The sequence below is a fragment of the Pseudomonas protegens genome (assembly GCF_003363755.1).
Lineage (GTDB): Bacteria > Pseudomonadota > Gammaproteobacteria > Pseudomonadales > Pseudomonadaceae > Aquipseudomonas > Aquipseudomonas danubii.
In genome coordinates this window covers 6255612-6311469 of sequence record NZ_CP031396.1, presented here as the reverse complement: position 1 = coordinate 6311469, position 55858 = coordinate 6255612, and the positions used below count along the sequence as shown (strand labels likewise).

Sequence of the window (55858 nt, the reverse complement as noted above, 5' to 3'; positions counted from 1 at the left end):
CGTGTTCCGCTGCACCGAGGGCCTGCAGGCCAAGTACGGCACCTCGCGGGTGTTCGACGCACCGATCTCGGAAAGCGGCATCGTCGGCGCGGCCATCGGCATGGGCGCCTACGGCCTGCGTCCGGTGGCGGAAATCCAGTTCGCCGACTACGTCTACCCCGCCTCGGACCAGATCATTTCCGAAGCCGCGCGCCTGCGCTATCGCTCCGCCGGCCAGTTCACCGCGCCGATGACCCTGCGCATGCCCTGCGGCGGCGGCATCTATGGCGGCCAGACCCACAGCCAGAGCATCGAGGCGATGTTCACCCAGGTCTGCGGCCTGCGCACCGTGATGCCCTCCAACCCCTACGACGCCAAGGGCCTGCTGATCGCCTCCATCGAAAACGATGACCCGGTGATCTTTCTCGAACCCAAGCGCCTGTACAACGGCCCGTTCGATGGCCACCACGACCGCCCGGTAACCCCCTGGTCGAAACACCCGGCGGCCCAGGTGCCGGACGGCTACTACAAGGTGCCGCTGGATGTGGCGGCCATCGCCCGTCCGGGCAAGGACGTCACCGTCCTCACCTACGGCACCACCGTCTATGTGTCGCAAGTGGCGGCCGAGGAAACCGGCATCGACGCCGAGGTCATCGACCTGCGCAGCCTGTGGCCCCTGGACCTGGACACCATCGTCAAGTCGGTGAAAAAGACCGGCCGTTGCGTGGTGGTGCACGAAGCCACCCGTACCTGCGGCTTCGGCGCCGAGCTGGTGTCGCTGGTGCAGGAACACTGCTTCCACCACCTGGAAGCCCCGATCGAGCGCGTCACCGGTTGGGATACGCCGTATCCCCACGCGCAGGAGTGGGCATATTTCCCAGGGCCGTCCCGAGTGGGCGCGGCGCTGCAACGGGTCATGGAGGTCTGAATGGGCACGCACGTTATCAAGATGCCGGACATCGGCGAAGGCATCGCGGAAGTTGAACTGGCGCAGTGGCACGTAAAAGTCGGCGACCAGGTGGTCGAAGACCAGGTCCTGGCGGACGTGATGACCGACAAGGCCATGGTCGACATTCCCTCGCCAGTGCACGGCACGGTCATTTCCCTGGGCGGCGAACCCGGTGAAGTGATGGCGGTGGGCAGCATCCTCATCAGCATCGAAGTCGAAGGCGCGGGCAACCTCAAGGAATCCGCCCAGGCCGCCGCGCCGGCGCAACAAGCACCGGCCGCTATTAATAAGCCGGCTGCCGCGCCAGTGGTCGAAGCACCCAAGGTGGAACAAGCAGTCGTCAGCCAAGCCGCCTGCCGCCCTGCTCCCCAGGCGCCGGTGGCGCGCCAGGCCGACGAACGCCCCCTGGCTTCGCCCGCCGTGCGCAAGCACGCCCTGGACCTGGGCATCCAGCTGCGCCTGGTGCAAGGCAGCGGCCCGGCCGGGCGCATCCTGCACCAAGACCTGGAGGCCTACCTGGCCCAGGACAGCCAGCCGCTCAAGGGCTACTCGGCGCCCGGCACAGGCTATGCCGAACGCCACGACGAAGAGCAGATCCAGGTGATCGGCATGCGCCGCAAGATCGCCCAGCGCATGCAGGAATCCAAGCACCGCGCCGCGCACTTCAGCTATGTCGAGGAAGTGGACGTCACCGCCCTGGAAGAGCTGCGCATCCACCTCAATGAAAAACACGGCGCCAGCCGCGGCAAGCTGACCCTGCTGCCGTTCCTGGTGCGGGCCATGGTCGTCGCCCTGCGCGACTTCCCGCAGATCAACGCCCGCTACGACGACGAAGCCCAGGTCATCACCCGCCACGGCGCGGTGCATGTCGGGGTCGCCACCCAGAGCGACGTCGGCCTGATGGTGCCGGTGGTACGTCACGCCGAAGCCCGCAGCCTGTGGGGCAACGCCGAGGAAATCTCGCGCCTGGCCAAGGCGGCCCGCAGCGGCAAGGCGGCCCGGGATGAACTGTCCGGCTCCACCATCACCCTCACCAGCCTCGGCGCCCTGGGCGGGATTGTCAGCACCCCGGTGCTGAACCTGCCGGAAGTGGCGATTGTCGGGGTCAACCGCATCGTCGAGCGGCCGATGGTGATCAAGGGCCAGATCGTGATCCGCAAGATGATGAACCTCTCCAGCTCCTTCGATCACCGGGTGGTCGACGGCATGGACGCTGCGCAATTCATCCAGGCCATTCGCGGCCTGCTCGAACAACCCGCCACGCTGTTTGTGGACTGACTTTCAGAGGAGCAGGCATGCAACAGACTCTCAACACCCAACTGCTGATCATCGGCGGCGGGCCTGGCGGTTACGTGGCGGCGATCCGTGCCGGCCAGCTGGGCATTTCCACCATCCTGGTGGAAGGCCAGGCCCTGGGCGGCACCTGCCTGAACATCGGCTGCATCCCGTCCAAGGCGCTGATTCATGTGGCCGAGCAGTTTCACCAGACCCGTCACCACAGCCAGGGCTCGGCCCTGGGCATCGAAGTGGCGGCGCCAACCCTGAACATCGGCAAGAGCGTGGAATGGAAGGACGGCATCGTCGACCGCCTGACCACCGGGGTCGCCGCGCTGTTGAAGAAAAACAAGGTCCAGGTGATTCACGGCTGGGCCAAGGTCATCGACGGCAAGACCGTGGAGATCGAAGGCACTGATACCCGCATCCAGTGCGAACACCTGCTGCTGGCCACCGGCTCGAAAAGCGTCAACCTGCCGATGCTGCCCATCGGCGGGCCGATCATCTCCTCCACCGAGGCCCTGGCGCCCAAGACCCTGCCCAAGCGCCTGACCGTGGTCGGCGGCGGCTACATCGGCCTGGAACTGGGCATTGCCTACCGCAAGCTCGGGGCCGAGGTCAGCGTGGTCGAGGCCCAGGAGCGCATTCTCCCGGCCTATGACGCCGAACTGACCCAGCCGGTGCTGGAGTCGGTGAAGCAGTTGGGGATCAAGCTCTACCTCAAGCACAGCGTGCTGGGCTTCGATGCCGCCAGCAGCAGCCTGCAGGTGCGCGAGCCCAACGGCGACACCCTGAACCTGGCCACCGATCAGGTACTGGTGGCGGTGGGTCGCAAACCCAACACCCAGGGCTGGAACCTGGAAAGCCTGAACCTGGACATGAACGGCGCGGCGATCAAGATCGACCACCGCTGCCAGACCAGCATGCGCAACGTCTGGGCCATCGGTGACCTCAGCGGCGAACCCATGCTCGCCCACCGGGCCATGGCCCAGGGCGAGATGGTCGCCGAGCTGATCGCCGGCAAGCACCGCGAGTTCAACCCGGCGGCGATCCCGGCGGTGTGTTTCACCGACCCGGAACTGGTGGTGGTGGGCAAGACTCCGGACGAGGCCCGCGCTGCCGGGCTGGATTGCATCGTCAGCAGCTTCCCGTTCGCGGCCAATGGCCGGGCCATGACCCTGGAATCGAAAAGCGGTTTCGTGCGGGTGGTGGCCCGAAGTGACAATCACCTGATTGTCGGCTGGCAGGCGGTGGGGGTCGGTGTCTCCGAATTGTCCACGGCGTTTGGCCAATCCCTGGAAATGGGCGCGCGCCTGGAAGACATCGGCGGCACCATCCACGCCCACCCGACCCTGGGTGAAGCGGTCCAGGAAGCGGCGCTGCGGGCCTTGGGCCACGCCCTGCACCTGTAAACACAACCTGTAGCCGCTGCCGCAGGCTGCGACAAGGTCCGCAGGACCTTCCGAGGGCCTCAAGAGCACGTTCTCTTCGAGGCCGATCGCAGCCTGCGGCAGCAGTTACAGGGTTCAATACGGGGATGCGGTAAGCCCCCGGAATGCAGTATTGTTGTGCCCATCCAAAAAAACGTCAGAAGCCTTAAGCCGTTCCGGCGGTTGTTAAGTGATAGAGGGTGTCATGGGTAACGAAAGCATCAATTGGGACAAGCTGGGTTTTGACTACATCAAGACAGACAAGCGCTATCTGTCGCACTGGCGTAACGGCGAGTGGGACGCGGGCACCCTGACCGAAGACAACGTGCTGCACATCAGCGAGGGCTCCACCGCCCTGCACTACGGTCAGCAATGCTTCGAAGGCCTCAAGGCCTACCGCTGCAAGGACGGCTCGATCAACCTGTTCCGTCCGGACCAGAACGCCGCGCGCATGCAGCGCAGCTGCGCCCGCCTGCTGATGCCGCAGGTGTCCACCGAACAGTTCATCGAAGCCTGCAAGGCCGTGGTCAAGGCCAACGAGCGCTTCATTCCGCCGTACGGCACCGGCGGCGCGCTGTACCTGCGTCCGTTCGTGATCGGCGTGGGTGACAACATCGGCGTGCGCACCGCGCCGGAGTTCATCTTCTCGATCTTCGCCATCCCGGTCGGCGCCTACTTCAAGGGCGGCCTGACCCCGCACAACTTCCTGATCTCCAGCTACGACCGCGCCGCCCCACAAGGCACCGGCGCGGCCAAGGTCGGTGGCAACTACGCCGCCAGCCTGATGCCGGGCTCCCAGGCCAAGAAGGCCAGCTTCGCCGACTGCATCTACCTCGACCCGCTGACCCACAGCAAGATCGAGGAAGTGGGTTCGGCCAACTTCTTCGGCATCACCCACGACGACAAATTCGTCACCCCCAACTCGCCATCGGTACTACCGGGTATCACCCGCCTGTCGCTGATCGAGCTGGCCAAGACCCGCCTGGGCCTGGAAGTGGTCGAAGGCGACGTGTTCATCGACAAGCTCTCGGACTTCAAGGAAGCCGGTGCCTGCGGTACTGCCGCGGTGATCACGCCGATCGGCGGCATCCAGTACCAGGACAAGCTGCACGTGTTCTACAGCGAAAAAGACGTCGGCCCGATCACCCAGAAGCTCTACAAAGAGCTGACCGGCGTGCAGACCGGCGACGTGGAAGCGCCAGCGGGCTGGATCGTCAAGGTCTGATTCGCCCCCTGCTGCACCCCAGCCCGCCCCTGCTTGCCAGGGGCGGGCTTTTTCATGCCTGGAGCCTGCTGGATGCCTGCCGAAGGCGGGGCTCCCCCCTCAGAGGCTGATACCGAACGACATCAGCACCTGTTGCGTTCCATCCACCACCAGCAATGCAGCCCGGGACGCCACCAAGGTGTAGAGAAAACTCGTGATCAGCACACAGAGTTCGAACCAGACGAACATCGGCCAGTCGCTGGCTCGCAGCGGTCGGCCCTGCATGAGCCACTCCATTCGATTGCGTGGCAGGTGATAAACAAGTTCGAAAATCTTCAGCTCGCGAAACTGCTTGATCACCGCGTGTATCACCCCCATCGCAGTGACTATCGCGATACACCAGAACACAACGAACTCAACCCCTTTGTTCCCGTACCCGCCAAGACTGACTGTCTGTTGAAAAAAGGCGAGGCCGACCACCGATACCACAGGCCCAACTACCCAGGCGTAAATCACCAACCCCAGGCTGGCCATGGCCACACCACTGGCAAAGACACTGATGCGAACCACCCAGGCCAGGAACCCGGGGGAAAACTTCGAATAGGCCCTCTGGGTCTCGATCACCAGCAAGGGGATCAGCATGGTCAGCACTCCAACCGCGATGTCCACGACCTTGAACCCGGTCTTGGGCAGCAGCAGCGCCGCCAGGAAGGTCACGCCGCGGCTGCCCACCCGCCACATCATCTTGGCGTCGTCAGTCACTGCCTTCGACCAGAACTCCTCGGTAATGCCCTTGCCGTCATCCACACCGTCATCCATTGACTGCCTGCCTCATTGTTCAAAGCCGCGCATTGTCAGGGAAGGTCCTGGCGTCTGCCCAGCGCTATCGCTGCGCACCTGACCGATCCGCTTGCCTGGCCGCGCTGCCACCTGGCTGGCCTGGCCGTCGCGCTGCTTGCCGTGGCGCGCTTCGCTGATCAGCGCCGGAATCAGCGGTCCCTCCGGCAGGTGCTTCCAGAACCGGGTCGGCAAATGCCCCTGCATGACCTTGGGGTTGAGCCGCGCCGGGTTGAAGATGTGGCTGTAGTAGGCCAGCCACAGCTCGCCTCCGGGGTCGTCGCCGGCCTGGGCCAGTTGCTGCCAACCAGCGGGGCACTGGCGCTGGTGGTGCAGTTGCTCGCCGTCGAAGTACACCCCGTCCCGGGGCGTGGCAATCATCCAGCGGTGGCGCCCCATGCGTCCGATGAAGTGCCGGCTGGCCTGGGCCAGGATGTCGTGGGCCGGCTCGTGCCAGGCCACGTATTCGGGTTGCTCGGCCAGGCGCGAGCGGCCCTCGGGCAGCCGGACAAATCGCACGAAGGCATGCAGGTGATGGGCCTCGCGGTCCACCTGCTTGATCCGCCGCTGCAACTCGCTGCCCAGTTGATCGCCGCTGAGCATGGCCGTGCGGTCGCCATGGCTGACCCGCCACAGCACCTCGTAAAGCAGGCTCCAGCGCTGCTCGCCGCGGTAGCAGGCGGCTCGCTGCAACAGCTCCAGCAGGGCCTGGGGAATGCGCGCGCGAAACGGTCCGGGCTGTTCGGGGCAGCTCTCGTCGCTGGCAAAGAGGTCGGCCTCCCGGGTCCCGGCCCAACTGACCCGGCTCGGATCGATGGAATGACTGAGCAGCCAGCGCGCCTGCTGGCGCCAGGTGTCGAACAGGTCGTCGCAGTCCAGGCTGATCATCCCCAGAGCCCCATCTGCTGCGGTTGCGGCCGGTCCCGCAGTTGCTGGTAGAGCAGCGCACTGCTGGTTTCCGCCTGCTGCGGGTGATAGTCGCTGGTGATGAAGAACGGCTTGGCCTTGCTCAGCACACAGCGCATGCGCGCCAGGTCCTCGAAGCGGATGCGCCGCTCGCGACGCAGCTCCACCAGGCGCTGGGTGGTGCGCAGGCCGATCCCCGGAATGCGCGCGATCAAGGTTGGCTCGGCGCGGTTCAGGTCCAGGGGAAACAGGTTGCGGTTCTCCAGCGCCCAGGCCAGCTTGGGGTCGATGTCCAGGGCCAGGTGCCCCGGCCCCTTGAAGAGTTCGTTGGCACTGAAGCCATAGCCGCGCAGCAGGAAGTCGGCCTGATACAGGCGGTGCTCGCGCATCAGCGGCGGCGCGGCCAGGGGCACGCTTTTCGGGCTGTTGGGGATCGGGCTGAACGCCGAGTAATAGACCCGGCGCAGGCGGAAATTGCCGTACAGCGCCTCGGCGCTGTGGAGAATGGTGCTGTCATCGGTGTCGTCGGCACCGACGATCATCTGGGTGCTCTGCCCCGCTGGGGCGAAACGCGGCGCCCGGGGCTCGTTGCGCACGGTCTGCTCGCCGGTATAGATGGTGCGCATGGCCTGCTTGATCGAGCCCAGGTGTTTTTCCGGGGCCAGGGTCTTGAGGCCCTGGTCAGTGGGCAGCTCGACATTGACGCTGAGGCGGTCGGCATAGCGCCCGGCTTGCTCGATCAGCAGCGGGTCGGCGTCGGGAATGGTCTTGAGGTGGATGTAGCCGCGGAACTCGTGCTCTTCACGCAACAGCCTCGCCACCTGCACCAACTGCTCCATGGTGTAGTCCGCCGAGCGGATGATCCCGGAGCTGAGGAACAGCCCGCTGACGCAATTGCGCCGGTAGAAATCCAGGGTCAGGCGCACCACTTCCTCGGGGCTGAAACGGGCCCGGGGCACATCGCTGGAGCGGCGGTTGACGCAGTACTGGCAGTCGTAGAGGCAGAAATTGGTCAGCAGCACCTTGAGCAGCGAGACGCAGCGCCCGTCCGGCGTATAGCTGTGGCAGATGCCCATGCCATTGCTCGAGCCCAACCCGCTCTTGCCTTCGGAACTGCGCTTGGGTGCGCCGCTGCTGGCGCAGGAAGCGTCGTACTTGGCGGCGTCGGCGAGGATGCTCAGCTTGTCGATCAGTTGCATGGCGAGGCTCGAATACTGTTTTTATATACAGTACAGAGAGTGCCCCATGCCGTTCAAGCGGTGTTTATCGGCGCCGGCAAAAAAACGCTGATTGCCCTGCCTGCGCCAGCAATCCGGTGCAGGCAGCAAGGGACTGGCCCCTTAGAAGTACTTCAGCCAGGCCAGGTCGCGGCGCCGGGCCTTGAGTCGGGCGAAGCCCCGCACCGGCGGGTACAGGACCAAGGCCAGAAGCAACGTGATCAGCCACAGCCAGCCCAGCGAGTCGAAGCCAAAATAGGCCCCTTGATTGCGTCCCAGCAGCGCCACGGCCAGCAGATACAGGCCCTTGAGCACATACAAGTGCAACAGGTAGAAGAACATCGGCGCCGCGCCAAATACGCCGAGCACCCGGATCAAACCGCTGTCCTGCCGCCGCTCCAGGGCCCGCAGCAGAAGCAGCCCGGCGCCCAGGGTCAGGGCGATAAACAGCAGCGACGGCGGGTATTTGGTGATGTTGAAAAAGCTCATCAGGGTTTGCCCCAAGGTCTCGCCACTGACCCAGGGCCGCTCGCCATAGCCGTTAAGCAGCCGCAGCACGATGAACCCCGCCAGCGCCGTCAGCCCCCATCGCAACAGACGCTGCTGTCGCTGAGCGGCCCCGGCTTCGCGGGCGAACCAGGGCCCCAGGGCATAACCCAGGCCGATCACGCCGATCCATGGCAGCAGCGGATAGGAGGTCCGCAGACGCAGCCCTTCGCCCCATTCGATCCAGCCGCGATCATGCAGGATCGCCCAGGGCACGTGCAGCGCCTCGCCCCATTCGATCCAGCCGCGATCATGCAGGATCGCCCAGGGCACGTGCAGCGCCTCGCCCGGGGCGAAATGCAGCCCATCCAGCAGATTGTGCCCGCCGATCAGCAGCAGGCTCAGGCCCAACAACAGCGCCCGAGGCAGCCACAACAGGGCCGACAGCGCCAGCATGCTCAGGCCGATGACCCAGATCACCTGCAGATAGATCAGCGTCGGCGGGATCTGCCCGGTCCAGGCGAAGTTCACCAGGGTCAGTTCCAGCACCACCAGGAACAACCCACGCTTGAACAGGAAAGCGCTGGCCTCGGCCCGATGGCCGTGCTTCTGGGCAAACAGGTAAGCCGAAAGCCCGGTCAGCAGGACAAACACCGGCGCGCACAGGTGTGCCAGGGTGCGGCTGACAAATAGCCCGGGCTCGGTGGTGGCCACGTCCATGGGATCGCTCACCTGCCGGTGCAGGAAGAAGGTTTCCCGCACATGGTCCAGTAGCATGAACAGCATCACCAGGCCGCGCAGGGCATCGATACTCAGCAGCCGGGTGCCGAGGCTCGCGGGAGGGTTGGGTAAAGAACTCATAAGGAGGGATCGCAGCGTCAGGTTCAAAGGGACGGTGCCGGTCTCGCGCCCGGCAAATCGGCCGTTACTTTATAACATCTGGCTGTCTATCCAAAACTCCTTAGCTGTGGCCACGGCCCCAGGCAACAATCGACCCGTAGCGCCGCGCCCGCCAGGGCACGGGCGGCGACGCTGCGCGGCGTTACTGATGCTGGAACTGCACCATGGAACTGACCTGGACCCGAGCCTGCATCTGTTCAGCCCCTCCCCCGCGACGCATGCCGCGCACCGGGCAGGCATCCAGGTAGTCCAGGCCCACCGCCAGTTTCAGGTGACGCTCGGGTCGCGCCAGGCGGTTGGTCACGTCGAAGCTGTACCAGCCGTCGTCGAGCCAGGCTTCGGCCCAGGCATGGCTGGCCAGGTGGCTGGCGTCCTCGGTGCACAGGTAGCCGGAGACGTAACGCGCGGGAATCCCCAGGCTGCGGGCGCAGGCCAGGAACGCGTGGGTATGGTCCTGGCAGACCCCGGCAGCGCCGGCAAAAGCTTCGGCCGCAGTACTGCCAACCCCGGTGGCGCCCGGGCTGTAGGGCATGTGCTCGGCCAGGGCCTGCATCAGCTCGATCAGCGCGGCGCGATCACGGCGCTCGCCGCAATGGCGCCGGGCAAAGTCGCAAAGGGCCGAGTCCGCCTTGCTCAGGTGGCTGCAACGCAGGAACGGCAGCGGCGACTGGCTGTCGCCCTCCACTTCCCGCGTGCCATCGATCTGCACTTCGCCAAAGGCCGTGAGGACAATGGCGCCGTGGGGCTCGTCGAGGGTCATGACATGCAGGATATTGCCGTAGGGGTCGCGCTGGGCGCGCACCTGCCGTGGCAGCTCCAGGTGCCATTGGAGGATCTGCTGGCGCTGGCTGTCCTGGGGCGTCAACCGCAGGAACTGGATGCTGGTGCAGACTTCATCGGCGTAGCTGTAGGTCGTGTCGTGACGAATGGACAGTTTCATACCACCTCCAGATAGGACTCATGCACGGTCTGCCCCAAGTGGCGGATCTGCCCGATGCAATCGGTCAGCCACTGGTGCAGGCCGGAATCGAGAATCTCGTTGATCCCGGTGTAGCGCAGGCGCGCATTCAGCTCGGCGGCCAGGCGCTGGGCCGGACGCCCGTTGTCCCCCGGCAAGGTGGCCAGGAGCTGGTCCAGTTCCTCGACACAGGCATGCAGCGAGCGCGGCACATCGGCGCGCAACAGCAGCATCTCGGACACCTGCTCGGCCCCCGGGGCATTGCGGTAGATCTCGTTGAACGCTTCGAAGGACGACAAGGCACGGAGCAAGGCGCTCCACTGGTAATAGCCCCGGGCCGAGTTATCGCTGACTTCCTCGGACTCCTCGCCGAACATTTCATAGCGTGCGTCCAGCAGGCGCAGGGTGTTGTCGGCGCGCTCGATAAAGGTCCCCAGGCGAATGAAGCGATAGGCGTCGTTGCGCATGATGGTGCCGGCGGTGGCACCGCGGAACAGATGCGAACGCTCCTTGACCCACTCGCAGAACTGGCTGATGCCGTAGCGCCCCAGGCCATTGCGGGCGATGTTGCGCATCTCCAGCCAGGTGGCGTTGATGTTCTCCCACATGTCCGCGGTGATCCGCCCGCGCACCGCGTGAGCGTTGCTGCGGGCCGCCCGCAGGCAGCAGTAGATGCTCCCCGGGTTGGTCTCGTCGAGGGCGAAAAAGTGCAGCATGCGCTCGGTGTTCAGTTCACCGTAGCGCTGGTTGTAGTCATCCAGGGTGCCAGCCGCCAGCAACGACATGGCCAGTTCGGCATGGCCGTCACCGCGCCCGGCCTGGGGCATCAGCGACAGCGAATAACTGACCTCGAGCATGCGCGCCAGGTTCTCGGCGCGCTCCAGGTAGCGGGACATCCAGTACAGGTCCGCAGCGGTTCTTGAGAGCATGGTTCAGTCCTCCACTACCCAGGTGTCTTTGGTGCCGCCGCCCTGGGACGAGTTCACCACCAGCGAGCCTTCGCGCAGCGCCACGCGGGTCAGGCCGCCGGGCACCAGGCGGGTTTCCCGGCCGGAGAGTACGAACGGCCGCAGGTCGATGTGCCGCGGGGCGATGCCGCTTTCGACAAAAGTCGGGCAGGTGGACAGGGATAGGGTCGGCTGGGCGATGTAAGCCTCGGGGCGAGCCTTGAGGCGGGTGCGGAATTCTTCGATCTCCGCTGCGGTGGCCGCCGGCCCTACCAGCATGCCGTAGCCGCCGGAGCCCTGGGTTTCCTTGACCACCAGGTCCGGCAGGTTGGCCAGCACATGGGACAGCTCGGCGGGCTTGCGGCACTGCCAGGTGGGCACGTTCTTGAGGATCGGTTCTTCGCTCAGGTAGAAGCGGATCATCTCGTCCACATAGGGATAGATCGACTTGTCGTCGGCGACCCCGGTGCCCACGGCGTTGGCCAGCACCACATTGCCGCAGCGATAGGCGGCGATCAGCCCGGGCACGCCGAGCATGGAATCGGGGTTGAACGACAGCGGATCGAGGTAGGCATCGTCCAGCCGACGGTAGATCACGTCCACCGCCTGGGCGCCGGAAGTGGTGCGCATGAACACCCGGTCGTCACGCACGAACAGGTCGGCGCCTTCTACCAGTTCCACGCCCATTTCCCGGGCAAGGAACGCGTGCTCGAAATAGGCACTGTTGAAACGTCCCGGGGTCAGCACCACCACCGTCGGGTTGTCCAGGGGGCTGGAGCTCTTCAGGGTGTCCAGCAACAGGTTGGGATAATGATCGATGGGGGCAATGCGCTGGGCGGCAAACAACTCGGGAAACAGACGCATCATCATCTTGCGGTCTTCAAGCATGTAGCTCACGCCGCTGGGGGTGCGCAGGTTGTCCTCCAGCACGTAGTAGCTGCCATCGCCGTCGCGCACCAGATCGACCCCGGCGATATGGGCGTAGGTGCCCCGGTGCAGGTCCAGGCCCTGCATGGCCATCTGATAGCCTTCGTTGGCCAGCACCTGCTCGGCGGGAATGATGCCTTCCTTGATGATCCGCTGGCCGTGATAGATATCCGCCAGGAACAGGTTCAGCGCCTGGACCCGCTGCACGCAGCCGCGCTCCACCGTGCGCCACTCGCTGGCCTTGATGCTGCGGGGAATGATGTCGAAGGGAATCAGGCGTTCAGTGCCCTGTTCGTCGCCGTACAGGGTGAAGGTGATACCGGCGCGGTGGAACAACAGGTCGGCTTCACGCCGACGCTGGTCCAGCAGCTCCAGGGGCGTGTCCGCCAGCCAACGGGCGAACGCTTCGTAGTGTGGTCGACAGGTGCCGCTGGCAGCGTACATTTCATCGAAAAAAGCGCGGGACATAGCCAACTCCTTGCCGCGATATGAACGGCTTTTTATTTGAACCCTGTGTGTGCGTGACCCGGCTTTAACCTTGAAGGGATGATAGTTCCCCTGTGTGCGAGCACCTCCTGGGCCCACGGTCGGACGGCCCCTGCCGCCCGCTTCACAGAGCGGTAGCAAAGGCTATGCCGCAAATGCCCAAACCACGGCCACTGCGGCATATGGCCTGAAAAACCCCACAAATAGCGACAAATACATTCATAAAGGAGACATCTATCCCCGCCAGGAAGCGGTCTTGGGGACGCCCATGGGGACCCTGCCCGAGTCATGGCAAACGGTTGCGGGCTGAATCGGTGCACAAAGCCCCAGGGAGGATTTTTTTGCCCCGTTATCGGGAGCTTTGCCGGCAATAGGGCGTGCACTGGCCAGCAGCGGCCCCTGAACACTGACCGCCAGCGCACCATCGAGGTTCAAGGCATTGACTGGCCACAGCGAGGATTGGCCGGTCGGCCGTCAGCTGCGCACCGGCAACCGAGCCAGGATCAGCGCCACCGCCTGCTGCGGCGACAGGCTCGCACTGTCCAGGCGCAAGGGCGACTGCGCCCAGGCCTGGTAGTCGTGATCGAGTACCGACTGCCAACTGGGCGCTTGCAGCCCCGGCACATCCACCTGCCGGGTCTCGACCCGCCGTCGATGTTCCCGGGGGTCGGAACAGATCACCTCGACATCCAGCAGGAGCACTCCCAGTCGTTGCGCCAGATCGCTCCAGGCCTGACGACTTTCGGCCACGGGATTGACGCAATCGGCCAGCACCGGGTTGCCCAGGGCCAGATTGGCCTCGGCCAGTTGCAGGGCGATCTGGTAACCGGCCTTGCCGACCTCTGCCAGGCCGGCATCGCGCAGGCCCTGCTCGATGCTGTCGATACGCAGGTAGGTGGCTCCCAAGTGGGGAGCCAGGGTGCGAGCGATGGTGGTCTTGCCGGAGCCCGGCAATCCGCTGAATACGATGAGCATGCATGGCCCTGGCTGGAACGTTGGAGGGCAAGCTTCAACGCAATCGCCGTCGACGTCCAGCGCGGGACCCTCCAACACCGCAGAGCAGTGTCAGGGAAACACTAAAGGTTGCTCGGCCGGGATGCTTCGCGGCCAGGACAACAGTGCGCTTTCCGACATCGGCCGGGCGTACCAGTACCCCTGGGCCATGACGCAGCCTATTTCCAGCAACAGGCGCCGTTCGAGCTGGGTTTCCACCCCCTCCACCACCAGGCACATTTCCAGGTTGCTGGCTAAGGCCAGGGAGGCACCGACCACCGCGCGACAGCGGGGCTGACGCACCAGTTCACGGACAAAATGCGCATCGAGCTTGATCTGGTTGAACGGCAGTTCGCACAGACGCTGCAAGGAGGAATAGCCGGCGCCGAAGTCGTCGATGGCCAGGTTGCACTCCATCATCCGCAGACGCACCAGGTTTTCCAGGCTGATGGCCGGCGCCTGCACCAGGCCCACCTCGGTGATTTCGAACGTCAGCAACCGCGGCGGAACCTGATGCCGGTCGATGGCCTGACGGATGTGCCTGACGATGTCACCGCTGGCCAGTTGTCGGGGCATCAGGTTGAACGCCAGCTCCAGTTCTTCACCCTGGTCCAGCAGTCGGCGCTGCAGGGCCATGCTCTGGTCAAGCTGCTGGTGGAGAACCTCGTCCAGCAGGCCTGCGGCCTCCAGCTCATCGAGAAAGGCCGCCGGCGCCAGGACCCCGCGCTCGGGATGGCACCAACGCATCAGCACTTCGGCGCCACAGCAACTGGCGTGGCGCAGGTCGAACTTGGGTTGGTAGTAGGCGACGAACTGGCCCTGCTCGACGCCCCGCTGCAGGTCTTCAAGGCTCACCGGGGCAAAGTGCCGGGACGGTGCCGGAACCTGTTGCTGATGGCGCTGCTGATACAGTTCGAGCATCGCCTGCAAGGCTTCCAGGTCCGCCGGCTTGCCCACGTCCCCCAGGACGATCAACCCATGCAGGCTGATCATCTGCAACACTGCGCGACGCAGATCGGACTCAATCAGGCTGTAGAGAATCACCGCCCGCACCAAGTGCTCCTCACTGGCTCGCCGCAAGAACTCCAGGCCGTCCATGCCCGACATCTGCAAGTCGCACAGAACGATGTCCGCCGCACCGCGCTCACGCAGCAGGTTCAGGGCACTGTCCCCATCGGACGCCGCCAATGGCTGAGCTACATCCAGGCGTCGCAATTGCTCCAGGGCCAGTAGTTGCTGCACCGGATGGTCTTCAAGCACCAATATTTTCAGGGTATTCACGCGCGGCTCCAGGGTGAGCGGCGACTGCCGAGGGGCCCGATAACGGATCGCTAGGCACCTTCTGTGGCACTAACCGACAGAAGTATCGCAAGGGTGCAGATAGACACAAGCGTATCGCCAACCGAACGCGGGTCAAGACAAAGCCCCTACCTTCGGTCCGCCAGCCTTGACGGGCTTGCCCAAGCCCGGGCAACTCAGGAAAATAGGCCCGTTTCGCGCTCTTCCTTGATCTATATTGATATCCAGCATTGACGATCAGCCCTTGTGCGGCGGTCAACTCAGCCAGCCCAGTTCCTCCTCGACTCATCCTTGTGCCGTTCTTCGATCAGGAGCCCCGATGCCCCGCTTCCTCCTGCCAACGCTGATATGGCTGGCATGCTTTCCCGCCTTGGGAGACACAGCAACTCCCTTGCAACTGCTCAACTATGAATCACCCCACCACCATGAATTGCCCTTGACCAACGATGATTGGCAATGGCTGCGCAACAAGCGCGAACTGGTGCTGGGCACCTCGCAGCAGAACCTGCCACCGCTGGAGATGGTCAACGAGTCCAGGGAATACGAAGGCATCACCGCAGACTACATCGGCCTGCTGGCGGACGCTCTGAGGGTGAAGATCAGCGTCCGTGCCTATGACAACCGCGAACAGGTCTTCAAGGCCCTGGCCAAGGGTGAGATCGACTTCATGGGCAGCGTGACACCGGTCGATGCCCAGCAACATCAGCTCCTGCGCAGCCAACGCTACCTGGTCAATCGCCCGACGCTGGTGGCCCGCCTCGGGGACTCTCCATCGCTGAAAAACGGCTTGCAGGGACGTCGCCTGGCCATTTCCCCGGATACCATCAGCCTGCCCGTTGCCCGGGCCATGTACCCCAAGGCACAGATCGAAGGCTACGACAGCACGGATGCCGCCATGGCCGCCGTGGCCTTCGGTGATGCCGATGTGCTGCTCAGCGATGCGGTCTCGGCGCAGTTCCTGATCTCGCGCAACTACAGCGACTACCTGCGGATCATCTATAGCGGCCCCGCGAGCATCCCGGGTTTCGCCTTCGCCGTGAACCCAGACAACCAGCAGTTGCAACGCCTGATCGACAGTGCGCTGCAAGCGATCCACAAGGAACAGGACATCAGCATCCGCAATCGCTGGGGCGACCGCCTGCTGCTGAGCATGGAAAAAACCGATCTCACGGCCGACGAACAACGCTGGATCGAAAACAACCCCGTGGTGCGCATCGGCATCCACCGCTATCTGCCACCGATGTCCTACTTCGACGCCGAAGGCAATTACCTGGGGATTACCTCCGACCTGCTGGCCATGCTGGAGACCAAGACCGGGCTGAGTTTCGAGATCGATGCCATGCCCAGCTTCACGGACCTCAACAACGCCGTACGCGAGGGCCGGGTGCAGATGGTGGCCGATCGAGCCCGCAACCCCGAGCGCGAAGGCTACTTGCAATTCACCCGCCCCTACCTGGTCGGGCCCTACATGTTGATCACTCGCGACGCTCCCGATGCGCCGAAAACCCTGGAAGAAATGGCCGGCAAGACCCTGCTGATCGGCAGCGGCCATGCCCTGGTGCCGCTGCTGCGCCAGCGCTATCCACAGATCCGGGTCAAAGAAGTACAAACCAACTTCGAAGCCCTGGCCCTGCTGCGCGACCACAAGGGCGATGCTGCGGTGCAAGCGGAAATCGCCGTCAGTTTCAACTTGCCGCGCATCAAGCAAGACCAGCTCAAGGTCCGATCGGCCCTGAACCTGCCGCTGCTGAACGAATCCTTCGGCGTGCGCAGGGACCAACTGGAGCTGTTCAGCATCATCGACAAGTCCTTGCGCAGCATTTCTCCCGACGCCATTACCGAGCTCAATAATCGTTGGCGCTCCAAGGCCGCTGTCGTCCCTCCTTCCTGGCGCGACTACCGCACCACCCTCTACCTGGCGGGTGCCGTCTGCGTGCTGTTGCTGCTGATCGCCCTGGCCTGGGGCTATGCCATGCGCCGCCAGGTCAGCCAGCGCGAACGGGCCGAGCATGCGCTCAACGATCAAATGCGCTTCATGGACGCGCTGATCAACGGCACGCCGAATCCGATCTACGTGCGCGACCTCGAGCGGCGCCTGGTGATCTGCAATGACAGCTATCTCAAGACCATGGGCACCGATCGCGAGAGCGTGCTGGGCAGCAACCTCGAACAGTTGGCGGTGCCCGAAGCCGGTCTGTTCGCTAAAGATTTCCAAAGCATCCTCGACGGTGGCCCGCCGCTGCTGATCGACCGCACCGTCCATATCCGCGGGCAGCAGACGCAGATCTACCACTGGATGCTGCCCTATCGAAATGCCCAGGGCGAAATCCTCGGCATCATCGGCGGCTGGCTGGACATCAGTGAGCGCCAGCAACTGCTGGACGAGCTGACCCAGGCCAAGAACGACGCCGACAAGGCCAACCGCGCCAAGACTACCTTCCTGGCCACCATGAGCCATGAGATCCGTACCCCCATGAGCGCGGTCATCGGCATGCTGGAACTGGCCCTCAAGCGTGCCGACCAGGGCCAGCTCGACCGCAGCTCGATCGAGGTGGCCTACAGTTCGGCCCAGGGCCTGCTGGAGTTGATCGGCGACATCCTGGACATCGCCCGGATCGAAAGCGGACGCCTGAGCCTGAGCCCCGAACGGGCCAACCTGCGGGATCTGGTGGAGTCGGTGTTCCGGGTCTTCGATGGCCTGGCCCGGCAAAAGGGCCTGCGCCTGGAGCTGGATCTGGACAGCAGCGTCAATGGCGACGTGCTGGTGGACCCACTGCGCTTCAAGCAGGTGCTGTCGAATCTGCTGAGCAATGCGATCAAGTTCACCGAACACGGCGGGGTGCAGATCCGTTTGCAGGCCGAGGGTGACGATGCGCAACTTTTGCCCCTGCTGCTGACCGTCAAGGACACCGGGATCGGCATCGATCCCGACGACCAGCAACGGCTGTTCCAGCCCTTCAGCCAGGTGCCAGGGCAACATCAGAACGCCCGCTCGGGCACCGGACTGGGGCTGGTGATCTGCCGCACGCTCTGCGAAATGATGGGCGGCCAACTGCGTCTGGAGAGCCAGCCGGGCGTCGGCACCCTGGCCCGGGTGCAGGTGCAGTTGAATCGCCTCGACCCACTGCCCGATGCCCCGCCTGCTGTAGCGCAAGCCACCCCGTCGGTCGCCGCCAGGGCACCGCTGCATATCCTGGTGGTGGACGACAGCCAGGCCAATCGCCAACTGCTGTGCGAACAACTGCGCTTCCTGAACTATTCATTGAGCCAGGCGCAGAACGGCGCCGAAGCCTACAAAGTCTGGCAGCGGGAAACTTTCGACGTGGTGATCACCGACTGCAACATGCCGGTGCTGAACGGCTATGAACTGACCCGACAAATCCGTGTTGCCGAACAGATCCAGGGCCGGCCGCCGGTGCAGATCTTCGGCTTTACCGCCAACGTCCAACCCGAAGAGGAACAGCGTTGCCGGGACGCCGGCATGAATGGATGCATCTTCAAGCCTATTGCCCTGCCGGAACTGGACCGCCGTCTGCGAGAACTGCCCGCCCTGCCCCGCTTGCAACTCAAGGCCAACAGTGAGCGCTTCGACATCCAGCAACTGGACCACCTCACCGGCGGCAACCCAGCATCCATTCAGCGGGTGCTCAAGGGCTTGCACCAGAGCAACCAGCAGGACTTGAAGCAGATCCGCGGGTTGCTGGCCAACCCCGACAATAAAGGCGTGACCGACCTGGCTCACCGTATCCGCGGCGCGGCGCGGATCATCAATGCCCAGGCCCTGATCGATGAATGCGAATACCTGGAGAAGGCCTGCCGCGAAGGCGCGAATGCCGGCCAGATCAAGACGGCATTGACGCGATTGGAGCAGGCCATGGTGGGGCTGGATCGTGACTTGCTGGAGTCCGTGGTGCCCGATTGAGCAGCCCTGGCATCAGCTGATCGCACACTCGGGCACTGCACCAGAGCCCCTTACCGCACAGCCGCCGGGGTTCAGGCCCCCAGGCTTTGCAGCTCCAGACTGGCCGACGCCGACAGCGGCTTGGATGGCTGAATCAAGGCGATACCGAAGTACTTGCTGATGTAGCGCCCGCCGGTGCCGGTCAGGGTCAGGGCTCGGCTGTCCACATCCTGCCTCAGCCATTTGCGCTGCAACAGCACCCGCAGCAGCGCCGCCCCCAAGGCGCCCGCCAGGTGCGGGCTGCGCATGCTCCAGTCCAGGCACGGACAGGCCAGGTTTCGGCGCAGCCTGCTCAGTTCGGCCACGTCGATGCCCAGGCCGCGGAAGAACTCGACACCACTGTCACTGACCCGGTAGTCCTCGCCCTCCTCCCCCATCAGCAACCAGCCGGCTTCCAGCATCCGGTCGTGCAACTGCACCCCCAGGGTGCCCGCCAGGTGGTCGTAGCAAGTGCGGGCAAATTGCAGGCGGTCCGGGGTACGCGGGGTGAAGGTGCTGCCCTGGCCGATCACCATCAGGGCCTCCAGGGCCTGGGCCACCAGCGGATCGCCGAGGCCGTAGTAACGGTGCCGCCCCTGGACCTGCACCCGCAGCAGGCCGGCGTCCCTGAGCTTGGCCAGGTGGGCGCTGGCGGTGGAAGTGCTGACCTCGGCAATCGCCGCCAGCTCGGTGCTGGTACGGGCGTGGCCATCCATCAGCGCACAAAGCATCCGGGTACGGGCCGGCTCGGCGATGGCCGCCGCCACGTTGGATACCCCCAGGTCGTTCTGCACTACATTCATATTTCGCTCCATGACGAATCGTGTCTTCGAAAAGATGAGGATAGTAGCAACCTGGATATCTGCCCAACAAAGAGACAAATCATGGACCCGATCAGCGCTGCCACCCACTTTGCCCCCTACGATTTCTATTACGCCCGCCTGCGTGCCCGGGGAGGCCTGACCTACGATTCAGCGCTGGGCCTATGGGTCGCCAGCAGCGCCGCCGCAGTGGCGGCGGTGCTGAACCACCCCGCCTGCCGTGTCCGACCGCCCCAGGAGCCGGTGCCCCGGGCCATCGCCGGGCGGCCTGCCGGGGACGTGTTTGCACGCCTGATGCGGATGAACGATGGCCTGCGCCACGGCTGTCCCCGTGCAGCCATGGCGGCGCCGCTGCAGCAGCTGGGCACCATCGACCTGCAGCCCTGGCTGGAACAGTGGCGCCCTGCCCTGAGCGCCCCCCAAGGCGCCAACGATCTGCAACGCTGGCAATGGCGCCTGCCGGTGGCACTGCTGGCAGGACTGCTGGGAATAGCCGCCGAGCGGCGCGAAGACCTTGCCCGACGCACCGGCGAATTCGTAGCCTGCCTCTCCCCCTTGAGCAACGCAGAACAGTTGCAGGCCGCCGACTCAGCGGCGCAGCACTTGATCCAACAGATGCAGGCATTGCTCGATGCGCCGCAACACAGCCCGTTCCTGAGGGCGATCCTCGAGCGCAGCCAGGGCCTTGCCCCAGAAGATCTGCAGGCCAACCTGCTGGGCCTGCTGGCACAAACCCACGACGCCTGCGCCGGGCTGATCGGCAACAGCCTGATCGCCCTGCTGGCGGAGCCGTCGCTGTGCCAGCGCCTGTCCCATGACCCGGACCGGCTCAGTGCCTGGCTGCTCCAACGCCAGCGCCTGGACCCGCCGGTGCAGAACACCCGACGGTTCGTCGCCACGGCTTGCACCCTGCTGGGCGTGGACCTGCAAGCCGGCGAGACGGTGCTGGTGCTGTTGGCGGCGGCCAACCACGACCCGGCCCTGGCCGCGGTCACCGGCTGCGATCCGGCATACCAGGGGTTCAGCTTTGGCAGCGGCACGCACCGCTGTCCCGGCCAGGGCCTGGCGCTGAACATCGTCCAGAGTTTGCTGCAGCAGCTGCTGCGCTCGCCGGGGCTGAGCACCCTGACGCTAGACTGGAATTACCTGCCTTCGGTCAACGGCCGCCTGCCGCTGTTCACCGATGCCGCCGGATAACCGGCAAGCGCCTTGGCAGTCTCCGCGCGCTTGAGGTAAAAGGTGCCCCACGGCCAAAACCGATCCTGGAAAAGGAACAACAATGCTGTTTGTGGTGATGCTGGGGGGAAAACACCCCAGAGCGAAAATTGAAGTCCACGATGTCCAGTTCGTGGTCGCCGAGCGTCTCGAAGCCGCCTACCCGCAACTGCGCGAAGGCTGGTTCGGCAGCCAGGCGGGCTTGCACATCGACGCCTGGATGCAGGTCGACGGGGTCGAGGACTACAAGGTCGAACTCAGCCCCCTGGCACCGCAGCCGGGTGCACCACGCCTGTACTTCCTGAACCTGGGCGGTTACGAAGCGGCGGCCTTTGGCGAGGCCCACAGCTACCTGCTGGTGGTGGCCCGGGACAAGGCCGAAGCCAAGGCCAAAGGCAAACGGCAGATGCTGGCCCACTGGCACAAATCCCACACCGATGCCTTGCTGGACGTGGACGACTGCCTGCCGATCGACCTGCTGGAGGGCCGTTATGTGCACCTGGTGCCCGGCCCGCACCGGGGCATCGTGCAGCGCAACGACTACATCCTCCTCAACTGAGTTCAGGACGGCCGGTGACCGCCCCCGGCACCCGGTAGTCCAGTTCGAGGTCGCTGATATCCAGCACCTGGCTCAATAGAAACGCCCGCAACCGGGCGATGTGCTCCTGGCGTGGACTGTCGCGCAGCCACACCAGGTAATAGCCGTCCCCTGAGGCCACCGCGCTGGGGAACGGCAGGCTGATCCGCCCCAGGCGAATGTCCTGCGCCACCAGATGCAGGTCGCCGATCGACAGGCCGTGCCCGGCCATGGCAGCGCAGATCGCCTGGTCCAGGGTGTCGAAGACATTGCCCCGCTCCAGCCGCACCTGCTCCAGCAACGCCCGGTCCTGCGGTGCTTGTGCCTGCAGCCAGCGGCGCCAGTCGCGACGGTCCGCCGAAGGATGGATCAGCTCGGCGTCCTTGAGCCGTTCCAGGGTCCAGGGCGGTCCGTCCGCGGGCTCGGGTGGGCCGATGGGAATCAGCCACTCATCGAACAGCTTGCAGGCCTCGATCCCGGCGCCAAAGTGTCCGTTGCCCAGGAGAATCGCGCAGTCGTAGGGCTCGGCGTAAAAATCCACATGGTCGAAGTCCATCCAGACACTGGCCAGTTGCACCGCCAGTGCCGGCTGTTGCCCCTTGAGAGCCTCCAGAACCCGCAGCAGCCAGCGCATGGTCAGGGTCGAAGGCGCCTTGAGACGCAACTGGCCGGTGTTGGCCCGCAGCGGCAGGCAGGCATCCTCGATGATCCGAAAGCCCACCTTGAGCTCCCGGGCCAGGCGCTGTCCGGCTTCGGTAAGCACCAGCCTGGGGCCGTGGCGCTCGAACAGGCGACAGCCGAACTGACTTTCCAGGGTACGGATATGCCGGCTGATGGCGCTTTGGGTCAGGGACAGTTCCTCGGCGGCCCGGGTAAAGGAGCTGGAACGGGCGGCCACTTCAAAGGCCCGTAACGCGTAGAGCGGCGGCAGGGATTCGACCATCGACAGGCACCAATAATGATTAAAACTCATAGTAGGTCATAGCTTTTTGCGTTTTTCAATGCAGCTCAAAGCCGCCAAGCTGAGGCCTTTCACATGACTTGAAAGGCGTTATTCGTGGACCTGAACCTGTCGTTATTATTGGCCTACGCACTCAGCGTACTGATGCTGGTGGCCACCCCGGGGCCCGTGGTGGCCCTGATCGTCAACACCAGCATGAACGCCGGGCCGCGCCAGGCCGTGTTGACCGCCCTGGGCACCAACGCCGCCTCACTGCTGCTGGCGCTGCTGGCGGTGCTGATGCTGACCACCGGCCTGGCGCTGGACCCGCGCCTGATCGGCTGGGTCAGTCTGCTGGGCTGTTGCTTCATCGGCTGGCTGGGCGTGCAAGGACTGCGCGAGGTGTTTGGCCCGGCACCCGCGGAAGCGGCGCCACACACCGACCAGGGCCGCCAGGGCCTGGCCAGCGGTTTCCTGGTGGGAATCGGCAACCCCAAGGACATCGTGTTCTTTGCCTCCTTCTTCCCCCAGTTCATCCAGGTCACCCGCTCCTTGCAGCACAGTGCGCTGCTGCTGACGCTGGTCTGGATGCTGGTGGATTTTGCCGTGCTGGGGGCTTACATCCTGGTGGCGCGTCAGGGTTTCTCGCTGAAGTACAAACGCCTGGTGACCGGCATTTCCAGCCTGGCGCTGCTACTGGTGGCTCTGCTGGGCCTGGGCTACGCCGTGCTGGAACTGAGCAATGCCGGCGCCCACCGGTGACGCGTGACTGTGCCCCGGGCATTCGTAGCCCGTGGCGACATTGTGGAAAAACCGCTCGCCAGCCGATAAAAATCTCCTGTGGGAAGCACGCCATGAATTAACATAGCCAAGTGCTATCCACCCCTCAGGACCACCCTCTTCCATGCTGTCCAGAATCCGATGATTGCTGTCTGGCCCCTGCTGTGTCTGTCCCTGTTGCTGGCCCTGCTGGCGTTGTGGCTGTTGCGCCGCGAACGCCGCGCCCAGGCCCAGTTGCGCGTCTATCGCACACTCGCCGAAGGCGTGCCCGACGATGCCGAGCGCTTCAAGCGCAGCCAGTACTTCGCACGCATCGGCACCTGGGACTGGGAAGTGGACACCCAGCGCCTGTACTGGTCGGAAGCCATCTACGGCATGTTCGGCTTCAAGGTCGGCGAAGTGGTGCCCTCCTACGAACTGTTCTGCTCCTGCGTGCATCCGGACGATCGCGAACGGGTCCGCGCCGGCGAGTTGCGCTGCCTGGAAACCGGCGAGAACCACGATGAGGAGTACCGCGTGGTGTGGCCCGACGGCAGCATCCACTGGCTGCGGGAAACCGGCAACGTGGTGAAGAACGTGCACGACACCACCATCAAGATGATGGGGGTGGTGCGGGACATTACCGATGAAAAAGTCTCCACCAGCCAGTTGCAGCAACTGGCCCACTTCGATCCGCTGACCGGCCTGCCCAATCGCCTGATGCTGGAACAGCGCCTGTCCCGGGCCCTGGAGCAGGCGCGTCACAATCAGACCCGGGTGGCCCTGGTGTTCGTCGACCTCAACGGTTTCAAGGCGATCAACGACCAGTACGGCCACGCTGCCGGCGACCGGGTCCTGAGCGCCACGGCCCAACGCCTGCAAGGCATCCTGCGCAGCAGCGATACCGTGGCGCGGATCGGCGGCGACGAATTCGTGGTGATTCTGGAGGGGCTGTCCCCGGGGCTCGACCTGACGGAAGAAGCCCGGCGCATCGGCGAAAAGATCTTCAGCCAGCTATCGCCCCCGGTGGAGGTAGACAGCCAGCGCCACAGCATCGGCAGCAGCCTGGGGGTGGCGGTGTTTCCCGACCATGCCGGGCGCATGGACCAGTTGCTGCACATCGCCGACCTGGCGATGTACGAAGCCAAGCGCAGCGGCAACAACCAGTACCGCCTGGGGCAGTGATACCCGCCAACCCGACCTAGGCGTCGGCGTCGAGCAGGCGCTCGCGCAAAAACACCAGGGCCGCCTGGAACAGCGGGTGCCATTGGGCCGACGGCGGGCTGGCCAGGGCATGCCAGAAGAACTCGAAGTGATGGCCGCCGTCATCCGCGGTGAAGTGAGTCCAGCTCTCGGGCAGCGGCGCCGGCACCCGGCACTCATGGAAAGCCCACACCTGGCCGGCAAACCCCGAGTGCCAGAGGCCGAGAAAACGGCTTTCCTCGGCCTTGACGCCCGCTTCTTCCGCCAGCTCGCGGACCGCCGCAGCGGCCGTCGACTCTCCCGTCTCCACCGTGCCCTTGACCAGTTGCAGGCCGGCCAGCGGATGGCGAAAGGCCAAGACCTCAAGCTCGGTGGTGTAGCGCAGCAGCACCGGGCACGCCTTGTTGGCGGGTGTCGAGGGTGCGGCTGAGGTGTGCGCCGGCCCCTCAGTCGTCACGGGTCAGCACTTCCAGCAACTCGATCTCGAAGATCAGGTTCGAGTTGGGCGGGATCGCGCCCATGCTGCGCTCGCCGTAGCCCAGGTGCGCCGGCACCAGCAGTTTGCGCTTGCCGCCCACCTGCATGCCCATCAGGCCCTGGTCCCACCCCTTGATCACCCGCCCGGTGCCGATCACGCACTGGAACGGCTTGCCGCGATCGTAGGAGGAATCGAAGCTGCTGCCGTCCTCCAGAAAGCCCCGGTACTGGGTGGTGATCAAAGCGCCCTTGACCACCGCCTTGCCGTCGCCCAGCTGGATATCGATCACCTGTAATTGGTCACTCATGCTTCACTCCCGTTCAAACATTGCCCCGACACGGGACCGCGGCGCGCTTTTTCGCAGAATTGCCGCGCCTTGGCAATCACTGCGGCGCCCCCGGCCCGGACTGAAGCTGAATGCGCGTGTCGGTGCCGAGCAGTATTTCGCCGAGCGCCGCCCGGACTTCCTCGACGCTGGCCAGCCCGGCGTCCCAGCTGATGTCCAGGCCGGGCAGGCCCCGGCACCAGTCCAGGGTGCTGGAGAACTGCAGGGTCAAGCGCCCCGGGGCCAATTGCAGCTGCTCGATGCCGCCATAGCCGGCCACGCCCTGCCCGCCCAGCTCGACGTAATAGGTGTCCATGCCCAGTTGCCGATCCTGCTCGTCGAAGCATTCGGCACGCTGCAACAGCAGGTAGTGCTCGGGCTGCTGCCCATCGTCGGCAAAACCCAGGATCTGCACGTCGTCCTCGGTATAGGCACTGTAGGTGTTGGCATGAAATTTCAAGTTCATCGGTCCTTGCTCCCTGGCGCGGTCACTGGCGCAACAGCCCGCTTTCATAATCCAGCCAATCCTGGTCAACGCACGCCTGCAGGTACTCCAGCACGCTGTCCAACGGCACAGAGGCCGGTACGTTGACCGCGAAGAAGGCCTGGCTCATGCCCTCCCAGCGACAACCCAGGGCGTTGATCCGCTCCAGCACCTCCGGGATCAGCTCCCGGCCGGCCTTGAAGAACACCACGCGCAAGGTGCTGTTGCCACTGCTGCGCCCCACCTGCCTGAACCATTTCAGGCCATCGGCCTCGACCTGGACGGCCACCTCGTCGTCATAACAGACGTCCTGGGAATAGAAAGGAAGATTGGCGATCCGGTACAGGCCGTCCGGCTGCTGCTCAGCCCAGACCCCTTCGCTGGCAACCGGTGGGTAATCGTCGACCACCGTCAACCTGAGCATGATCTTGTCCATTGCCTGTCCCTGGTTCATCGAATGAAAGGCGCCCCCTCGACCTTGAAGCCGGAGCGCCGCGCGCTTTTTCGCAGAATTGCCGACCCGGGGCAATCCCTGATTGGCTACTTGAGCAAAGCGCTGTCACGGCCCGGGACGTTTCCGTTACCATGGCCGCCCCCACGCCTCACCCCGATAAGGACATCCCATGGCCACCGCCGATATCGTCGCCCTGGTGCTGCTCGCCGTTCTGGCGCTGTACCTGGTCAGTCTCTACAACCGTCTGACGACCCGGCGCAATCGCCTGCGCAATGCCTTCGCCCAGATCGAAGTGCAGCTCAAGCGCCGCTACGACCTGATCCCCAACCTGCTGGAAACCGTCAAGGGCTACCTGCAGCACGAGCGCCAGACCCTGACCGCCCTGGCCGAGGCCCGCAACAGCGCCCGGGACAGCCTGCAAGCGGCCGCCGCGCAACCCGGCGACAGCGCGCGCATTGCCCGCCTGGGCCAGGACCAGGGTGCCCTGGACCAGGTCCTCGACCGCCTGCACCTGAGCCTGGAGGCCTACCCGGAACTCAAGGCCTCGCAGAACATGGCGCAGCTCAGCGAAGAACTGACCAGCACCGAGAACAAGGTCGCCTACGCGCGCCAGGCCTTCAACGACGCCGTGACCGACTACAACCTGTGCAAGCAGCAAGTGCCGGCGCTGTTTTTCGCCGGTCTGTTCGGCCATCGCGCCGATGCCGCGCTGCTGCAATTCGCCGACAGCGCGCAGATCCAGGACGCCAGCAAAGTGTCGTTCCAATAACCCCGCCGCCTGCCCCCGGAAACTTGCATGAAGTTCTTTCAACACCAGGCCCGTGCCCGGCGCCACACCCTCAAACTGCTGCTGTTGATGACCCTGGCGGTGACCACCCTGGTCAGCCTCAGCAGCCTGGGGCTGGGCCTGTTATGGCGCGAGCTGAGCCAGGAGTACGGCCAGCCCAAGGTGCTGAACTGGGCCGTGGTCGCGGTCATAGCACTGCTCATGCTGCTGATAGTGGTGCTGGGCAGTTGGTACAAGACCTGGCGCCTGCGGGCCGGCGGCAAGGTGATCGCCGAGCACCTGGGCGGACGCCTGATCAACGACTCGCCGCGGGGCAGCGAAGAACAGCGCCTTCTCAATATCGTCGAGGAAATGGCCCTGGCCTCCGGCGCCACCCTGCCGGCGGTGTATGTACTGCCGGAAGACGCGATCAATGCCTTCGCCGCCGGGCTGACCACGGAGCAGGCGGTGCTCGGAATCACTCGCGGTGCCCTCGTCCATCTGGACCGCGACGAATTGCAGGGCTTGGTCGCCCATGAGTTCAGCCACATTTACAACGGTGACATGCGCCTCAACACCCGGCTGCTGGCGGTGATCCACGGTCTGCTGGTGTTCAGCCTGGCGGGCATCGCGGTGCTGCGCCAGGCTGAAAAGCAGCACCTGGGCAGCGACCGCAACCGTTTCTTCTGGCAGATCGTGTTTGCCGTGCTGGGCCTGGCCCTGCTCATCTTCGGCTCCCTGGGCAGCCTGCTGGGCAACCTGATCAAGGCCGCCATCTGCCGTCAGCGCGAGTTTCTCGCCGATGCCTCGGCGGTGCAGTTCACCCGCAACCCCCAGGGCATTGCCGGGGCCCTGAAAAAGATCGGCGGCAGCAGCGCCGGCTCACGCCTGCGAGCCTTCGCCGCCGCCCAGTACAGCCACCTGTATTTCCACCAGGGGGTGAAACTGCGCCTGGAACGCCTGTTCGCCACCCACCCGCCGCTGGCCGCACGCATCCAGCGCCTGGACCCGCAGTGGGATGGGCGCTTCACGCCGTTGTAGATGCGCTACCAGAGGGCGATGTCGTAAGTGATGTAGAGGCGGTTGCTGTCGCGTCCACGGGAGTAGTCGGAGCGATACACGTAGTTGCGCAGCTTCACCCCCAGCCCCTTGAGCGAGCCTTGCTGGAGTACATACGCCAGTTCGGCGTCTCGCTCCCACTCGTCGACCCGGGTCCCGGACTTACCGTCGTTGCCGCTCAGGTAGCGCGAGCTGAAGGTCAGGCCGGGGACACCCAGGCTGGCGAAGTTGTAGCCATAGCTGAGCATCCAGGTCTTCTCGCCCTCTTCGATGAACTTGCCGATGCCGGCGTTACTGAAGGAGTAGACCGTGGCGCCGCTGATATACGGCAAGCCGGCATCGCCACTCAGGCGCTGATAGCCGCCGCCAAGGGAATGCCCGGCAATCGCGTAGGTCAACTGGCCGCTGAACATGCGGTTGGCGATCTTGCCGTCAAAGGCCGCGCCTGAATCGGCGCTGCGGAAGTAGCGCAGATCGCTGGTCAAGGTCCCCTGCCCCAGCGTCAGGTCATGTTGCAGGCCGACAAAGTCCTGCCGATAGAAGTTCTCGAGCTCGCCATGGAAATAGCTCAGGCGCAGGGTCTTGCTCCATTTGTATTCGCCCCCGCCGTAGCGGAAGTCCCCGGACTGGCCGCCGCTGTAGCCGTCGGGCACCAGCCCTACGCTGTCGGTGGAATCCCGCAGTTTGAAGCGCTGCAGATAACCGCCGGTCAAGCTCAGGCCGTCGATATCGGTGCTGGTGAGCTGGGTGCCCTGATAGGTCTGCGGCAACAGACGGGCATCGTTGTAGACCAGCACCGGGGTCTTGGGCAGCAAGGTGCCGTACTTGAGGGTGGTCTTGGCCAGCCGCACCTTGGCCGTGGCGCCGGCACTGGCAAATTCGCTCGCGGCGCGACCGTCGTCGTGCACCGGCAGCAGCCCCGTGCCACTGCGGCCCTTGCCGGAATCGAGCCGGACCCCCAGCAGCCCCAGGGCATCGACCCCGAACCCCAGGGTGCCCGGGGTGAATCCGGACTGATAGTCCAGCAGGAAGCCTTGAGCCCATTCGGTGCGCTCGCTCTTGGCCGTGCGCGCAGCCTTGGCGCTGAGGCCGTGTTCGTCGCGGAAGTTCTCGTTGAAATAGACGTTGCGCAGTTGCAGCTTGAGGCTGCTGTCGTCGATGAAGTCAGCGGCCTGGAGCCCGGCCACGGGTGGCAGGCTCAAGCAGGAAAATACCGTTGCGCGAATCAGCAAATGGCTCATGTCGTACTTCTCGTTGTTGTTATTCAAGGCGCAGCTCGCCAAGCGCCCCGCCAGCAGGCGCGCCCGGCTACAAAAGAGGGTTTCGAGGCAATCAGACGAACAGGGTCAGGGCCCCGGTCAGCAAGGCCAGGGCGGTAATGACCAGGGAGGTCAGCACAGCCCACTTCACCGTGGCTTTCTGGAAGTCGCCGATGTCGCGATCCACCATGCCCACCAGCAGCAAGGTCGAGGCCACCAGCGGGCTCATCAGGTGCACCGGCTGGCCGAGGATCGAGGCCCGGGCGATTTCCAGGGGAGAAATGCCATAGGCCGCCGCCGCGTTGGCCAGGATCGGCACCACGCCGAAGTAGTAGGCGTCGTTGGACAACACGAAGGTCAACGGCATGCTGGTCAGCGCCACCACCAGCGGGAACAGGTGACCCCAGGAGGGCGGAATCCAGTCCACCAGGGTCTGAGCCAGGGCATCGACCATCTTGGTGCCGGAGAAAATGCCGGCGAAGATCCCAGCGGCGAATACCAGCAGCACCACAGTCATGGCGTTGCCTGAATGGGCAAGAATGCGCTCTTTCTGAATATCCAACTGCGGGTAGTTGATCATCAAGGCCAGGACAAAACCGATCAGGAACAGCACCGCCGAGTGCATCAGGCCCAGCACCAGCGCGGTCATCACCGCCACCACCAGCAGCAGGTTGACGTAGGCCAGCTTGGGCCGCTTGTGCGGCGTGTCTTCGAGAATCGCCTGGATGTAGCAGTCGCCACCGCCGCTTTGCAGCTGGGTATTGCCGATGCGCTTGCGCTCGGCCCGGCCCAGCAGGTAGGCGGTGAACACCACCCAGGCGGCGCCACCGATCATGGTCGGCAACAGCGGCACGAAGTACTCGCCGGCATCCAGGCCCAGGGCGGCGATGGCCCGCGTTGCCGGCCCGCCCCAGGGGGTCATGCCGCTCATGATGCTCAACGACAGCATGGAGATGGTGGCGAGGATCATCGGGTTCATGCCAATGCGCTTGTACAGCGGCAGCATGGCCGCGCAGGTGATCATGTAGGTGGTGGTGCCGTCACCGTCCAGGGCCACCACCAGCGACAGCAGCGCGGTGCCGATGGCGATCTTGGTCGGATCGCCATTGACCCGCTTGAGAATCTTGCGGATCAGCGGGTCGAACAGCCCCGAATCGATCATCAAGCCGAAGAACAGAATGGCGAACAGCAACAGCGCCGCCGACGGCGCGACCATTTTCAGGCCGTCGAGCATCATCTTGCCGGTGGTGCCGGCAAACCCGCCGAGCACCGCGAAGACGATGGGCACCAGCGTCAACGCCACGATGGGCGACAGGCGCTTGGTCATGATCAGGAAGGTGAAGACCACCACCATGGCGAGGCCGAGTAAAGCGAGCATAAGTCGATTCTCTTGTTTTTATGATGAGCGTGGCCGACGCGCGGGCGCACGGCCACCCGAGCACCGGACGCCCCGATCAAGGGCGCCCGGCACAGGTGTTGAGTCGGTACTTGGGGTAAAGCGGTGCGGCCTGGGAGGTCTAGCCGAGCTTGTTCGCCAGCGCGCTCGCCGGGGTGTCGTCGGCAGCAGCGGCCTGGGCCGCAAGAGGCTGGCCATCGAGCGTGCGCAACAGCACCTGGCGGTCGCAGGCCTGCTCCGAAATGGCGATCACCACGGTTGCCACGGCGTTGCTGGCCAGGCTGGTCAAGGCCCGGGCCTCGGACATGAAGCGGTCGATGCCGATCAGCAACGCCAGGCCGGCCAGGGGGATGTCATGAATCACCGTCAGGGTCGAGGCCAGGGCCACGAAACCGCTGCCGGTCACTCCGGCAGCGCCCTTGGACGACAGCAGCATGATCGCCAGCATGGTGACGATCTGGCCGGCGCTCAGCTCGATGTTGCACGCCTGGGCAATGAAGATCGCCGCCAGGGACAGGTAGATCGCCGTACCGTCGAGATTGAACGAATAGCCGGTAGGCAGCACCAGCCCCACCACGCTCTTGCGGCAGCCCAGGGCCTGGAGTTTTTCCAGCATGCGCGGCATCACCGGCTCCGTGGACGAGGTGCCAAGCACCACCAGGAACTCTTCGCGCAGGTAGCGCAGCAGCTTCCACAGGCTGAAGCCGTTGGCCCGGCAAATGCCCCCCAGGACCACGCAGACAAAGAAGCCGCAGGCGACATACAGGGTCATGATCAGTTTGGCCAGGGCGCCCAGGGAGGTGATGCCGTACTGGCCCACGGTAAAGGCCAGGGCCCCGAAGGCGCCGACGGGGGCAAAACGCATCAGGTAGGAAAAAATCTTGAACACCATCTGCGAGGCCGACTCCAGCACCTCCAGCACCGGCTTGCCGCGCTCGCCCAGGGACGACAGGGCAAACCCGCACAGCACCGCGATAAACAGCACCGGCAGCACCTCGCCCTTGTTGAAGGCGCCGATGAAGGTCTCGGGGATGATGTGCATGAAGAATTCCACCACCCCCAGCTTGGCCGCCGACTCGGTGTACTGGGACAGGCCCTGGGTGTTCAGCCGGGTGGGGTCGATGTTCATCCCCGCGCCGGGCTGGAACAGGTAGACCGCCGCCAGGCCGATGCACAGGCTGATCAGCGTCAGGCCCAGGAACAGCAGCATGGTCTTGCTCAGCAGCCGCCCCAGGGAACGCTTGTCGCTCATGCCGGCGATGCCGGTGACGATGGTGCAGAACACCACGGGAGCGATCATCATTTTGATCAGCTTGATGAAGGCGTCGCCCAGCGGCTTCAAGGCAATGGCTTGCTGGGCCCAGAAGTGCCCCACCAGTACCCCGAGGCACACCGCGCAGAGGATCTGGAAGTAGAGCGATTTAACAACTTTCATGGCATCACCCATTTTTAGAATTGTTCTGATGCAACCAGGATCGACAGCGCGTCGACTAACCGGCTAGACGTTGTGCAGCAGGCGCGTAGACATACCCGGAAAACAATCGGCGAGCGGTGCGGACCACCGAGGCGCGGATGGTCTCGGGGCTGGTTCCGCTGTAGGACAATACGACATCTATCGCCCCACTGGGGTGTTCGATTCGAACCTGATGCAGACGCGGTTCACTGATCCCGCCGAGCATCTCGGCCACCACGCTGCCGGCGGTGACACAGGCGGTAGCTAGGCCGATGGAGCCGGTGATGGCCAGGGCCCGATGGCAGTTGTGAGGCATGAAATAGCGCACCGCCAGGGTGCCCCCCGCCCGGGCCGGGGACACCAGCACCGGCTTGGGAATCACCTTGTCGCTGACATCCCCCAGGCCCATGGCCAGGCCGGCCTTCACCCGCAGGCTTTCCAGACGCTGGAGAAAGTCCGCATCGGCGTCCAGTTCGGCGGGGCTTTCATCGCCGCGCTTGCCCAGGCAGGCCGCCTGCACCAGCACCATGGGCATGGCCATGTCGATGCAGGTCACGGCAATGCCGTCGATCAAATCCTGGGGCTGGCCGGTGGGGAACAACTGGCCGGTCTTGCTCCCGGCAGCATCGAGAAAGGTCAGGGCCACCGGCGCCGCGCTGCCCGGCACGCCGTCAATGGTGGTATCGCCTTCGTAGCTGACCTTGCCATCGGGGGTCTGGACCTGGGCATGGACCAGGGTGCCGGTGTTGAGGTTGCGGATCCGCACCTGGGTCTGAGCCCCCGTGGCCTTGACCAGCCCCTGCTCGATGGCGAAAGGCCCGACAGCGCAGAGCATGTTGCCGCAGTTGGGTGCGGTATCGACCCGCCGCTGGGACACCATGACCTGGACGAACAGGTAGTCGACATCGGCGTCCGGGTGCAGCGAAGGACTGACGATCGCCACCTTGCTGGTTTGCGGGCTGCCACCGCCGATGCCGTCGATTTCCAGCTCATGGCCGGAGCCCATCAGGTTGAGCAACAGCTCATCACGCTCGGACACGGCCACCGGCAGATCCCAGGCCAGAAAAAACGGCCCTTTGGAGGTGCCGCCGCGCATCAACACACAAGGAATTCGTTGCATGAACACTGACTCTTGTTGATCAATCGAGGTAATTGATGTTCTGGGCACAAGAGTGTCAGGGATTAAAATGTGTTTCCAATGCAAAGATCAGAGAGATTATTGCGTTTCGCGCATGAGTTAAATATCGTGTCCGCCAGCGCCCCACCCGACTCCCGCCTTGAGTAGCCCCCATGGAATATGAGCTTCAGGACATCAGATCTTTCGTGAAAATCGCCGAACTGGGGAGTTTTCACGAAGCGGCCGACGCCTTGCACCTGTCCCAACCGGCCCTGAGCCGACGCATGAAAAAGCTCGAAGAGGGGCTGGGCACCGCCCTCCTCGACCGCACCACGCGCAAGGTCAGCCTGACCAGCGTCGGTCGCGATTTTCTGCCCAAGGCCCGACGCCTGCTGGACGACTTCGACGACTCGATCCTCAACATCCGTGAGCTGGCAGAACGGCAGATCGGTCAGGTGACCCTGGCCTGCATCCCCACGGCGGCCTTCTACTTTCTGCCGTCGGTGATTCGCCTGTACAACCAGCGCTACCCGAAAATCCGCATCCGTCTGCTCGACCTCAGTGCCAACGAGGGCCTTGAAGCGGTGCTGCGCGGCGAAGCGGACTTCGGCATCAACATGATGAGCGGCCAGCACCCGGACATCGAGTTCGTGCCACTGGTCAACGAGCCCTTTGTCCTGGCCTGCCGGCGCGACCACGAACTGGCCGAGCGCAGCTCGGTGACCTGGTCGGAACTGAGCGACTACCGCTTGATCGGCGTCGGTCGCCTGAGCGGCAACCGCATGCTGCTGGACCACGCCCTGTCCGGCTTGAGCTGGCGGCCCCAGTGGTTCTACGAGGTGCAGCACCTGTCCACGTCGCTGGGCATGGTGGAGGCCGGCCTCGGGGTGTCGGCGATGCCGAGCCTGGCCATGCCGGCCGCCGATCACCCGACCCTGGTCAGCGTTCCGCTGACCGACCCCGTGGTCAATCGCACCCTGGGCCTGGTGTATCGACGCGGCGCATCGCTGTCGCCGGCGGCGGAAAAATTCGTGGCGATCCTGCTGGAGCAGTGGCCGCACTGACTGGCGCGCCCCTCCAGCTTCTCTCCCCTCCAGCTTGCCCCCTACTCCGACGTGCCTTGCAGGGCGCACCGCCAGTCTCAGAACATCCACGCCGTTTTTATCCGGGCGCAGACTGGCAACAGCCATCCGCTGTTTGTCACCGGCGAGCCTTTATCATCCACTGCGCCCCGTTCTCCCTGGAGTCCCCCCGATGCCCCATGAAGGCAACCTGCTACAAGCCGCCGTCGTGTTCCTCTGCGCCGCCGTGCTCATCGTGCCCCTGGCCAAGCGCCTGCAACTGGGGGCCGTGCTCGGCTACCTGCTGGCCGGGGTGCTGATCGGCCCCTCGGTGCTGGGGCTGGTGGGCAATCCGCAAAGCGTCAGTCACATCTCCGAGCTGGGGGTGGTGCTGTTGCTGTTCATCATCGGCCTGGAGCTGTCGCCCAAGCGCTTGTGGGTGATGCGCAAGGCGGTGTTCGGCGCTGGCCTGGCCCAGGTGTTGTTGACCGGCACGGTGATCGGCGTGGTGGCCCTGTTTCTGTTCGGCCAATCGCTGAACAGCGCCATCGTGCTGGGCCTGGGCCTGGCCCTGTCATCCACCGCCCTGGGCTTGCAAAGCCTGGCCGAACGCAAGGAGTTGAACAGCCCCCACGGGCGCATGGCCTTCGCCATCCTGCTGTTCCAGGACATCGCCGCCATTCCGCTGATCGCCATGGTCCCGGTGCTGGCGGGCAACGATCACCACACCAGCAGCGCCGAGGATCTGCGTCACGGCCTGCAAGTGCTGGGCAGCATCGCCGTGGTGGTGGTGGGCGGGCGTTATCTGCTGCGCCCGGTGTTTCGCATCGTGGCCCGCACCCGCTTGCCGGAAGTGTCCACCGCCACCGCCCTGCTGGTGGTGATCGGCACCGCCTGGCTGATGGATCTGGTGGGCGTGTCCATGGCCCTGGGCGCCTTCCTTGCCGGCCTGCTGCTGGCGGACTCGGAATACCGCCATGAGCTGGAAGCGCAGATCGAACCCTTCAAGGGCCTGCTGCTGGGGCTGTTCTTCATCAGCGTCGGCATGGGCGCCAATATCAGCCTGCTGCTCAGCGCGCCCATCGCGGTGCTGGGCCTGACCCTACTGCTGATCGGCCTCAAGCTGCCGCTGCTGTTTGTGGTCGGGCGGCTGGCCGGCGAGCTCAATCGCGAGAGCGCGGTGCGCCTTGGCGTGGTGCTGGCGGCCGGCGGTGAATTCGCCTTCGTGGTGTTCAAGATCGGTCGCGACCAGGGCCTGTTCGAGGCCCGCCTGCATGACCTGCTGGTGCTCACCATTACCCTGTCCATGGCCCTGACCCCGTTGCTGTTGCTGGCCTGCTCGCGCTGGCTCAAACCCAAGGCCAAACCCCTGGAAATGCCCGCCGAGTACCGTCAGATCGATGCCGACAGCCCGCGGGTGGTGATCGCCGGCATGGGCCGCATGGGGCAGATCGTGGCGCGTATCCTGCGGGCGCAGAAAATCCCCTTCGTCGCCCTGGACACCTCGGTGGACACCATCGAACTGATCCGCAGTTTTGGCGGCATGCCGGTGTTCTACGGCGACCCCATGCGCCCGGAAATCCTCAGCGCGGCCAAGGTCGGTACAGCGGAGTACTTCGTCATCGCCACCGACGATCCGGAAACCAACATCAAGACCGCCGAACAAGTGCGCAAACTCTACCCGCACCTGAAGATCATCGCCCGGGCGCGCAACCGCCAGCACGTGCACCGGCTGATGGACCTGGAGGCACAGGCCGTGCGGGAAACCTACTACTCCAGCCTGGAAATGAGCCGCCGCACCCTGGTGGGCCTGGGGCTCAGCCAGGCCCAGGCCGACTCGCGAATCCAGCGCTTCACCCAGCACGACGAACAACTGCTGGCGGCCCAGCACGCGGTCTACGACGACGCTGCCAAAGTGCTGCAGAGCGCCCAGGAAGCCCGGGCCGAACTGGCCCGACTGTTCGCCGCCGACGAGCAGGACGAGCAGATCGAGAGCCCGCTGCCGCCGATGCGCTGACGGCGCTTCAGACCACACCGCGTGGGAGCCGGCTTGCTGGCGAACAGGCCACTGAACCTTGCCTCGCCCCCAGGGACTGCTTGGCTGGCCAACCAGCGACTGGGGACGGCAGGTTGTGGTGGTGGCCAGCGACTACCGACAGATTCTGTCAGGAGCGGTTGTGTAAAGTGGACGCCGCCTCGCCACTGAACGGATACACCCCATGAGCTCAAGCCAGCAGAACGCTCCCGCCCTCAAGGAGATCTTCAACCAGGAACGCCTGGAACACATCGCCGAACAGATGCACGCGGTGTATCCAGACTTCCAGCGCCAGGCCTTCTTGCAGCTGGCCAGCCAAGATCTGCCCCAGTTGTCGCTGATGCAGCGCCTGGCCCGGGTCAGCGACAGCCTGCATCAGGTGCTGGACCTGGACTACGCCACCAGCCTCGAGCTGTTGCGCCAACTGGCGCCGCGCCTGAACAGCCGCTTCGTGTGCATCTTCCTGCCCCATTACGTGGCCAGTTTCGGCCTGGACGATTTCGAGCGCTCCATGCAAGCCCTGAAGTACTTCACCGGGTTTGGTTCATCCGAGTTCGCCGTGCGCCACTTTCTGCGCCAGGACTGCCAGCGCACGCTGGCCGTCCTGCAGGAGTGGGCCACCGACAGCGATGAACACGTGCGTCGCCTGGCCAGCGAGGGCAGCCGCCCGCGCCTGCCCTGGTCGTTTCGCCTGGAACAGCTGCAAGCCGACCCGCAGCTGGCGGCGCCGATCCTCGAACGCCTGCGCAACGACCCCAGCCTGTACGTGCGCAAATCCGTGGCCAATCACCTCAACGACATCACCAAGGAGCACCCGCAGTGGGTCCTGGAACGCCTTGAAGGCTGGCCCCTGGAGCAACCCCACAGTGCCTGGATCGCCCGTCATGCCTTGCGCAGCCTGATCAAGCAGGGCGACCGCCGGGCCCTGGCGATCATCGGGGCCGGGGCCCGGCCCGAGGTTGAGGTCAGCCGCTTCCAGGTGGCTCCCGGGCAATTGCGCCTGGGGGACAGCCTCAACCTGTCCCTGACCCTGGTCTCCACCAGCCCCCGCCACCAGCGCCTGGTGGTGGATTACGCCATCGATTACGTCAAGGCTTCAGGCGCCACGGCGCGCAAGGTGTTCAAGCTCAAGACCTTCACCCTGCAAGGCCTGGCCCGGGTGGACCTGGGCCGCAGCCAGCAGATCCGCGAACTGACCACCCGCCGTCACTATCCCGGACGCCATGGCGTGCAGTTGCTGGTCAACGGCGAACCCCTGGCCACCAGCCATTTCGACTTGCTCATCCCCTGACATTCAAGGAAGACCGCGTGGCAATCATCAGCAAATGGGCGAAATCCATCGCCCGGGTCCTGGAAAGCAGTTTCAGCGTCAGCAGCACCATTGCCAGCCACTCCGGGGTCCTTGGCGACGCCCGGGAGAGTTTCATCCGTGACGTCCTCAAGCGTTTTCTACCGAGCAACATCAGCATCGGTGCCGGACAGATCATCGACGCCCAAGGCGGCATCTCCAAGCAGATCGACCTGATCATCTACCGCAACGATTTCCCCACGCTGCGCACCTTCGGCTCGGCCGACGTGTACCTGATCGAAGGGGTGATCGCCACCGTGGAGGTCAAGTCCCAGCTCAACGAAAAGAGCCTGTTCGAGGCCCTGGAGAACGGCAAGTCGGTGCGCAACCTCAAGCCCTCGGTGCTGCGCCATTCCCTCGACGAGTACAGCGCGCGCATCTATGACCGCGACTATCAGAACCTGACGGTCTCGCAGATGAATTCGGTCATGGGCCTGGTGCTGCCGCCGGCGTATGTGTACGGCTATCGAGGCTATCCCGGCGCCAGCCTGGAGCAACTGCGCAACAGCCTGAACACCTGGCACAACCTCCCCGACCGTGCCGGTGAACTGGACGTGACCCTGATGCCCGAGGTCATCGCCACCCAGGGCTGTGTGACCCTGAAGAACCTCAACAACCACCTGGCCCTGCCCCGGCCCGGCGCTGCCGACCTCGAAGCCTGTCGCCAGAGCTACAACACGGCCATGTCCAGCAGCATGAGCAAGCAGGAATTCTTTGCCTGCTTCCGCGAAAGCAACGCTGAGAGCTTCGACTACGGCATCGCCATCAAGGCCTACGAAACGCCGCTGCAGTACCTGATTTCCAGCTTGCTGGAGGCGGTGACCTCACGCATCGGCTACCAGCAACTGGGGGGGACGGCGATCCAGTACAACCTGTTGAAATACCACCTGAGTGAAGAGATGGAGGGCGGCTGGTCCGGCGCCGCGATCAACCTGACCCGGGTACGTGATCCCAAGCTGGATCTGGCGGGCAAGTTCGGCCTGTGGAAGGCCAGGACCTGAAGCCATCGACAGCCCCCACGGACCGTCCCCCCGTAGGAGCCGGCTTGCCGGCGAAAGCGATCCTGAGGACGCCGTGGAGAATCGGCAGACCGCGGCGCGGCGGTTCGCTGGCCAGCCGGCGTCTGCCGGCCACGCCGTATGTCAGCGTCGGGCACCCGGCAGCATGCGCTTGAGGGTGTTGTCGCCGACCCAGTAGTGGTGGAACAGCCCAGCCACGGCATGCAGGCCGATCAGCCAGTAGCCGGCGCTACCCAGTTGCTCGTGCCAGTGCTTGAAGAATCGCGCCTGATCAGGGTCCACCGTCACTGGCGCGGCCGGCAGGAAGAACTCGAAGTAAGGCACGGGCTTGCCCGCCGCCGAGAGCATCAGCCAGGCCAGCAGCGGCGTGGCAATCATCAGCGCATAAAGGACCAGGTGCATCAGGTGCGACAGCCCGGTCTGCCAGGCTGAGGGCGCCGGCAAGATCGGCGGTCGCGGTTGCAGGCGGGCCACCAGGCGAATCCACACCAGGGCGAAGATGCTGATCCCGAACAGGCTGTGCAGCCCGAGAAACAGCCCCCGGGCCGCACTGCCCCGTGGCATCAGGCCCTTGAGTTCAATGCAGGCGTAGACGCCGACGAACAGCGCCAGCATCAGCCAGTGCATCAGGATCGACAGTCGCGCGTAACGCGATGGTACGGATTGAGCAGTCATACACAGTCCTCACGGTGGTTCGGGACGCCCGAGTCATTCAGGTCGTCGCAGGACCCGCGCAACGCCTTCTTCGGTCGCTCGGGTGCGCCACCTTGTGTTGCCAGCCTTAAGGCAACCTGAAGAGCGCAAAAAATGTCTTTTGGCCATCTTCAGACTTCGTTAAGAAAGCCTGCCGATACTCCTCCCCAACATGCCTCGGGAGGCTCTGCATCCATGCCTGGTTTTGACTGGAACATCCATCTGCCCCTCAACTTCGGCCGGGACTGCGCCACGGCCCTGACCCTGGCCCGCAGCCTGCCGGGGGAGGTTCAGCGCCCCGTCTTCGAAACCTACGTCAGCCAGCGATTCCAGCAGGTCCACGGCGCCACCATCCGTCAGTTCATGCCCGAGCTGTTCGGTTTGAGTGATCCCCAGGGCGCGCTGTGCGCCGTCGCCGGGGCGCGCCTGGCCAGCAGCGGCCCGCTGTTTCTGGAACGTTATCTGGATGCACCGATCGAGGAGTTGATCGACTTCGCCGCCCAGCGCCCGACAGCGCGTCAGGGCGTGGTGGAAGTGGGCAACCTGGCGGCCAGCGACACCGGCAGCGCACGCCTGTCCATCATCGCCATCACCTGGCTGCTGGCCATGGGTGGCCTGGAGTGGGTGGCGTTCACCGGCAACATCGGCCTGGTCAACAGCTTTCATCGCCTGGGCCTGCGCCCCTTGACCCTGTGCGCGGCCGACCCCGAGCGCCTGGGTGAAGAACGGCATCACTGGGGCAGTTACTACCAAAGCCAGCCATCGGTACACGTGGGCAGCATCCGCGCAGGCTTCATCCATTTGCGCAACATGGGGATGTTCAACCGCCTGGGCTTGCCGGAGTCATTCGAGGAGAGCACCCATGTCGCCTGAAGTGCAGCGCTTCAAGGAAGCACTACGCAAGCACGCCGAAGAAAAGACCACCCACATTGCACTCTGGGGCGATCGTCTGCGCCTGGACTACGCCACCCTGTATGCCGAGGTGATCGACCGCCAGCAACGGCTGCGTGAGGCACAGGTCAACGTGCTGGCCCTGGCCCTGGACAACGGCCCGGAACTGCTGCTCTGGGACCTGGCGGCCCTGTTCGAGGGCCTGACCTGCCTGACCCTGCCGCCCTTCTTCAGCGCTGCCCAGCGCCAGCACTGCCTGGAACAGAGCCGCGCCGAGCTGCTGCTGGCCGAAGACGGCCAGGAGGCGCCACTGCAAGCCGCCGGCTATGAGCGCCAGGGCGAATTCTGGCGCCGACGCTTCGATGGGCCCTCGATCCTGCCGCCAGGCACCGCGAAACTGACCTTCACCTCCGGCACCACCGGCACCCCCAAAGGCGTGTGCCTGGGCGCCGACAGCCTGCTGCAGGTGGCCCGGGAACTGGAACAGGCCAGTCACTCCAGCAACCCGCGCCATCACCTGGCGCTGCTGCCCCTGGGGATTCTCCTGGAAAACCTGGGCTGCTACGCCGCGCTCTATGCCGGTGCCACCCTCAGCCTGCCAAGCCAGAAAACCCTGGGCATCCAGGGCGCCAGCGGGGTCGACGCGCCCACCTTGCTCGGCTGCCTGGCCCAGCGCCAGCCCGAAAGCCTGATCCTGGTGCCGCAGTTGTTGCTGTTGTTGGTGGGGGCCGCCGAACAGCGCCTGTTCAATCCCGCCAGCCTGCGCTTTGCCGCCGTGGGCGGGGCCAAGGTCTCGCTGGAGCTGCTGCAACGCGCCCAGCGCCTGGGCCTGCCGGTGTACGAGGGCTATGGGCTGTCGGAATGCGCCTCGGTGGTGTGCCTCAACCGTCCTGGCGCACACCGCCCGGGCAGCGTCGGCCAGCCCTTGCCCCATGTCCGAGTGCACCTGTCAGCCGACGGCGAGGTGCTGATCGAGGGCTCGCTGCTACTGGGCTACCTGGGTGAACCCGAGCGGGTCGAGCGCTGGTGGCACAGCGGCGATATCGGTGAGTTCGACAGCGATGGCTACCTCTATCTCAAGGGCCGCAAGAAGCATCAGTTCGTCACCAGCTACGGGCGCAACGTCAACCCTGAATGGGTCGAAGCCGAACTGACCCAGCGCAGCCATATTGCCCAGGCCTTCGTCTACGGCGAGGCCCTGCCCCGCAACCACGCCCTGCTCTGGCCCCATCGGCCGGACTGCAGCGACAGCCAACTGGCCGCTGCCGTGGCCCAGGCCAACGAGGCCTTGCCGGACTACGCCCAGGTCCACCACTGGACCCGCCTGCAGCAACCCTTCACCCCAGCCAACGGCCTGCTCACCGCCAACGGCCGGCCTCGCCGCGAGGCCATCGTTGAACGCTACCGCGACCTGCTCTGCCCTACTGTTCATTCCGAGGAATCATCGTCATGAGTTTTTTCGACCAACTGCAAGCCGCCACCTCCCGGGAACGGGAACAGCTGTTCAGCCTGCCGATCATTCGTGAAGCCCTGGCCGGCCAGGTCAGCCTTGAGGGCTACCGGGCATTCCTGACCCAGGCCTACTACCACGTGCGCCACACCGTGCCGCTGATGATGGCGTGCGGCGCACGCCTGCCGGAACGTCTGGAATGGCTGCGCGGCGCGGTGTGCGAGTACATCGAGGAGGAGTACGGCCATGAACAGTGGGTGCTCAACGACATCGTCGCCTGCGGCGGCGACCGTCTGGCGGTTCGCGATGGCCGCCCGTCCCTGGCCATCGAGTTGATGGTGAGCTTTCTCTATGACCTGATCGCCCGGGACAATCCGGTGGGACTGTTCGGCATGGTCAACGTGCTCGAAGGCACCAGCATCGCCCTGGCCACCCTGGCCGCCGGCAGCATCCAGGACAGTCTGCAACTGCCCCCGAGCGCCTTCAGTTACCTGGCCTCCCACGGCTCCCTGGACATCGAGCATATGCAGACTTACAAGCGCCTGATGGACCGTCTCGACGACCCTGCCGACCAGGCCGCAGTGATCCATGCCTCGAAGGTGGTCTACCACCTGTACAGCGAGATGTTCCGCGGTCTGCCACGTGTCGGGGAGCGCGCCCATGCGCCTGCCTGAAACCCGCGCCGTGCTCACCGGGGCCAGTGGCGGCATCGGCCTGGCCATCGCCGAGGCCTTGTGCGCCAGTGGCGCCCAGGTGCTGGCCGTGGCCCGGCACAAGGAACCCCTGGAGCCGCTGCTGGCGCGTTACCCGAATCAACTGTGCTGGGTCTCGGCAGACCTGACCTTCCTCAGCGACCGGCGCAAGGTGCTGCTGGCCGCCGAGGCCATCGGTAGCGTCAACCTGCTGATCAACGCCGCCGGAATCAATCACTTCGCCATGCTCGAACAGCTCGAAGACGCCGAGATCAACGCCATGCTGGCGGTCAACATCGGCGCACCGATGTGCCTGACTCGCCTGCTGCTACCGCTGTTGCAACAGGCTCCCAGCGCCATGGTGGTGAACGTCGGCTCCACCTATGGCTCCATCGGCTACCCCGGTTATGCCGCCTACTGCGCCAGCAAGTTCGCCTTGCGCGGCTTCTCCGAGGCCCTGCGCCGGGAACTGGCGGACACCCGGGTCAACGTGCTCTATGTGGCGCCGCGAGCCACCCGCACCAGCATGAACAGCCCCGCCGCCCAGGCCTTGAACGATGCCTTGAAAAGCAACGTCGACGATCCGCAGACCGTGGCCAGCGCGGTGGTCCACGCCATCGCCGGCGACCACCGCGAGTTGTACCTGGGCTGGCCGGAACGTTTTTTTGTCCGCCTCAACAGTCTGCTGCCCAACCTGGTGGACCGCGGCCTGCGTAAACACCTGCCGCTGATCCGGCGGCTGAGTATCCGATCCGAACGGGAGCACGAAAAACCATGAAGAACCTGATCAGCGCACTGTTGCTGGGCTGTTTGAGCCTGCCCGCCTGGGCCCTGGATACGGCGGACCAGCAACGTCTCGGCGTCATCCAGCAAGGCTGGGCGCACATTCAGTACCAGGTGCCGGCCGAGCAACGGGCCGCCGCCTTTGAACAGCTGGCCACGCAAACCCGGGCCTTTACCCAGGAGCGCCCGGCGGTCGCCGAAGCCTGGATCTGGTCGGGCATCGTCACCAGCAGTTGGGCCGGAGCCCAGGGCGGGCTGGGGGCCTTGAGCAAGGTCAAGGCGGCCAAGGCCGACCTGGAACGGGCGCTGAACCTGGACCCCAAGGCCCTGCAGGGTTCTGCCTACACCAGCCTGGGTGCACTGTATGATCGCGTTCCTGGCTGGCCCATCGGGTTCGGCGACGCCGACAAGGCCGAGGAACTGCTCAAGCAAGCCTTGCAGCAAAACCCAGACGGCCTGGATAGTCTGTACTTCTGGGGTGACCACCTGTATCGCCAGGGCCGCTACGGCGAGGCCCGGGTCGCTTTGCTCAAGGCATTGCAAGCTGCTCCGCGCCCCGGGCGGGAAGTGGCCGACAAGGGCCGGCGCGAGGAGATCCAGGCGCTGCTGGCCGAGGTGGGCAAGAAAATCAAATGATCCGGACAGGACAGGAGTCGTTGTGCGCTTACTACTGATCGAGGACGACCAGCCCCTGGGCGAAGGTATCCACCAAGCCTTGACTCGCGAAGGCTACACCGTGGACTGGCTCAAGGACGGCAGCAGCGCGTTGCATGCGCTGCTCAGCGAAACCTTCGACCTGGCCCTGCTCGACCTCGGCCTGCCGCGCCTGGATGGACTGCAAGTGCTCAAGCGCCTGCGTGACAGCGGCTCGACCCTGCCGGTGCTGATTCTCACCGCCCGGGACGCCACCGAGGACCGTATCGCCGGCCTGGACGCCGGCGCCGATGACTACCTGATCAAGCCCTTCGACCTGGACGAACTCAAGGCCCGGCTGCGGGCCCTGCTGCGGCGCAGTGCCGGGCGCGCCCGGGTGCTGATCGAGCACGCCGGCATCAGCCTCGACCCTGGCACCCAACAGGTGCACTACCACGGCGAGCCGGTGGCCCTGACACCCAAGGAGTACCAGCTGCTCTACGAACTGCTCTCGCCGCCGGGCCGGGTGATGACCCGCGACCGCCTGGTGCAGTTGCTCTACGGCTGGAATGAAGAGGCCGAGAGCAACACCCTGGAAGTGCACATCCATCATCTGCGCAAGAAGTTTTCCGCCGACCTGATCCGCACCATTCGCGGGGTCGGTTATCTGGTGGAGGAGCGTCGATGAATTCGATCCGCCGACGCACCCTGACCCTGATCATCGGTCTGCTGTTCGCCGGCCTGCTGATTCTGACGACCTTCAACCTGCACGACAGCAACCACGAGATCGACGAGGTCTACGACGCCCAACTGGCGCAACATGCAAGGCTGCTGCTGGGCATCATGCGCATGCCCAACAGCAGCGCCGAGCAGGCCCAGCTGTATCACGCCTTCAACCTGGCACTGAGCCAGGCCATGCCCCAGGTCGACGGTCACCCCTACGAAAGCAAGATCGCCTTCCAGGTGTGGGACCGCAAAGGCAGCCTGCTGGTGCGCACCACCAGCGCCCCTGCCCTGGCGGTGCAGCCGCTGACGCCAGGGTTCGGCAATGAACAGGACGGCAACGACCATCAGTGGCGCACCTTTATCCTGGATGATCAGGATTCCGGGCTGCGGGTCTGGGTCGGCGAGCGAGTCGATGTGCGCAGTGACCTGGTCAACCGCATCATGCGCCACACCCTGTGGCCCAATGTGGTCGGCAGCCTGCTGCTGGTGCTGATGATCTGGCTGGCCATCGGCTGGGGCCTGCGCCCCCTGGCCAATATGGCCGCCCTGCTCCGGGCCCGGCCCAGCGGTTCCCTGGAACCCCTGCACCTGGAACCGCTGCCCAGGGAACTGGAACCCATGCAGGCTGCCCTCAACCGCATGCTGACGCAGATTCAGGAACTGCTGGGCCGCGAGCGGCGCTTCATTGCCGACGCCGCCCATGAGCTGCGCACGCCCCTGGCGGTGTTGCGCGTGCACGCGCAGAACCTGTTGCAAGCCGGCACCGAACAGGAACGCCGGGCCTCCCTGGAATCGCTGATCCTGGGCGTCGACCGCGCCGGGCGCCTGGTCAACCAGTTGCTGACCATGGCCCGCCTGGAACCCAAGGCGCAGATGCCCAGCGAGCAGACCGTGGACCTGGCCCATACCGTGCGCGACAGCCTGGTGCAACTGACCCCGTGGCTGCTGAACAAGGGCCTGGAACTGTCCTTCGAGGTGGACGAGCGTCCCTATCCGGTTCGCGCTGAAGCGGCCTCCATCGACATTGCCCTGAATAACCTGATCAGCAACGCGGTGAACTTTTCACCGGCCAATGGCGTGATCAGCGTGCGCCTGACCCAGGTCGACGAACACTTCGAACTGAGCGTGGAAGACCAGGGCCCGGGCATCGATGAAGGGGAACGCGAGCGGCTGTTCGAGCGCTTCTACAGTCGCGGCAACGCCCACGGCGCCGGCCTTGGGCTGACCATCGTCAGCGTCATCGCCCGCCACCTGGGTGGCCGGATCAGCCTCGACAACCTGCCCCTGGGCGGCCTGCGCGCGACCTTGTCGATTCCCTGCCATCAACCGCTGCGGCTGGGCAGCGCCTGGACGGCGCGCCGCGAGCCATAGCCCATGGGCGGGCGCCGGGACTGAACGCTCAGTCCGACGTGGCCTTCGCGGACAGCGCGATCAAGTGCTCGCTGCAGCCGAAGCCGCCCACCGCATCGTCGTACCAGGACACTTCCACCACCGCAATGCAGCCGTCATAGGACTGCCCCACCAGCGTGCCGTCGGCCTTGAACACTCGCAGGTAGCCGCCAACGCTGTACCGCGAGCTGTCGCCATCACCGGGCATGGTCATGGTGGGAATCCAGGTGCGCCAGCTGAACAAGCGGTATTTCTGGTAGTAGAAGGCCTGGTCGGGACTGTAGTCGCGGCCCTGATACGGCGTGCCGTAGTAGAACGAACCGTAGGCCTGGTACGCCAGGAACACCGCCAGTGCGGAGCCCAGAATGAGTTTGATTTTTTGCATCGGGAGGGTCGTTCCTTTTACCCGTGGGGTCTTCAAGAGGGGGCCGGTCCAGCAGGCGCAGGCAGGCCTGGACAATCGCCTTGAGCAGGGTCGGGCATGGTCCTCGACGGCGGCGCTCAAAGCGCCGGCATTCTAGAGCAATAGCGGCGCAAAAGAGAGCTGGGATTCCTGCGCTGCAAGGGCTGCCTGGCGCATGGGATCGACGGCAGGCCGGCTCGTTGACAAGCGCCGTGGCAACGCCGACCATCTGCCGCCGTCAGCACTGGCGGATGCCTGGATCGAGGAGTGGCAAGGGTGAAAAGGATGAGCGTATTGCTGTTATCACTGGCCGCTGCCTGCAGCGCGGCCCAGGCCACCAGTGAAGTCGACGCTGCCCGCCAATCCCTGAAGAACTACGGCCTGGCCAACTGCCTGGCCGCGCGCTTCGAGGAACCCTCGGCCATGCGTCAGGACGTCGGCCACGCCGTCGGCATGTACGGCGTGCTGGGGATAGGCCTGTACAACGTGCTGCAGAACGAAGACACCCTGGAAACCCTGCACAACCCCTACACCGCCACCACCAACTACGTGGCACAAGCCTATGAGCAGGCCTCGGGGAGCAGCAAATACAGCCGCGACAAGGTGGTGCTGCATGCTTGCCTTGAGGTCTACAACTCCCGGGCCTTCGATGAGTTCATCCAGACCCAGGACCGCTACGTCCGGCCTGGCGGCTAAGGCGCCGCCTTCTCTGCCCGATGTCGCAAAGGCGCTGTTCGAGGTCGAATCCAGCCTGCCGACCCAACGCGTGCTGTCCATACTCAAGGGCCTTGTCCCCTGGTAATGGAATACCCCTGTGAACCTGCCACCGGTCCTGCCTGACACCGCCCCTGCCCTGGTTAACCCGCTGCGCCTGGATCAGGACGATCTGCGGCACTTCAAAGAGCGTGGCTTCATCAAACTGCGCAGTCTGTTGACGCCCGCGGCCATCCTGCAACTGCGCGAGCTGGCCAACAGCCAACTGCGCCCTGCCCCCTCGGGCACCTCGGCCCATGGCGACGGTTTCAGCCGCCTGACCCACCGAGTGACCCAGGTGGGCATCCTCGAACGCCTCTACTGGCAACCGGCCTTCGCCCAGGTGCTGACCTGCCTCACCGGCTGCCGCTTGATCATGAGCGAGGCCCAGAGCTTCGAGCTGGGGGTGGGACGCTCGGGCTTTGCCTGGCACTACGATTCGCTGAACTTTCGCTACATCCGCCCCCAGGACCCGGCCTTCAGTCTGTGGATGCCGTTGCAGCCGATCCGCCCCCAACTGCAAAGTGGCGGCATGGCCTGGGTGCCCCTGTCGCTGTTCTCGGCCCAGGAGAACTTCCAGTTCTCGCGCCTGCTGGCAGGCAAGCTGGCACGGGGCGAGTCGGTGGCCGAATTTTCCGCGCACCTGCGCCAGACCTACTGCACGCCCGGGGTGCTTACCGACGCCTTCGAGGAACAACGCATCGAAGAGGCCTTCGATCCCGGCGACGCCCTGCTGTTCAGCAAATACCTGTGGCACCGCTCCAGCCCCTTGCTGGCCGGCGACCTGGAACGGCGCCAGGCCGTGACCCTGCGCTTGCTGGACTGGCGGGCATGCCTTGACCCACTGATGCAGGAAGGTGAAACCCGCAGCGCCGGTGGCCTGGGCATGGGCCTGGACGGCGGCCCGCTGAACCCGGTGTCCTACGGTTCGCGCTTCGTCGACATCAAGCCCGGTGCACCGATCCGCAGTTCGGCCCATTGCGGGCCGATCCTCTGAACCAGGCTAGATCTCGGGCCCCAGCAACACCTGCTGCTGCGCCGCACACAGCTGCACCAGATAGTCCCAGACCACCCGCAACCGCACCGATTTGTGCAGCTCGCGGCGGGTGCTGATCCAGTAGGCGCGCTGGATGCTCTCGGCCGGTAACAGCGGCACCAGTTGCGGGTCGGCGGCAGCCATGTAGCACGGCAGCACGGCGATCCCCAGACCGGAGCGGGCCGCTTCCTGCTGGGCGATGACGCTGGTGCTGTGGAACACCACCTGGGGGTTGCGGCAGAAGCTGTTGAGGAACATCAGTTCCTGGCTGAACAAGAGGTCGTCGACATAACCGATCCAGGCGTGGCGCCCCAGGTCCTCGCGGCTGCGCAGGGGCGGCGCGCGGTCCAGGTAGGCCTGGCTGGCGTACAGGGCCAGGCGGTAGTCGGTGAGTTTGCGGGTCACCAGCATGTCGGCATTGGGGCGTTCCAGGTGAATGCTGATCTCCGCCTCGCGATTGAGAATGCTGACAAAGCGCGGCACCGCCACCAGTTCCACTTCCAACCCCGGATAACGTTCGAACAGGCCAAACATGCGGCTGGCCAGGAACTTCACCCCCAGGCCTTCGGTGACGCCGACGCGGATCTTGCCCAGGGGCGCACTGGACTGGGTGATTTCCTCCTGCACCAGCAGCGCGACGTTTTCCATGGCCTCGGCGTGCTTGAGCAGCGCCTCGCCGGCCGGGGTCAGCTCGTAGCCCTGGGCATGCTGGACGAACAGCGCGGTGCCCAGGGCCTTCTCCACCGCCTCGATATGCCGGGCCACCGTGGCGTGGGTGGTGTTCAGCCGCCGGGCCGCGGTGAGCAGGCGCCCGCTGCGTTGCAGCTCGAGGAAGTAGCGCAGATCGTTCCAGTCGAACATGGAAAATCCTGGTCGATGTCGAAGAGGGACGCTGTTAGAAAACGCACAGCAGGTGGGTAAAAACTAACATTCTTTTAACGAAAGCTAACAACTAGGATGAGGGCAAAACAAGAACGAAGAAAAGAGGTCACGGATGCTCCCTGCCTTTGACGCCTACGACTACATCGTGGTCGGCGCCGGTCCCGCCGGCTGTCTGCTGGCCAATCGCTTGTCGGCCAATCCCCAGCACCGGGTGCTGCTGCTGGAAGCCGGCGGCCGCGACAACTACCCCTGGATTCACATTCCCGTGGGCTACCTGTTCTGCATCGGCAACCCGCGCACTGACTGGTGCTTCAAGACCGAAGCCGAACCGGGCCTGCAAGGTCGCAGCCTGAGCTACCCGCGGGGCAAGGTGCTGGGCGGCTGCTCCTCGATCAACGGCATGATCTACATGCGCGGCCAGGCCGCCGACTACGACGGCTGGGCCGCTGAAGGCAATCCGGGCTGGAGCTGGAACGAGGTCCTGCCGCTGTTCAAGAAAAGCGAAAACCACTTTGCCGGGGGCAGCGAGTTGCACGGCGCCGCCGGTGAATGGCGGGTCGAGCGCCAGCGCCTGTCATGGCCGATCCTCGATGCCTTCCGCACGGCTGCGCAGCAGAGCGGCATCCGCAACATCGACGACTTCAATGGCGGCGACAACGAAGGCTGCGGCTACTTCCAGGTCAACCAGAAGGCCGGGGTGCGCTGGAACGCCGCCAAGGCTTTTCTCAAGCCCATCGCCAACCGCCCCAACCTGGTGGTGCTGACCGATGTCGAGGTGCAGCGGCTGATACTCGAGGACGGCCGCGCCACCGCAGTACGGGCCATCAGCCAGGGCCGCCAGCAGACGTTCAAGGCCCGCCGGGAGATCATTCTGTGCGCCGGTTCCGTCGGCTCGCCAAGTATTCTGCAGCGCTCCGGGATTGGTCCGAGCGCGCTGCTGCAGCGGCTGGGGATCGGGGTCAGCCATGCCCTGCCAGGGGTCGGCGGCAACCTCCAGGATCACCTGCAGTTGCGCCTGATCTACAAGCTGGAAAACGCTCGCACCCTGAACCAGATCGCCGGCAGCCTGTGGGGCAAGATGGGCATGGGCTTGCGCTACCTGTATGACCGCAGCGGCCCGCTGTCCATGGCCCCGAGCCAATTGGGCGCCTTTGCCCGCTCGGGACCGGAGCAGACCAGCGCCAACCTCGAATACCACGTGCAGCCGCTATCCCTGGAGCGCTTCGGTGAGCCCCTGCACAGCTTCCCGGCCTTCACCGCCTCGGTCTGCGACCTGCGTCCGCAAAGCCGCGGCCGGGTAGAGATACGCTCCGTGGAACCCGGGGATGCACCGCTGATCCAGCCCAATTACCTGAGCCATCCGGAGGATCTGCGCGTCGCCGCCGATGCCATCCGCCTGACCCGGCGCATCGTCGGCGCCCCGGCCCTGCAGCCGTTCAAACCCAGCGAATACCTGCCCGGGCCGCAACTGCAGAGTGAGGAACAACTGCATGAAGCGGCGGCGCGCATCGGCACCACCATCTTTCATCCGGTGGGCACCTGTCGCATGGGCAGCGACGCCCACGCCGTCGTCGACTCGCAACTGCGGGTGCATGGCATTCCCGGACTGCGGATTGCCGATGCCTCGATCATGCCGCGCATCACCTCCGGCAACACCTGCTCGCCGACCCTGATGATCGCCGAGAAAGCCGCCGAACTGATTCTCGCCACCGCCCCCAGGAGTACCGTCCAGCACAAGCAACCCGCCACCCCGGCATGACCGTAGGAACAGATGCACCTGATGTAGGAGCCGGCCTGCCGGCGAAGGCGTCCACAAGGCCGGACCCCGGCTCAAGGGCCTCTTCGCTGGCAAGCCAGCTCCTGCGCTCGGGAGGTAAACGAGGGTTCATCGCACGGTCGCGGTGAATCGCAACAACGGCGCCGGTCACGGCGCCGGCAGTGGAACAACAACAATAATCACTGTAAGGAAGCCCCCTATGTCAGAACACGCTCAGCCTCTCAATGCGTCCCTGGACGACTGCGCCGCCAAGGGCAGTCAGAAGGTGATCTTCGCCTCGTCACTCGGCACGGTGTTCGAGTGGTATGACTTCTTTCTCTATGGCGCCCTGGCGGCGGTGATCAGCAAGCAGTTCTTCGCCGGGGTCAACGACACCACGGCGTTCATCTTCGCCCTCATGGCCTTCGCCGCCGGCTTCGTGGTGCGCCCCTTCGGCGCCCTGGTGTTCGGTCGCCTGGGGGACATGATCGGCCGCAAGTACACCTTCCTCGCCACCATCGTCCTCATGGGAGTGGCGACTTTCGCCGTGGGCCTGCTGCCCAACTACGCCAGCATCGGCATCGCCGCACCGATCATCCTGGTGGCCCTGCGCATGCTCCAGGGCCTGGCCCTGGGCGGGGAGTACGGCGGTGCCGCCACCTATGTGGCCGAGCACGCGCCCCAGGGCAAGCGCGGTCTGCACACCAGTTGGATCCAGTCCACCGCGACCCTCGGCCTGCTGCTGTCGCTGCTGGTGGTACTGGCTTGTCGCTACTTCACCGGCGATCAATTCGAGGTCTGGGGCTGGCGCCTGCCGTTCCTGCTGTCCATCGTCCTGCTGGGCATCTCCACCTGGATCCGCATGAGCCTGCACGAGTCGCCGGCGTTCCTGAAAATGAAGGAAGAAGGCCGTGCCAGCAAGGCGCCGATCCGCGAGTCCTTCGGCAAATGGGAAAACCTCAAGGTGGTGCTGATCGCCCTGTTCAGCATCAACGCCGGGCAGGCGGTGACCTTCTATGCCGCGCAGTTCTACGTGTTGTTCTTCCTCACCCAGTTCCTCAAGATGGACCCGGCCCTGGCCAACAGCCTGCTGATCATCAGCGTGGTGATCGGCGCGCCGATGTTCATCTTCTTTGGCTGGCTCTCGGACAAGGTCGGCCGCAAGCCGGTGCTGATGCTCGGCCTGTTGCTGGCCACCGTGCTGTATTTCCCGATCTTCAAGGCCCTGGCCCATTACGCCAACCCGGCCATCGACCAGGCCAGCCGCCAGGCGCCCATCAGCGTCAGCGCCGACCCGGCCACCTGCACCTTCCAGTTCGACCCGGTGGGCAAGGCGCGCTTCGACAGCCCCTGCGACAAGGTCAAGACCTTCCTGGTGAAACAGGGCCTGCCCTACAGCAGCATCGCCGCCCCGGCCGGCAGCCCGGTGCAGGTCAGCGTCGGTGACGTGAAGATCAACGGCTTCGACGAAGCGGCGCTGCGTGGCGCGGTGACCCTGGCCGGCTATCCGCAGCAGGCGGACACACAGAACGTCAACAAGCCCATGGTGGTGCTGTTGATCGTGGCGCTGATCCTGATTGCCGCCATGTGCTACGGCCCGCTGGCAGCGCTGATGGTGGAGCTGTTCCCGACCCGTATCCGCTACACCTCGATGTCCCTGCCCTACCACATTGGCAACGGCTGGTTTGGCGGCTTCCTGCCCACCGTGTCCTTTGCCCTGGTGGTGTACACCGGCGATATCTTCTACGGCCTGTGGTACCCGGTGCTGATTACCGGGGTCAGCCTGGTGGTGGGCTTGCTGTGTTTGCGTGAGACCCGGGATATCGATATCGACCACGTCTGACGGGGCCTTTCACGGGCGAGCAGGATTGCGTAGGAGCCGGCGGCTGTCAGGTGTTGTTGCAGCCGCTGGCGATGGTGTCTTGGTTAGAGGTGCTGGACTGCGACAGTTCCAGGTTCCACTCGGGCGGGTTGCCGGTGATCGTCAAGGGCGGCATCGATGGGACGGCTTGAATATCGCGCTGCTTTGCGCCACTGTCTCGGCACTTTTTCCGGCGGAGACCGAGCATGCTGTTGATCCTTCCTGCAGTGGTGGTCCTGGCCTTGATCCTGGTGTTCTGGCGCCGTCAGAACACCCTCACCGCGTTGCGTCGGGAAGCTCATATCCGCAACTTCACCTTGCCACCACGGCTGTTCGAGCCCCTGCGCACCCAGCATCCGCACCTGAGCCTCAAGGACTGCCAACTGGTGGCCCAGGGCCTGCGCCAGTTCTTCCTCGCCTACCTCAAGGGCGGCCAGCACTACGTGTCGATGCCGTCCCAGGTGGTGGACGACCTGTGGCATGAATTCATCTTGCATACCCGGGACTACCAGGCCTTCTGCAACAAGGCCTTCGGCCAGTTCCTCCATCACACCCCCGCTGCGGTGCTCGGCAAGAACGCTGCGCGAAAAAGTGACAACGGCCTGCGTCAGGTCTGGCGCCAGGCCTGCCTGGAAGAAAACATCAATCCGGCCAAACCCAGCCGCCTGCCGCTGCTGTTCGCCCTGGATGCCAAGCTGAAGATCGCCCGGGGCTTTCACTACGTCGCTGACTGCCAAGCCCTGCGGCGTCTGACGGATAACGGCAGCACGACCACAGTGATCCACTGCGGCAGCGACCTGCACAGCAGTTCCTTCGACAGCGATTCCTCCAATAGCAGCTCTGACAGCGACAACTCGCGTTTGGGCGGCGACGCAGACAGTGGCAGCGATGGCGGCGGTGACAGCGGCGGTTGCGGGGGTGGCGGTTGTGGCGGCGGCGGGGGTGACTGACATTCAGTGAAGAGCGGCGCCTTGGCGCCGCTCCCGTCACACAGCGTTGATCAGGCGATGATGTCGGTGACGGCCGCCTGGCCCACGGTGCCCACGGCAAAGTCCACCGCGCCATGACCGGTCAGGTCGATCATCAGGCTGGTCTGGTTGGTCTCGGCGAAGTAGGTGAGGATCGCGTCGCCGGCGTGGCCAGTGAAGCCGCTGACGAAGTTCAGGGTGGCGCCGGTGGAGGCAAACAGGCCGCTGAGGTCGATCTTGTCCTCGCCACTGGCGAAATCCATGATCCAGTCCGGGGCGTCGAAGGTCGAATCCGCAGCCGCGCCGTAGACAAAAGTGTCGGCCCCCGCCCCACCCCACAGGCTATCGCCGCCGCCACCGCCGTAGAGGATGTCGTTGCCGGCACCGCCTTCGAGGATGTTTGCCGCAGCGTTGCCGATCAGCAGGTCATTACCGGAACCGCCGATGGCGTTTTCCACGGTCACGCCATGGGCGATGGAGACGTTGCCCACCAGGCCGCCGACATCGGAGAAACCACCCTCGTTGAGGTTGATTTTCTGGTTCTGGGTGAAGCCGGAGAAGTCCAGGGTATCGTTGCCGCCACCGTCCCAGACCGCGAACACCAGTTTGTCGGAGGCGCTATGGGCGCTGTAGAAATCACGCTCGGTGTTGGAGTTGAAGCCATAGACCGTGTTGTCGGCACGGGTCTCGTGGTTGGCGCCATAGAGCTTCTGCACCGCGACGATATCGTCCAGCAACGGCGCCGAGGCGTAGGCACCGCCGCCGTCCTTGCTGAAGTTCTGCCCGGTGTGGCTCTCGCTCCAGTAGCTCATCAGGCTGTAGCCGCGGGTGTCCTGGGCGTAGGTGACATCGTTGTAGGTGGGGCTACCGCTGCCGGCGTTGTACACACCCGGATGGGACAGGCCGAGGCTGTGGCCGATCTCGTGGGTCAGGGTCTGGCGACCATAGTTGCCATTGCCCGGAGTTTCGTTGACCCGGTACTGGTCGTTGATCAGGTACCAGGACTGGCCGTCATAGCTGCTGCCGGACGGCAGGTAGGCGAAGGCCGCGCCGCCGGTGCTGACGTTGTAGTTGCCGAAGCTCAGGTGGCCGTCACCGCCCTTGGCGGACTCGCTGAAGGTGACGTTGGCCACGTCCGACCAGGACTGCAGGGCCAGGAAGGCCTGAGCCTTCTGCAGCGCGCTGAACTCGCTGAAACTGCCCAGGGCCGGGTTGTAGTTGGCTGGTTTTTCCGTGAGGAAGCTGTAGCTCAGGTCGATCTTGCCGTCGCCATTCTGGTCGTGCCAGGACAGGCCCTTGCGCAGGATCGAGTCGGCGGCCTGGTCGGCGGTGAACGATGGCTTGCCGTTCACCAGTTCGCTGCCGCCCCGGTCATACAGATGGCTGAAGGCGTGGACCTGCTGGTAGGCATTACTGCCCGCTGCGAGCGGGTCGATCCCGTAACCGATGGTTTCAGGAAGTGCTTTGGATAGTGCGTTTGACATTGTTACGTCCTTGTTCCAGACAAAAAATTTCCGATAGAACAGCCACGACCCCGCCTGCGAGATCGTCCTATCACTCGCCCATTGAGGCCCAGGAAACCTGACACAGACGTCAACGGCGAGTCCACGGTTTTTTTTGTCCGACAAAAGCCCGAAAACCGCTCTGCCCCGGGGTAAATATTCCACTCGCGCACAGCTCTGGCAGCCGATAGGCTAAGCCCCCATCCGGGGTTGCAAAGGGCCGCTCAGGCCTCTGCCTCCAGGCTGTTCCACGAGGAGTCCGCAATGCGCAAAATCCTGCTGCTGGGCACTTTGATGATGTTCACCGGCGCCGCCCACGCCGAAGCTGTACCGCTGTTCAACGTCTCCTGCCCCGGCAATCTGGCCGTCAGTGCCGACCAGGGCGGTCCGATTTACATCAACGGCAAAGTGGTCAAGAGCCGCGCCGTGGATGACCGGCATTTCCAGGTCAAGACGCCGGAAACGAGCCTGACCATCAGCGTCGAGGACGACGATTCAGTGAGCGTGAAGTACAGCGACAAACACGGTGCCAGTGGCCTGTGCGAAGCCGTGGACGACTGAGGCGCCTCAGAACAGGCCCATCTGCCCGCCCACCAGGGTGCTGAAGTCGTCCTGCACGAACGGCAGGATGGCGTCTGCCACCGGTTGCAGTTGCCGGGTCAGGTAGTGCTCGTAGTCGATGGCCGCGCGGCGGTTTTCCAGGGGCTCGGGGCCGGCCAGGGTGATCACGTAGCTGATCCAGCCACCGTTCTGGTACTGCAGGGGCCGGCCCTGCTCGCGGTTGTACTCGTCCGCCAGGCGCGCCGCGCGCACATGGGGCGGCACGTTGCGCTCGTAGTCGTCCAGGGGACGGCGCAGGCGCTTGCGGTAGATCAGCAAATCGTCCAGTTGCCCGGCCAGGGTGCGTTGCACATAGTCGCGCACATAGTCCTGATAGG

At 64.7% G+C, this 55858-nt stretch carries 53 protein-coding genes (2 of these 53 only partly in view); 28 read left to right on the top strand and 25 right to left on the bottom strand.

Annotated features, from left to right (window positions below; all coding sequences use genetic code 11):
• The 4 genes from DWF74_RS28720 to DWF74_RS28705 form a co-directional block, all read left to right on the top strand.
• A protein-coding gene (locus DWF74_RS28720) for an alpha-ketoacid dehydrogenase subunit beta (protein ID WP_047303847.1) crosses the window boundary here: on the top strand, nt 1-907 show its 3' portion. It extends 152 nt beyond the left edge of the window; only the last 907 of its 1059 coding nucleotides appear in the window; its start codon lies beyond the left edge, outside the window; it ends in the stop codon at nt 905-907.
• Nucleotides 908-2206: a dihydrolipoamide acetyltransferase family protein gene (locus DWF74_RS28715; RefSeq protein ID WP_102864401.1), complete on the top strand. Its 1299-nt coding sequence runs from the start codon at nt 908-910 to the stop codon at nt 2204-2206.
• A gap of 17 nt (nt 2207-2223) precedes the next feature.
• Complete coding sequence (gene lpdA, locus DWF74_RS28710) at nt 2224-3615, top strand: dihydrolipoyl dehydrogenase (RefSeq protein ID WP_115582241.1); 1392 nt, start codon at nt 2224-2226, stop codon at nt 3613-3615.
• A 223-nt stretch (nt 3616-3838) separates the two neighbouring features.
• A complete protein-coding gene (locus tag DWF74_RS28705; RefSeq protein ID WP_015635266.1) occupies nt 3839-4858 on the top strand; it encodes a branched-chain amino acid aminotransferase in 1020 nt (339 codons plus the stop codon).
• Nucleotides 4859-4957: 99 nt separating this feature from the next.
• Here DWF74_RS28705 and DWF74_RS28700 read toward each other — a convergent pair whose 3' ends face one another.
• The 9 genes from DWF74_RS28700 to DWF74_RS28660 form a co-directional block, all read right to left on the bottom strand.
• Nucleotides 4958-5644, bottom strand: coding sequence for a hypothetical protein (locus DWF74_RS28700; protein ID WP_240321980.1), 687 nt, complete (start codon nt 5642-5644; stop codon nt 4958-4960).
• 24 nt (nt 5645-5668) lie between these two features.
• Nucleotides 5669-6562: a TIGR03915 family putative DNA repair protein gene (locus DWF74_RS28695; RefSeq protein ID WP_115582239.1), complete on the bottom strand. Its 894-nt coding sequence runs from the start codon at nt 6560-6562 to the stop codon at nt 5669-5671.
• Nucleotides 6559-7779: a putative DNA modification/repair radical SAM protein gene (locus DWF74_RS28690; protein WP_115582238.1), complete on the bottom strand. Its 1221-nt coding sequence runs from the start codon at nt 7777-7779 to the stop codon at nt 6559-6561. The genes DWF74_RS28695 and DWF74_RS28690 overlap by 4 nt, the downstream gene beginning before the upstream one ends.
• 141 nt (nt 7780-7920) lie before the next feature.
• Nucleotides 7921-9144, bottom strand: coding sequence for a DUF1624 domain-containing protein (locus DWF74_RS28685; protein ID WP_115582237.1), 1224 nt, complete (start codon nt 9142-9144; stop codon nt 7921-7923).
• 181 nt (nt 9145-9325) lie between these two features.
• Nucleotides 9326-10123, bottom strand: a complete 798-nt coding sequence (locus DWF74_RS28680) for a transglutaminase family protein (RefSeq protein WP_102864396.1) — start codon at nt 10121-10123, stop codon at nt 9326-9328.
• Nucleotides 10120-11070: an alpha-E domain-containing protein gene (locus tag DWF74_RS28675; RefSeq protein WP_102864395.1), complete on the bottom strand. Its 951-nt coding sequence runs from the start codon at nt 11068-11070 to the stop codon at nt 10120-10122. The genes DWF74_RS28680 and DWF74_RS28675 overlap by 4 nt, the downstream gene beginning before the upstream one ends.
• Before the next feature lie 3 nt (nt 11071-11073).
• Nucleotides 11074-12483, bottom strand: a complete 1410-nt coding sequence (locus tag DWF74_RS28670; protein WP_115582236.1) for a circularly permuted type 2 ATP-grasp protein — start codon at nt 12481-12483, stop codon at nt 11074-11076.
• Between the two features lie 492 nt (nt 12484-12975).
• Nucleotides 12976-13476 carry an AAA family ATPase gene (locus DWF74_RS28665; protein WP_115582235.1) on the bottom strand — a complete coding sequence of 167 codons (501 nt, stop codon included), beginning with the start codon at nt 13474-13476 and terminating at the stop codon, nt 12976-12978.
• Between the two features lie 90 nt (nt 13477-13566).
• Nucleotides 13567-14775: an EAL domain-containing response regulator gene (locus DWF74_RS28660; protein WP_115582234.1), complete on the bottom strand. Its 1209-nt coding sequence runs from the start codon at nt 14773-14775 to the stop codon at nt 13567-13569.
• Nucleotides 14776-15112: 337 nt separating this feature from the next.
• Between DWF74_RS28660 and DWF74_RS28655 the strand changes: the two genes are divergently transcribed.
• Nucleotides 15113-18715, top strand: a complete 3603-nt coding sequence (locus DWF74_RS28655) for a transporter substrate-binding domain-containing protein (RefSeq protein WP_102864391.1) — start codon at nt 15113-15115, stop codon at nt 18713-18715.
• 71 nt (nt 18716-18786) lie between these two features.
• Here the strand turns inward: DWF74_RS28655 and DWF74_RS28650 are convergent, their stop codons facing one another.
• Nucleotides 18787-19536, bottom strand: coding sequence for an ArsR/SmtB family transcription factor (locus tag DWF74_RS28650; protein WP_102864390.1), 750 nt, complete (start codon nt 19534-19536; stop codon nt 18787-18789).
• 81 nt (nt 19537-19617) lie between these two features.
• Here DWF74_RS28650 and DWF74_RS28645 point away from each other — a divergent pair, with 81 nt between their 5' ends.
• Entirely contained in the window at nt 19618-20751 is a 1134-nt protein-coding gene (locus tag DWF74_RS28645) for a cytochrome P450 (RefSeq protein ID WP_102864389.1), read from the top strand.
• 82 nt (nt 20752-20833) lie between these two features.
• Nucleotides 20834-21328 carry a DUF1543 domain-containing protein gene (locus DWF74_RS28640; protein ID WP_102864388.1) on the top strand — a complete coding sequence of 165 codons (495 nt, stop codon included), beginning with the start codon at nt 20834-20836 and terminating at the stop codon, nt 21326-21328.
• Here the strand turns inward: DWF74_RS28640 and DWF74_RS28635 are convergent.
• Nucleotides 21321-22289: a LysR substrate-binding domain-containing protein gene (locus DWF74_RS28635; RefSeq protein WP_115582233.1), complete on the bottom strand. Its 969-nt coding sequence runs from the start codon at nt 22287-22289 to the stop codon at nt 21321-21323. The genes DWF74_RS28640 and DWF74_RS28635 overlap by 8 nt on opposite strands.
• A gap of 120 nt (nt 22290-22409) precedes the next feature.
• Between DWF74_RS28635 and DWF74_RS28630 the strand changes: the two genes are divergently transcribed.
• Together DWF74_RS28630 and DWF74_RS28625 are read left to right on the top strand one after the other, a co-directional pair.
• Complete coding sequence (locus DWF74_RS28630) at nt 22410-23048, top strand: LysE family translocator (RefSeq protein WP_205413518.1); 639 nt, start codon at nt 22410-22412, stop codon at nt 23046-23048.
• Nucleotides 23049-23207: 159 nt separating this feature from the next.
• On the top strand, nt 23208-24230 hold the full coding sequence (locus DWF74_RS28625; RefSeq protein ID WP_102864385.1) for a sensor domain-containing diguanylate cyclase: 1023 nt from the start codon (nt 23208-23210) through the stop codon (nt 24228-24230).
• Nucleotides 24231-24246: 16 nt separating this feature from the next.
• On the opposite strand, the gene DWF74_RS28620 is transcribed toward DWF74_RS28625, so the two are convergent.
• The 4 genes from DWF74_RS28620 to DWF74_RS28605 all read right to left on the bottom strand — a co-directional run bounded on the left by DWF74_RS28620 (nt 24247) and on the right by DWF74_RS28605 (nt 25971).
• Nucleotides 24247-24705, bottom strand: a complete 459-nt coding sequence (locus DWF74_RS28620; RefSeq protein WP_102864384.1) for an NUDIX hydrolase — start codon at nt 24703-24705, stop codon at nt 24247-24249.
• Entirely contained in the window at nt 24695-25033 is a 339-nt protein-coding gene (locus DWF74_RS28615; protein WP_060843293.1) for an FKBP-type peptidyl-prolyl cis-trans isomerase, read from the bottom strand. The genes DWF74_RS28620 and DWF74_RS28615 overlap by 11 nt, the downstream gene beginning before the upstream one ends.
• 76 nt (nt 25034-25109) lie before the next feature.
• Nucleotides 25110-25517, bottom strand: a complete 408-nt coding sequence (locus DWF74_RS28610; RefSeq protein WP_115582231.1) for an Imm10 family immunity protein — start codon at nt 25515-25517, stop codon at nt 25110-25112.
• A 22-nt stretch (nt 25518-25539) separates the two neighbouring features.
• Nucleotides 25540-25971, bottom strand: a complete 432-nt coding sequence (locus DWF74_RS28605) for a DUF4265 domain-containing protein (protein ID WP_115582230.1) — start codon at nt 25969-25971, stop codon at nt 25540-25542.
• 187 nt (nt 25972-26158) lie between these two features.
• On the opposite strand from DWF74_RS28605, the gene DWF74_RS28600 reads away from it, so the two are divergent.
• Complete coding sequence (locus DWF74_RS28600) at nt 26159-26758, top strand: LemA family protein (protein ID WP_060838821.1); 600 nt, start codon at nt 26159-26161, stop codon at nt 26756-26758.
• A gap of 27 nt (nt 26759-26785) precedes the next feature.
• Nucleotides 26786-27796: a M48 family metallopeptidase gene (locus tag DWF74_RS28595; RefSeq protein ID WP_115582229.1), complete on the top strand. Its 1011-nt coding sequence runs from the start codon at nt 26786-26788 to the stop codon at nt 27794-27796.
• A gap of 5 nt (nt 27797-27801) precedes the next feature.
• Here DWF74_RS28595 and DWF74_RS28590 read toward each other — a convergent pair whose 3' ends face one another.
• The 4 genes from DWF74_RS28590 to DWF74_RS28575 form a co-directional block, all read right to left on the bottom strand.
• Entirely contained in the window at nt 27802-29055 is a 1254-nt protein-coding gene (locus DWF74_RS28590; protein ID WP_115582501.1) for an OprD family porin, read from the bottom strand.
• Nucleotides 29056-29146: 91 nt separating this feature from the next.
• Nucleotides 29147-30451: a CitMHS family transporter gene (locus tag DWF74_RS28585; protein ID WP_102864381.1), complete on the bottom strand. Its 1305-nt coding sequence runs from the start codon at nt 30449-30451 to the stop codon at nt 29147-29149.
• Nucleotides 30452-30590: 139 nt separating this feature from the next.
• The gene (gene dctA, locus DWF74_RS28580; RefSeq protein ID WP_115582228.1) at nt 30591-31916 is read right to left on the bottom strand and encodes a C4-dicarboxylate transporter DctA; all 1326 of its coding nucleotides are present in this window, start codon (nt 31914-31916) and stop codon (nt 30591-30593) included.
• Between the two features lie 43 nt (nt 31917-31959).
• On the bottom strand, nt 31960-33042 hold the full coding sequence (locus DWF74_RS28575; RefSeq protein ID WP_115582227.1) for a 4-oxalomesaconate tautomerase: 1083 nt from the start codon (nt 33040-33042) through the stop codon (nt 31960-31962).
• A 170-nt stretch (nt 33043-33212) separates the two neighbouring features.
• On the opposite strand from DWF74_RS28575, the gene DWF74_RS28570 reads away from it, so the two are divergent.
• From DWF74_RS28570 to DWF74_RS28555, 4 genes are all read left to right on the top strand, one after another.
• Nucleotides 33213-34103 (top strand): LysR family transcriptional regulator, encoded by an 891-nt coding sequence (locus DWF74_RS28570; protein ID WP_102864378.1) that lies wholly within the window; start codon nt 33213-33215, stop codon nt 34101-34103.
• A 190-nt stretch (nt 34104-34293) separates the two neighbouring features.
• A complete protein-coding gene (locus tag DWF74_RS28565; protein ID WP_102864377.1) occupies nt 34294-36117 on the top strand; it encodes a monovalent cation:proton antiporter-2 (CPA2) family protein in 1824 nt (607 codons plus the stop codon).
• Nucleotides 36118-36319: 202 nt separating this feature from the next.
• Complete coding sequence (locus DWF74_RS28560) at nt 36320-37426, top strand: DNA alkylation repair protein (RefSeq protein WP_102864376.1); 1107 nt, start codon at nt 36320-36322, stop codon at nt 37424-37426.
• Between the two features lie 17 nt (nt 37427-37443).
• Entirely contained in the window at nt 37444-38484 is a 1041-nt protein-coding gene (locus tag DWF74_RS28555) for a DUF6602 domain-containing protein (protein WP_102864375.1), read from the top strand.
• 141 nt (nt 38485-38625) lie between these two features.
• Here DWF74_RS28555 and DWF74_RS28550 read toward each other — a convergent pair whose 3' ends face one another.
• Nucleotides 38626-39177 (bottom strand): cytochrome b, encoded by a 552-nt coding sequence (locus DWF74_RS28550; protein WP_102864374.1) that lies wholly within the window; start codon nt 39175-39177, stop codon nt 38626-38628.
• 213 nt (nt 39178-39390) lie between these two features.
• Here DWF74_RS28550 and DWF74_RS28545 point away from each other — a divergent pair, with 213 nt between their 5' ends.
• Genes DWF74_RS28545 through DWF74_RS28515 form a run of 7 tightly spaced genes read left to right on the top strand, consistent with a single transcriptional unit; the run spans nt 39391 to nt 45741 of the window.
• The gene (locus tag DWF74_RS28545) at nt 39391-40068 is read left to right on the top strand and encodes a thermostable hemolysin (protein WP_115582226.1); all 678 of its coding nucleotides are present in this window, start codon (nt 39391-39393) and stop codon (nt 40066-40068) included.
• Nucleotides 40058-41539 carry an AMP-binding protein gene (locus DWF74_RS28540; protein WP_115582225.1) on the top strand — a complete coding sequence of 494 codons (1482 nt, stop codon included), beginning with the start codon at nt 40058-40060 and terminating at the stop codon, nt 41537-41539. The genes DWF74_RS28545 and DWF74_RS28540 overlap by 11 nt, the downstream gene beginning before the upstream one ends.
• On the top strand, nt 41536-42210 hold the full coding sequence (locus tag DWF74_RS28535; protein ID WP_102864371.1) for a TenA family transcriptional regulator: 675 nt from the start codon (nt 41536-41538) through the stop codon (nt 42208-42210). Before DWF74_RS28540 ends, DWF74_RS28535 begins: the two co-directional genes overlap by 4 nt.
• On the top strand, nt 42197-43006 hold the full coding sequence (locus DWF74_RS28530; RefSeq protein WP_102864370.1) for an SDR family oxidoreductase: 810 nt from the start codon (nt 42197-42199) through the stop codon (nt 43004-43006). The genes DWF74_RS28535 and DWF74_RS28530 overlap by 14 nt, the downstream gene beginning before the upstream one ends.
• Nucleotides 43003-43647 (top strand): tetratricopeptide repeat protein, encoded by a 645-nt coding sequence (locus tag DWF74_RS28525; RefSeq protein ID WP_115582224.1) that lies wholly within the window; start codon nt 43003-43005, stop codon nt 43645-43647. The genes DWF74_RS28530 and DWF74_RS28525 overlap by 4 nt, the downstream gene beginning before the upstream one ends.
• A 22-nt stretch (nt 43648-43669) precedes the next feature.
• A complete protein-coding gene (locus DWF74_RS28520; RefSeq protein ID WP_102864368.1) occupies nt 43670-44332 on the top strand; it encodes a response regulator in 663 nt (220 codons plus the stop codon).
• Complete coding sequence (locus tag DWF74_RS28515) at nt 44329-45741, top strand: ATP-binding protein (protein WP_115582223.1); 1413 nt, start codon at nt 44329-44331, stop codon at nt 45739-45741. Before DWF74_RS28520 ends, DWF74_RS28515 begins: the two co-directional genes overlap by 4 nt.
• A 28-nt stretch (nt 45742-45769) precedes the next feature.
• Here the strand turns inward: DWF74_RS28515 and DWF74_RS28510 are convergent, their stop codons facing one another.
• Nucleotides 45770-46144 carry a hypothetical protein gene (locus tag DWF74_RS28510; RefSeq protein WP_115582222.1) on the bottom strand — a complete coding sequence of 125 codons (375 nt, stop codon included), beginning with the start codon at nt 46142-46144 and terminating at the stop codon, nt 45770-45772.
• Nucleotides 46145-46447: 303 nt separating this feature from the next.
• On the opposite strand from DWF74_RS28510, the gene DWF74_RS28505 reads away from it, so the two are divergent.
• Nucleotides 46448-46858: a hypothetical protein gene (locus DWF74_RS28505; RefSeq protein ID WP_240321979.1), complete on the top strand. Its 411-nt coding sequence runs from the start codon at nt 46448-46450 to the stop codon at nt 46856-46858.
• A 118-nt stretch (nt 46859-46976) separates the two neighbouring features.
• Complete coding sequence (locus tag DWF74_RS28500) at nt 46977-47912, top strand: phytanoyl-CoA dioxygenase family protein (RefSeq protein WP_115582220.1); 936 nt, start codon at nt 46977-46979, stop codon at nt 47910-47912.
• Nucleotides 47913-47918: 6 nt separating this feature from the next.
• Here the strand turns inward: DWF74_RS28500 and DWF74_RS28495 are convergent, their stop codons facing one another.
• Entirely contained in the window at nt 47919-48812 is an 894-nt protein-coding gene (locus DWF74_RS28495; RefSeq protein ID WP_115582219.1) for a LysR family transcriptional regulator, read from the bottom strand.
• A gap of 133 nt (nt 48813-48945) precedes the next feature.
• Between DWF74_RS28495 and DWF74_RS28490 the strand changes: the two genes are divergently transcribed.
• Both DWF74_RS28490 and DWF74_RS28485 read left to right on the top strand, forming a co-directional pair.
• On the top strand, nt 48946-50592 hold the full coding sequence (locus DWF74_RS28490; protein ID WP_115582218.1) for a GMC family oxidoreductase: 1647 nt from the start codon (nt 48946-48948) through the stop codon (nt 50590-50592).
• A 217-nt stretch (nt 50593-50809) separates the two neighbouring features.
• Nucleotides 50810-52432, top strand: coding sequence for an MFS transporter (locus tag DWF74_RS28485; RefSeq protein ID WP_102864361.1), 1623 nt, complete (start codon nt 50810-50812; stop codon nt 52430-52432).
• Between the two features lie 46 nt (nt 52433-52478).
• On the opposite strand, the gene DWF74_RS28480 is transcribed toward DWF74_RS28485, so the two are convergent.
• A complete protein-coding gene (locus DWF74_RS28480) occupies nt 52479-52658 on the bottom strand; it encodes a hypothetical protein (RefSeq protein WP_115582217.1) in 180 nt (59 codons plus the stop codon).
• On the opposite strand from DWF74_RS28480, the gene DWF74_RS28475 reads away from it, so the two are divergent.
• Entirely contained in the window at nt 52657-53400 is a 744-nt protein-coding gene (locus DWF74_RS28475) for a glycine-rich domain-containing protein (RefSeq protein WP_115582216.1), read from the top strand. The two genes, DWF74_RS28480 and DWF74_RS28475, sit on opposite strands and share 2 nt — an antisense overlap.
• Nucleotides 53401-53450: 50 nt before the next feature.
• Here DWF74_RS28475 and DWF74_RS28470 read toward each other — a convergent pair whose 3' ends face one another.
• The gene (locus tag DWF74_RS28470) at nt 53451-54902 is read right to left on the bottom strand and encodes a serralysin family metalloprotease (RefSeq protein WP_240321978.1); all 1452 of its coding nucleotides are present in this window, start codon (nt 54900-54902) and stop codon (nt 53451-53453) included.
• A 282-nt stretch (nt 54903-55184) separates the two neighbouring features.
• Here DWF74_RS28470 and DWF74_RS28465 point away from each other — a divergent pair, with 282 nt between their 5' ends.
• Complete coding sequence (locus DWF74_RS28465) at nt 55185-55481, top strand: hypothetical protein (protein ID WP_102864359.1); 297 nt, start codon at nt 55185-55187, stop codon at nt 55479-55481.
• 6 nt (nt 55482-55487) lie between these two features.
• Here DWF74_RS28465 and DWF74_RS28460 read toward each other — a convergent pair whose 3' ends face one another.
• Nucleotides 55488-55858, bottom strand: the 3' portion of a protein-coding gene (locus DWF74_RS28460) for a DNA polymerase II (protein ID WP_115582215.1). The gene runs 1990 nt beyond the window's last position; only the last 371 of its 2361 coding nucleotides appear in the window; its start codon lies beyond the right edge, outside the window; the stop codon is at nt 55488-55490.

Bases quoted from the DNA above. Each gene is read 5' to 3' on its own strand.
- DWF74_RS28490 (WP_115582218.1), top strand. From the start codon at position 48,946: ATGCTCCCTGCCTTTGACGCCTACGACTACATCGTGGTCGGCGCCGGT.
- DWF74_RS28665 (WP_115582235.1), bottom strand. From the start codon at position 13,476: ATGCTCATCGTATTCAGCGGATTGCCGGGCTCCGGCAAGACCACCATC.
- DWF74_RS28495 (WP_115582219.1), bottom strand. From the start codon at position 48,812: ATGTTCGACTGGAACGATCTGCGCTACTTCCTCGAGCTGCAACGCAGC.
- DWF74_RS28535 (WP_102864371.1), top strand. From the start codon at position 41,536: ATGAGTTTTTTCGACCAACTGCAAGCCGCCACCTCCCGGGAACGGGAA.
- DWF74_RS28675 (WP_102864395.1), bottom strand. From the start codon at position 11,070: ATGCTCTCAAGAACCGCTGCGGACCTGTACTGGATGTCCCGCTACCTG.
- DWF74_RS28475 (WP_115582216.1), top strand. From the start codon at position 52,657: ATGCTGTTGATCCTTCCTGCAGTGGTGGTCCTGGCCTTGATCCTGGTG.
- DWF74_RS28465 (WP_102864359.1), top strand. From the start codon at position 55,185: ATGCGCAAAATCCTGCTGCTGGGCACTTTGATGATGTTCACCGGCGCC.
- DWF74_RS28550 (WP_102864374.1), bottom strand. From the start codon at position 39,177: ATGACTGCTCAATCCGTACCATCGCGTTACGCGCGACTGTCGATCCTG.
- DWF74_RS28685 (WP_115582237.1), bottom strand. From the start codon at position 9,144: ATGAGTTCTTTACCCAACCCTCCCGCGAGCCTCGGCACCCGGCTGCTG.
- DWF74_RS28480 (WP_115582217.1), bottom strand. From the start codon at position 52,658: ATGCTCGGTCTCCGCCGGAAAAAGTGCCGAGACAGTGGCGCAAAGCAG.
- DWF74_RS28625 (WP_102864385.1), top strand. From the start codon at position 23,208: ATGATTGCTGTCTGGCCCCTGCTGTGTCTGTCCCTGTTGCTGGCCCTG.
- DWF74_RS28545 (WP_115582226.1), top strand. From the start codon at position 39,391: ATGCCTGGTTTTGACTGGAACATCCATCTGCCCCTCAACTTCGGCCGG.
- DWF74_RS28530 (WP_102864370.1), top strand. From the start codon at position 42,197: ATGCGCCTGCCTGAAACCCGCGCCGTGCTCACCGGGGCCAGTGGCGGC.
- DWF74_RS28680 (WP_102864396.1), bottom strand. From the start codon at position 10,123: ATGAAACTGTCCATTCGTCACGACACGACCTACAGCTACGCCGATGAA.
- DWF74_RS28470 (WP_240321978.1), bottom strand. From the start codon at position 54,902: ATGTCAAACGCACTATCCAAAGCACTTCCTGAAACCATCGGTTACGGG.
- DWF74_RS28485 (WP_102864361.1), top strand. From the start codon at position 50,810: ATGTCAGAACACGCTCAGCCTCTCAATGCGTCCCTGGACGACTGCGCC.
- DWF74_RS28510 (WP_115582222.1), bottom strand. From the start codon at position 46,144: ATGCAAAAAATCAAACTCATTCTGGGCTCCGCACTGGCGGTGTTCCTG.
- DWF74_RS28505 (WP_240321979.1), top strand. From the start codon at position 46,448: ATGAGCGTATTGCTGTTATCACTGGCCGCTGCCTGCAGCGCGGCCCAG.
- DWF74_RS28575 (WP_115582227.1), bottom strand. From the start codon at position 33,042: ATGCAACGAATTCCTTGTGTGTTGATGCGCGGCGGCACCTCCAAAGGG.
- DWF74_RS28600 (WP_060838821.1), top strand. From the start codon at position 26,159: ATGGCCACCGCCGATATCGTCGCCCTGGTGCTGCTCGCCGTTCTGGCG.
- DWF74_RS28690 (WP_115582238.1), bottom strand. From the start codon at position 7,779: ATGCAACTGATCGACAAGCTGAGCATCCTCGCCGACGCCGCCAAGTAC.
- DWF74_RS28655 (WP_102864391.1), top strand. From the start codon at position 15,113: ATGCCCCGCTTCCTCCTGCCAACGCTGATATGGCTGGCATGCTTTCCC.
- DWF74_RS28705 (WP_015635266.1), top strand. From the start codon at position 3,839: ATGGGTAACGAAAGCATCAATTGGGACAAGCTGGGTTTTGACTACATC.
- DWF74_RS28645 (WP_102864389.1), top strand. From the start codon at position 19,618: ATGGACCCGATCAGCGCTGCCACCCACTTTGCCCCCTACGATTTCTAT.
- DWF74_RS28695 (WP_115582239.1), bottom strand. From the start codon at position 6,562: ATGATCAGCCTGGACTGCGACGACCTGTTCGACACCTGGCGCCAGCAG.
- DWF74_RS28570 (WP_102864378.1), top strand. From the start codon at position 33,213: ATGGAATATGAGCTTCAGGACATCAGATCTTTCGTGAAAATCGCCGAA.
- DWF74_RS28640 (WP_102864388.1), top strand. From the start codon at position 20,834: ATGCTGTTTGTGGTGATGCTGGGGGGAAAACACCCCAGAGCGAAAATT.
- DWF74_RS28650 (WP_102864390.1), bottom strand. From the start codon at position 19,536: ATGAATGTAGTGCAGAACGACCTGGGGGTATCCAACGTGGCGGCGGCC.
- DWF74_RS28670 (WP_115582236.1), bottom strand. From the start codon at position 12,483: ATGTCCCGCGCTTTTTTCGATGAAATGTACGCTGCCAGCGGCACCTGT.
- dctA (WP_115582228.1), bottom strand. From the start codon at position 31,916: ATGGGTGATGCCATGAAAGTTGTTAAATCGCTCTACTTCCAGATCCTC.
- DWF74_RS28585 (WP_102864381.1), bottom strand. From the start codon at position 30,451: ATGCTCGCTTTACTCGGCCTCGCCATGGTGGTGGTCTTCACCTTCCTG.
- DWF74_RS28540 (WP_115582225.1), top strand. From the start codon at position 40,058: ATGTCGCCTGAAGTGCAGCGCTTCAAGGAAGCACTACGCAAGCACGCC.
- DWF74_RS28565 (WP_102864377.1), top strand. From the start codon at position 34,294: ATGCCCCATGAAGGCAACCTGCTACAAGCCGCCGTCGTGTTCCTCTGC.
- DWF74_RS28515 (WP_115582223.1), top strand. From the start codon at position 44,329: ATGAATTCGATCCGCCGACGCACCCTGACCCTGATCATCGGTCTGCTG.
- DWF74_RS28525 (WP_115582224.1), top strand. From the start codon at position 43,003: ATGAAGAACCTGATCAGCGCACTGTTGCTGGGCTGTTTGAGCCTGCCC.
- lpdA (WP_115582241.1), top strand. From the start codon at position 2,224: ATGCAACAGACTCTCAACACCCAACTGCTGATCATCGGCGGCGGGCCT.
- DWF74_RS28605 (WP_115582230.1), bottom strand. From the start codon at position 25,971: ATGGACAAGATCATGCTCAGGTTGACGGTGGTCGACGATTACCCACCG.
- DWF74_RS28635 (WP_115582233.1), bottom strand. From the start codon at position 22,289: ATGGTCGAATCCCTGCCGCCGCTCTACGCGTTACGGGCCTTTGAAGTG.
- DWF74_RS28610 (WP_115582231.1), bottom strand. From the start codon at position 25,517: ATGAACTTGAAATTTCATGCCAACACCTACAGTGCCTATACCGAGGAC.
- DWF74_RS28715 (WP_102864401.1), top strand. From the start codon at position 908: ATGGGCACGCACGTTATCAAGATGCCGGACATCGGCGAAGGCATCGCG.
- DWF74_RS28615 (WP_060843293.1), bottom strand. From the start codon at position 25,033: ATGAGTGACCAATTACAGGTGATCGATATCCAGCTGGGCGACGGCAAG.
- DWF74_RS28595 (WP_115582229.1), top strand. From the start codon at position 26,786: ATGAAGTTCTTTCAACACCAGGCCCGTGCCCGGCGCCACACCCTCAAA.
- DWF74_RS28590 (WP_115582501.1), bottom strand. From the start codon at position 29,055: ATGAGCCATTTGCTGATTCGCGCAACGGTATTTTCCTGCTTGAGCCTG.
- DWF74_RS28560 (WP_102864376.1), top strand. From the start codon at position 36,320: ATGAGCTCAAGCCAGCAGAACGCTCCCGCCCTCAAGGAGATCTTCAAC.